The sequence below is a fragment of the Dolichospermum sp. UHCC 0260 genome (assembly GCF_009711985.1).
GTDB lineage: Bacteria > Cyanobacteriota > Cyanobacteriia > Cyanobacteriales > Nostocaceae > Dolichospermum > Dolichospermum lemmermannii.
The window spans coordinates 67,612-116,754 of record NZ_VIKZ01000042.1 but is presented as its reverse complement, the minus strand read 5'-3'; the positions used below and the strand labels follow the sequence as shown (position 1 = coordinate 116,754).

Here is a 49,143-nt window from a genome sequence, read left to right as displayed (position 1 = left end):
TATAGTGGCGCTCATTGTGTCCTACTTGCGCCATCAACTTTCGCTTCCCAGCCAATACAGTGGCTACGTGCCATCACTAAATACCGGGCAGAATATACAGGCGCACCAAACTTTGCCTATCAACTATGTGTTGATAAAATCCAGCCCAGCGATCAGCAGACACTGGATCTATCTTCCCTGCGGATGGCGATTAATGCCGCCGAACCAATCAATCCACAAACTATATGGGATTTTTCAGAAAAGTTCGCGGTTAACGGATTCAAGCCAAAGATGTTCCTCCCTGCTTATGGTATGGCTGAAGCTACAGTCTACATATCTTCTGGATACGTTGATAAAGATCCAGTTTTTAAAGCTGTTGACTGGATGACATTGGGTCAGCAAAACATAGCTCAAGAGCCAACCGACAAAAGTAAGGAAAAGGTTTTTGTCGGGTGTGGCTTCCCTTGGCTAGACCAAAAAATTTATATTGTCGATCCTGATAAAAATTGCGTATTGCCCCCAAATCATGTTGGGGAAATCTGGAGTACAGGCTCTAACATAATGGCTGGTTATTACAACCATCCAGAAGCCACAGCAAAAACTCTTGTTTCTTTACCAGATGATGATCGGACTTACCTCCGTACCGGCGACTTGGGTTTTATTGATGAGAAGGGCGAACTATACATTACAGGCCGAATCAAAGACATCATTATCATCAATGGTGTGAATTACTATCCCCAAGACATCGAGGGCTGTGTCCAGCAAGCACATCCTGATATTCGCTCCGGTTCTGTTGCTGCTTTCAGTGTTTCCGGTCAGATTGGAGAGGATTTGGTGATTTTTGCTGAATTAACAAAAGCTGGTGTGATCAATCTACGGCGGTCTGGTTATTTAGAAGAATTGGCAGAAGCTATTTCTCTCGCTGTGGGAGAGAACTTCGAGATCCAATTACGCCAGATCGTGTTTTTAGGACATATGCAACTTCCGAAAACATCTAGTGGCAAAATTCGTAGACAACAGTGCAAGCAAGAGTTTCTTCAAGGCAGCCCGGATGCTTTAGCTAAATGGCCTCAAGATAAATCTGCAAATCAATCTCCAGGAGAAATTAGTATGTTGAACATTGAAAAGACCTTTGAACGCATAACTTCTATGGGTCCAATGCACCTGAAGGTCTTTACCAGTCTCATCCAGATTCTGACTAAGAAATATGAAGTGCGGATGGTTGATTTCGATGTAGAGAAGTCTATCTTCTTCTATGGGATTGACTCTTTGAAAATCATTGAGATTCATAGCACACTCGAAGGAGAACTAGGTTGTAAAATTCCTACTGAAGCATTTTTCTACGCCAATACGTTCTTGGGGATGATTGACGATATAGCTCTTGCTATCTCTAATAAAGACTCGTTGAAAGTGAAACTTACCCATAGTCAACCTCTTAATGTGGAGATAGAAAATGCTTTAGAATACCTTCTTCGTAATCGTGACGACAAAGTTGATCTCAGCCAGAACGCTCAAACCAACACTTGCTTACTAACTGGGGCATCTGGTTTTGTCGGTACTTATTTCTTGAAAGAACTCCTTGACACTACCGATCTAAATATTGCTTGTTTAGTTCGAGCGGCCAATGAGGAAGCAGGTCTTCAACGGATCAAGAAAACCGCGCGAAAGTTCGATGTCAAGCTGCTACAAGGATGGGAAAATCGTGTACAAATCATCATCGGTGATATGTCTAAAAAGCGGTTTGGACTAGAAGAAGATCGCTATGAAGAGTTAGCGCAAAATATTGACAGCGTATATCATGTAGCTGCTGTAGATAACTTCTATCTCCCCTATGACATCATCAAGAACACTAATGTGGTTGGCACTATTGAAGTCGCAGATTTTGCATTATCTGGAAAGGTCAAGCCTCTTTATAATGTGTCGAGTTGCGCTACATCCTTGTTAGAAGACTGCTCTGAAAATCCCACCCCTATTGGTTTAGTCAATGGATATGCACAAACCAAGTATGTGACAGAGCAAATCGTCTTGCGTCTAGTAGAACAGGGATATCCTTGGGTTAACTATCGGTTGGGATATCTATATACTTTGCGGGTCGCAAATATTGAGAAAAATACCCCATTGAATAAGCTATTTACCTTGATAGAAAAGGCTTATGAAAATATTGACGATGACTTTTTTATTGATGAGGATGCCTTTGAAAATTTCCTCTGTGCAATTTATCATATAGGCTGCATACCTGATATGGATGCTGATTTTGATTTGATGTCAGTTGAATATGCTGCCAAGGCAATTATTTCTACATCTTTACTACCTACCAATGAGAGAAAACACAACTACACTTTCTATAACCCACATCCACTCAATTGGTCTGATGTAATTAGATATTTTGACAAATTGGATAAGCACATTGAGCTTGTGCCACTCAGAAGTTTCGTTGACAAGTATGAAGAATATGTTCGTCATACGAACAAAAAGGGCATGAAACTTTTGAAATCAGTGGTATCAATTGAGTTAGAAAACCAATTTAATACGATGTTCAGAAATATCAGTACAGACCAGGTTGATACTTATTTACACTGGTGTCCACCATGTGATAAGCAGTTTACTCATCAGTATATAGAATTTGTACTGAGTAGTGCTGAATAAGTAATTGTGCGAACTTGTGTCAAATTAGTTGAGTGTTGATTACTGGTATATTACAAAAGTTTTGCGTTTGTTTGTAGTAAGCTCTTTAGTTATAAATTCAAAGATTAAACATCTTACTACAAACACTTTTAATGTGGTTCATTTATGAAAAAAAGGAAGGTTTAAAGTAGACTAAAATTATGGTCGAAATAATCCTTGTAATAGAAGTTAGGTGAAAATCAAGCCCTTTGTAGGCAACCTAGTTTTCCCTATTCCCTTTCATCCAAAAACCGTTGTTAAATCACAAAGGAGCTATTTTATGACCAGTAAACCAATTGACTTTGTTGAGCGTAATAATATCAAGTCGTTTTTAGCATTACTAAGAGACTGGATGGCAATTTTCTTAATTGCTGCGTTTAGTATTTGGGCAAATAATATCTTCATTTATTTTGTTGCTGTGTGGTTAATAGGCATTTTTCAATTTGCCATAGGAGAAGCATTGGGACATGAAGCAGCTCACAATAATCTATTTACCGAACAATCATGGAATGAAAAGCTAGAATTTATATATAGTTTTCCATTTTTGAGGACAATTTCTTCTTATCGAGAGCATCACTTTCCGCATCATAAATACTTATTCTCTGATAGGGATTATATACCCGAAGATTATGAGTTTCTGGGATTAAATAAACCGGATAAGAATGTGTTTATGATATTGTTTATTAAACCTTTTCTGGGTTTTTCTGTGTATTACTTCTTCCTAGAAGTCATTTTGTATCCCTTGCTCCAAGATTCATTCAAATTGAGTTCACTCATTAATGGTATAAAACGTAGTTACAAACTTTATTTATTCTGGTTAACGGTTATTCTAAGTTTCAGTTTGTCAGGAAATTTAGACATTTTACTCCTTTACTGGTTTGTGCCTTTATTCTGGTGTTTTTCTTTTTTATCACTTTTCTCTGAAGTGCAAGAACATTTTAATACTCTCTCAGGTTCGAGATCGAATGTGAATCCTGTTATTAATTTTGTCTTTCATAATGCAGGTCATCACTATGTTCATCACTTGTATCCCGCTATTCCTTGGTATAAATTACCAGAAGCACATCAGGCTTTATGTGCAGATAATCCAGATATTTCGCAGGGAATCTTAGATACTTATAGGCAATTTATACGCAACAATCAAGATACAAAATCAGCCCAAATCATAATCTGAATAAGTCAGCAATAATTTTGATTTTGTTAGGACTTACGCATCAAGTATGAAATGTAGGGGCAATTCATGAATTGCCCCTACGGTAAATCAAGGCTTTCACGTAATTTTTGCGTAAGTCCTGTTTGTATAAATTTTCTGAATGAGAATGAGTAGATGCTGCGATCACCCTTATATTTCCCTAACTTTCGCTGGCTGTGGTTAGGGCAAACTTTAATCTTGTCTGCTGCTAAATTTTGGATGGTTTCGTTAACATGGTTGGTACTCCAGAAAACAGCTTCAGGATTGGCTGTTGGTACTGTATTAGTGGCGGCGGCAATTCCACGAGCCTTGTTTATGTTGGTAGGTGGTGCAATCAGCGATCGTTGGTCACCTCGAAATGTCGCTATCATTGGAGGTCTGATTAATACTGTTTTAATTGGAATTGCTACTGTTTTGCTAATATTAGATGGTTTTAATCTCATTGTTTTCATTGTAATTGCTGTTTTATTTGGATTGTTTGAGGCTATTTTATACCCAGCGATTCTTGCCCTCTTGCCTCAATTGGTGAGAAAATCACAATTAGCAGAAGCTAACGCTTGGATACAGGGCAGTGAACAGTTTACCGAAGTCATCGGACCTGCTGGTGCGGGTTTTATGATTGGTGCGTTTGGATTAACCATTGCTTTTGCAATCAATACACTCATATTTGCCTTTGGTAGTTTGTTCATATACCTAGTGCGGACTCGTCGCCGTCAACCTCTGGCAACTGAACCAGAGAAACAAGCTTTAACAGGTGAGATTATTTTAGGTTTAAAATATGCCTGGACACAGCCTGCTATCAGAATAAGTTTGCTACTTTTAGCAATGATTAATTTTGCAATGTTAGGTCCGATTATCATCGGCGTTGCAGCCTTAGTTAATGTAAAGTTTGGAGCTAATGCCACAACATTTGGTTATCTACAATCCGCTTACGGTATAGGTGCATTACTTGGTGTCTTAGTTGCCAGTCAAATGAGTGCAATTAAGAGTCTCAAAACCCCTCTTGTTTTACTGTGCTATGGTCTGGGTGCGGGACTAATAGCATTAGGATTTGTCCAGGACTTTTGGATAGCATCGGGAATAATTGCCTTGATGGGGATAGGAGGTGGTACTGTCACTGTACTGGGCATGACTTGGCTGCAACAAAATACAGCCTCAAATATGCAGGGACGAATGATGGGACTGACAATGTTCGCTGCGGTAGCTCTTGATCCCTTCTCTCAAGGTGTTTCTGGAGTGTTAGTAGAATTCAGTTTGACGGGATTATTTGTAGCAGCTGGAGTCACAATGTTCCTCACTGCCATAGCTTCGTCAATCGGCCGCACTCATAAAATTGAATCAGTGATTAAATCAGTTACTACTGATTCTTCATTCCCTGTTTCCGAACCTGTAATTTCAGTGCGTAACCTGAATCATTATTTTGGATCAGGTATGCTACGTAAACAAGTATTATTTGACATTAATTTGGATATTCAACCTGGTGAAATTGTGATTATGACAGGACCTTCCGGTTCAGGTAAAACTACCCTTTTGACTTTAATGGGTGGTTTGCGTTCTGCTCAAGAAGGTAGTTTGAAAATTTTAGGACAGGAAATATGTGGAGCAAATAAACAACAGTTAACTAAATTGCGCCGTCAAATTGGTTATATTTTTCAGGCGCATAACCTAATGACGTTTTTAACTACCCAAGAAAATGTGCGGATGTCCTTGGAATTGCATGATGAATATCTAAATCATGATATCAACAACAAAGCGATCGCCATGCTAGAATCTGTTGGTTTGGGAGATCGTATCAGTTACTACCCCGAAAATCTTTCTGGTGGACAAAAACAACGGGTGGCTATCGCTCGTGCTTTAGTCAGCCAGCCTCAAATTGTCTTAGCTGATGAACCTACCGCTGCACTTGATAAAAAATCTGGCCGCGATGTTGTGGAATTGATGCAGAAACTTGCTAAAGAACAAGGCTGTACTATTTTGCTTGTTACCCACGATAACCGCATTTTAGATATTGCTGACCGCATTATTTATATGGAAGACGGTCAGCTTAAAGATGTCAATATTAAGGCGAAGATACAGTAAACGAAGTATATTTAGTATTTGGGGATGATTAGCTACTCCTTGTCCTGATATTTTTCATAATTATTGTCAGCCTGTTGATTATTTTTGACAGCACCCTTGCTAAATATCTTCTCTGTCCAGAGATAAGGAATTGGTAATAAAAACCAGACATATTCCCACCAACCTTGATCGATAATAGCAACTCCTATTGTTAATAAGGAAAAAATCGGCTCTATCAAGATTTTCCATCTTGTAGAAATAATAATTTCACTATTTAGATCATCGGCAATTAGTCGGTGTTTATAAGTCGCATAATTCCAGTTAATAAATGATATCAATCCAATGAATGCAGTATTGACGCTAAAGCATATTTTCACAAGAGCATTTTCTGGAAAATAAATAACTAGGGTGTCAGAGTAAGGAATCAGAAGTATTCCCATCAGATAAAGTAAATAGAGTGAGATATGAATTGTATCTGCTTGTTTGTAATATTTAAATTGCTTGATATGTTCTAGCCAGTAGAAACCAACAGTCACAAATGCGATCGCGTAGCTAGTGAGTGGTTTTATTTGAGCTAGTAAAAATGCCACAATTTCTGAGTCTGTGGGCTGTTGCAGATTTTCAGGAAAATCAAGAGCTAAGAAGCACTCTGCCATTGCCAGTGCGAATATAATATCAGCTATTCTCTGAAGGTGGACAATAGGCTCTTTCTGATCAGAATTATTGTTTTTATCTTCATTCATTAGTCATATCCAAAAGTGCAGGCTACTTTTAATTTGTACGTTGGGTCAAAGTAAACTTACGGTGGAAAATAAAATTCAAATAACAAGAATTTCGGCATAACAGCTATCGTTTCTATATCGAACGCTCGTTATATTAAATAATATAATAAACCTAAAGTGTTTGTCAAGATATTTTTGCAAATTCAGATATCCTGCTGATTGCTCCGCGAACGCTCACGTTTCACAACCTAACCTACAAATTAAGGCTTTTTCCACTTTTTCAGCAAGCCCTAATTATAATTAAAATGGTGTTTTTACCTGTAAGTGGAGGATTTTTTCTACATGAGGATGCTGAAACCTCAACTCTCTCGCGTGCAGATATAATCTATCAGTATCACTATGATAACCATAGAGTTTATCCCCCAAAATTGCCATTCCCAGTCCTCTTGTATCAGCAGCATGAACCCGTAATTGATGAGTCCGTCCAGTCAAAGGCACAAATTCAATACGGGTATAATCTCCTTCTCTGTTCATAACGCGGAAGTGAGTTAAACTAGGTTTACCTCGTGATAAATCCACTTCTTGATAAGGACGATGATCAGGATTTCCCCACAAAGGTAAATTAATTTCACCTTCATTAATAGCTAGAGAACCTGTCAGCAAAGCTTCATAAACTTTATGAATTTGTCTTTGTTGAAATTGTTGACTTAATTGAGAATGAGTAATTGGATCTTTAGCTATTAAGAGAATCCCGGAAGTATCTTGATCTAAACGATGTACCGCGATTATTTCTTGATTATATAGATGACGTAAACGACTAATTACACTATCTTGATTATGAAAATAACGACCGGGAACAGATAACAGTCCTGATGATTTATTCACAGCAATTAGCCATTCATCTTCATAAATTATTTCTACTTGATTTGGCTTTAATCCTGATAGCAAAAATCCCATTAATGGCTGACATCTTTCCAAGCAAGCACCATAAAATTCTCCAGAAACCTTATTTTCTATAGAAGAATTACCCCACCAAAATTCAGCCATTGCTAAAGGTTTTAATCCATGGGTTGCTGCATAATGTAATAATTTAGGAGCGCAACATTCCCCCGTTCCGGTTGGTGTTCCTCCTGGTAATAATTGCTGTAAAGATAGAGATTGTCCTTGAAAATTAGTTAAGCTATAAGCAGCGTGCATTTCTGTTTGTAATTGCCGAGATAGTTGTTTCCGCTGTTGTTTGAGTTCTGTAATCTTCCTATCTGCGGACGTTATAATTTGCTGTAAAGGCTGTAAAATTTCATTTTGATGGCGTTTAAGATTTCGGCGGTCAATTCCCTGCTGACGGCTTTCTGCTTCTAGTTTTTCCAAAGCAGTTGTGAGAGATTTATCTGTGAGAGTTTGATAAAATTCTTGACGTTGTTTGTGTCGTTGCTGTTTGCTATGATCATGATGTAAGCTCATAGTTTGTAACTGTTGGGTATATTCAACGGACAGAGTTTTATATTCTGCTCTTTCGGGAATTTGTTCAAGGGTAATAATTTCTTGTTTAATTGCTGCTAACTTTGCTAAAATCTGAGTTTCTAATAAAGCCACTTCCTCTCTACCAGGAATTGGTAACACCCAACCTGTAACCATACTATTACCATTTAATAAACCGGAAAATGCTTTAATAACTCTTTGTTCACCATTGGGTAATTCAACTAACAAAATACCATACATTTTTCCCTCATGGGAATAAAGATGATTTTGTTCAAGTTGCTGCATGAGACTATCAGCTATAGCTTCTGCTAAAGGTGTGCGGGGTAATCTCAATATTTCACCAGTTTGGGGACATTTTCCTTCATAGTAATAGTTAGGCTGTGCGGAATAAATGATAAAATTGGATTCGATAAAGTCTGAAAGCGGATGAAGAAGAATCATAAAATGTATATAGTATGATAAATTATTTGATAGTTAACAAATTTTTGTTTAAGTTGTTTGTTTTAATTGGGAAGCTTTTTTTGGTATGGATGTTAGATGTTAGTATATTTTACAATACCTTTGATTATTCTCACACCAGAAATTATCAATAATCCCGTCGGCAATTTTATCATTATTTTGGTATTTTTGTTTTTACCATTTTTTCTCATATATTTTTTTGTAGATGAGGATATGAAACTTTCCCGAAACCTGTGGGAACATCTTTGGGAAAATCCTGTGGAGGAAGTTTAGATAGGCTTTGGTTTGGACAATCTGTAGGTTGTTATCACAAAGTATTTGTTCCCATAGATAATTGTCAACACTCAGAATAAAAAATAAATGGTTATATTTAATTTAGCTTGTGTTAAAATAGTTATTTTTCAGAATTATACCAAATGCGTGATCCACAAAAGAACCACATTAAAATTGATCCGGCTACCCTGGTTTTAATCGGGTCTGCTTTGATACTATTACCACTATTACTCGCTGGTTTTTTGGGGTAATTAGCTATCCGCAAAATTAAAAATTGGTTATTTCCATTGACTGAAAATAACCATAAACTAAGAGTAATTTGTTTTCGCAATATTTAAATATCAACATTGATATTTTCTATCTGTCTAGCTGCTTTCTCCCAAAGCTTTGCGGTTTCTTCATCATTCCAGTGAGTTCTCAGATTTTCCGCTTTTTTATGACATATCCGTTCTAGCATCTCTAAAATTGCAGCTAGTGTTAATTGCTCGACTAACCCCTCTAAAGCACTCATGTATTCTTTCATGACAGATACCCCTTTAATTTCTACTGGAAACTGAGGGAATTTTTTAAACTTCCTGAGTTCAAAATCAATACAAGAAGTATAAATTCTCGTCAATTAGTTGTGACTCTTCTATTATCTACCTCATCAGTTGAAGAATTTGCACTTCTTCTTGATTCTCTACATTTGCAGGAAGTAGAGTTGTAATCTACTTTTTGGAGTGAGTTAAGAATCTCTATTTTACCTAAAATTGTGAGATGCTGTACTAAGAGGTTGTTTGAAAAGTATTATATGAAACCCATAATCTCCAAAAACCTAACCCCCCTCCCCCCCTTCCCTACAAGGGAATGGGGGTTTTAAAGCCTCTCCCCTGGTAGGGGAGAGGTTTGGAGAGGGGTCTGTTTACACATTAAAAACTTTTAAAACATCCTCTAAGCTGGGATTTCGTGATTTATAGAATTTTATACTTTACAAATACCCTTTGATACTTAAAACACAATATACTGATATAATTATTACATGACAAGATTCATTCATGATCAATTTGCTAAGGACTATTTAGAGGAACTTCTCAAAAACTATGGAGAAGTTCAAGCGCCGAGTCGTGTAGCGGGAGAAGTCAGAGAAATTGATGTTTACTTTTCTCCCTATCCTCAAGCAAATCCTAATTTACAACTTTTAGGTTTATTAGGTAAATTTGCATCTACTCCCGCGATTTTTGAACCTTATCGCAATCCGGCATCATCTGATGAGATTTGTGATTGTTTGTTAAAATTATTAGAAGTAAAGGGAGTGTTAAAAAGAGAAGCGAAACGCAATAAAACTAATCTTCAAGAATCAGAAATTCCGAAACTGTGGATACTTACTCCGACAGCATCACCAGAGATATTATCTGGCTTTAATACTACCTTAAAAACTGACTCTTTACCAGGAATATACTATTTAGGGGCAGCGTTACGTACAGCCATAGTAGTTATTCATCAACTACCACGGACGGAAGAAACTCTTTGGATTAGAATGTTAGGAAAAGGAAATGTTCAAAAACAAGCTATTGAGGAACTAGCAGAATTAACAGTAAACCACCCATTTAGGAGAATCACGCTAGAATTATTCTACAACCTGCAAAAACACCTGGGAGTCAATCAAGAAACCGAAGATAGGGAGATAATTATGAGATTAGCACCATTGTATCAACAGGATAGAGATTTAGCGGTTCAGGAAGGGAAAATTGAGGGGAAAATTGAAGGAGAAACTTTGTTAATTATCCGGCAATTAAATCGTCGTATTGGAGAAATTAATTCAGAATTAATTGCCAAGATTCAAAAATTATCACTTGATAAATTAGAAATGTTGGGAGAAGAATTATTAGATTTCACCAAACTTGATAATTTAGAAAGTTGGTTAAATCAAAATCAAGAATAATGTAGTTGGGCTTGAGTTCTAAAATTACAGCACTTTCCGGTGTTATGAGGTACATATCCAGCGGGCAAGATGCCCGCACTACAAGAGTTTCATAATTCAAGTTTGTACCTCATTAGAGCGAAATATGCTGTATCTTAGGCTTTAGCCCAACTACAAACTAACTAATTATTAGAGATCATTGTTCCCAGAGCAGCTATCAACTTATCCACGCTTTCAGGACGACTATTAAAACCCATTAAACCTACACGCCAAACCTTGCCAGCAAGTTCACCCAAACCGCCGCCAATCTCAATATTATGCTCAACTAACAACTGCCTGGCTACAGATTTACCATTTACCCCTTCCGGAATACAAACAGTAGTTAAAGTTGGTAGCCTGTATTCCTTTTCAACGTGCATCTTTAAACCCATATCTTCCAATCCTTCCCACAGATACTCGACATTCTTTTGATGACGTTGCCAACAACTAGCTAAACCTTCTTCCGCCACTAAACGCAAAGCTTCCCGTAAACCATAATATAAATTAATCGGTGCAGTGTGGTGATATGTGCGTTCAGTCCCCCAATATTTCCCCAACAATGTCATATCTAAATACCAATTTGCCACTTTAGATTGACGCTTCTGCAACTTCTCCATTGCCCGCGCACTCATTGTAAACGGTGACGCACCTGGAGAACAACCCAAGCCCTTTTGACTACAGCTATAAGCCAAATCAACGCCCCACTCATCCAAAAAGATGGGAACACCACCCAAACTGGTAACGGTATCCACTAACAACAAAGTTCCATGTTGACGACATAACTCACCCACCCCGTCTAAGGGTTGACGAGCGCCGGTGGAAGTTTCTGCATGAACTAAAGCCAAAATTGCTGGTTTATGGGTGGCTACTGCGGCGCTGATTTCCTCCAAATTGAAAACTTGTCCCCAGGGTTTAGTAATAGTTCTGACATCTGCGCCATATCTGCCTGCCATATCTACCAAGCGATTACCGAAATAACCAGCCACACAAATTAATACCACATCACCCGGTTCTACAGAATTAGCTAGAGTGGCTTCCATTGCGGCTGTACCCGTGCCACTGACGGCGATAGTATGGGGGTTTTCTGTTTGCCATGTGTAACGCAACAGAGATTGAATTTCATCCATGAGGGTTAAAAAAGCCGGATCTAAATGTCCCACTGGTGTGGTATTCATCGCCTGTAATACCTCTGGATGGGCATTGGAGGGACCTGGACCCAATAGGAGACGGTGGGGGACTTCGAGGGGTTCAAGTCCTAGACGCTGACTATCGTTGATGGAAATGGTGGATGTCATAAACTTAATTTATGTGAGATGAAATTGTAATTAATCGCATCATATAGCGGTATGTGGTCAATGAGTATGCCGAAGTGCGACTAATTAATTAAGTTCCATATTTTCTCTCGCGCTATTCAATTATACGTTTTGTTAAAAATAGAAATCTCTATAATCTTGTTCTGTTCCCTGTTATCCAAATTGATTGGTAACATATTCCATCACATCGTTTGGCATTGTGAATCCGTTTCCATTGAATTCAATCAAAGATAGCAATTTCAAACTCTCTAGTATTCCCAATAGTTTCTGGGAAGTGACAGGGGGAATAATCTCGTTTAGTAATTCTGGCATTAATATGGGTTTGCGGTGAATTGCTAAGGAATAGATCACGGTTTTTTCTAAATCTGATAAGCGTTGAAATTGTTGATCTAATAAATCGTAAATATCGCCAAAGACGGTGATACCGTGGGCTAAAAAAATATCAATTTTGCTAGAAAATAGAAAATGAATAGTGGTGGCGATAATTTTCAGCATCAGGGGATTTCCGCCATAGTGATTATGTAATATTTGCCATTCTGCTTGAGTCCGTCTTCAGGAAGCAGCCCTTTCAAGATCAGTGATTTAATCGAATTGGCTTTTTTCTCTAGTAGACTAAATGCGATCGCTGGTTCTCGACTGATGATAATTAAACAACTTTTGTGGGTAGACTCCCCAATTGTGCTAATCAGTTGTCCATAACCTTCAAACCCTTCTCGATATGATACCCCTCGTTCTCCCCATTGCAGAATGGATTCTAGATTATCCAGAACCAGTAAGCAACGAGTTTGATGGAGATACTGCATTAACTTTGATATTAATTGATGTGGCGATTTTGGTAAATCAACGGCTTGCTGGTGTGAGACGATGTGAATTAGATCAGTTAAGGTTTCTGGGACAGTGGGAGCATGATGAAGCGATCGCCAAATGACATACTGAAATTCTGATGATGACGAGTCTGTGCTGTTGGTAAAACCTGCCATTAACTTGGCTATGAGGCTGGTTTTGCCCATACCACCCATACCTAACACCATGATTAATGGACAGCGATTAACCTGAATCCATTAGGCATCTCCGGTAATTAAATGTGCGTGGTTTGAAACCCTTGTAGAGACGTTCTATAGAACGTCTCTACATTCATTTTCGGAGATGTCTAATGGTTCAATGTTGCCAGTTCTGCGGTGCGTCCATAGAAAACGGAGACATTGGGAGCTAAACTATAATCCCCATCAGGCTGAATTGGAGGCTGTAGAGGTGATTGATAATCATCAGCCTCTAGCACAAGATTAAATGCTTTGAAACATTTGACTAGAGACTTTTTATCAACTCTGACATTGCAGTTAAAAATTTTGCATAAGGTATGAGAGTCTAATTCAGTCTGAATACTGAGATTATCAAGGGTAAATCGCTTGCCGTTATTTTCAGCATATTCCTTTGTTTTTATGGCGTTCTCAAGTTTATTTAAACCTTGAATCGTGAGGATTGTCCCACGTTTACGTTTTCTTGGTAGATCCATGAGTGATAAATATAAATTTTTTTAAGCAAAGCCAAATAGGGCAAGAGAATTAACTCTAACCGCCGGAAAAATGACTGATTTCCGGGAAAACTGTATTAATCTGACAAGAGTATAAAGATACAACTAAGAGATTGAACAGAGTATAGCGGTTGTTTGATGTGTTTATCAATATAACATTTTGCAAAAAGGGGAAGTTTTAACAATTTGAAATAATTCTGCGGTCTATTTTGCTTACAGTCTCAACGCTTGAAAGGATTGTGGTAGAGGGATGAGAGCGATAACTTGTCAGGATTCTTAAGTTCCTTGCTTAAGTTGGCAAACTTCCATTGCTTTGGAGGGATTGGAAAGTATACTCTCTTATCATGTTTCAAATACTGAAACTTTTACGCAAAAGCGAAATGACATGACATCAAAAACTCCCAGACCTCGCCGTAAAGTTTTAGGTGCAGCATTTACAGGTGCTTTAGTGACATTAACAGTTTTTGTTCTTAACACTTACGTAATTAGCGGACAGGATAAAAAAATTACCTCTGAAGCATCGGCAGCAGCAACAACTGTGCTTTCATCTCTTATTGCTTATCTAATTCCACCTGATCCCAATGAAACTACAGTTGATGAAGATGGAAATACAAAATCAGCACTTAAACAATGAGGAGTTGGTAATAAATATCCTAAAATTGAAATTGAAATTTATGAGACTTTTGAGATGATAAATGAATGCTAGACTATTTTAGTCAAATCATGTATTCGTTTGTGTGATTTTTGCAAAATCAACCCTAAAAAAAAGGAAATAAACAATGAAAGTATGTATTGATCCAGGACACGGTGGAACAGATCCAGGAGCAATTGGAAAAGATCCATTTGTATTGAATGAAAAAGATGTTAACTTGTCTATTTCTTTACTTTTAAAAAAAGAACTGGAAGCAAACGGACATACAGTTTTCTTAACAAGAGATACAGATATTTCTGTGTCGTTGGGCAGTAGAGCTTCATTTGCAAATCAGAAGAATGTAGACATTTTTATTAGCATCCACTGTAATTCATACTCCAACAATAGTGCGGAAGGTATCGAAACATGGATATTCTCAGGTTCAAATGCAGGAAAAAACCTAGCAGAACCTGTACAACAAAGTTTGATCTCAACTTTTTCAACTCATAGAAATAGAGGAATTAAAGAAGCAAATTTTCAAGTGTTAAGAGAGACAGAAATGCCAGCTATTTTAGTAGAGTGTGAATTTATTAGTAATCCCACACAACTACAATTTTTGTCAAATAATAACAATCAAAAGAAAATAGCACAAGCGATTGCATTAGGTATCTAAATTTAATTAGTCTCTCTAAATCAAGGGTTTTTCCAATTTGGACAAGGTATTGGTCAACAGACATAAAAACTTAAAATAAACACAACAATCTACGAGGAATTTACAACTATGACTACTGCACAACAAGTTATTAAATTCGCAGCCAATGAAATCGGTTACAAAGAGAATCCCCCAGAATCTAACAACAACAAATTTGGTATTTGGTATGGGATGAATCGTGAGCCTTGGTGTGCCATGTTTGTATCCTATTGTTTACACAATACTGGATTACCTTTAAAAATTACTACTAACAAAGGTTTTGCTTATTGTCCTTTCGGTATTAAATGGTTTAAAGAGCAAGGTTTGTGGCATACAAGTAACCCTAAAGTCGGCGATATTGTCTTCTATGACTGGAAAAATGATGGAGTTTCAGATCACGTTGGTATTGTAGAAAAAGTCAATTCTGACGGCTCTATCGTTGCTATTGAAGGGAATACTTCTGTAGGGAATGATTCCAATGGTGGACAGGTTATGCGACGCACAAGGCGTGGAAACATTGTGGGTTATGGTAGACCAAATTATACATCGGGTGACGATGTTACCCCTCTTCCTCCTCATCCATTATGGACAGGACGGTATATCTTCCTAACCAGTCCCTACATGGAAGGGAGTGAAATACTACTGTGGCAGCGGCAGATGATTCACCGGGGATGGAATCTGGGTTCTGGTGGCACTACTGGCAAGGGAGACGATAGCGTTTTTAGCGAACGCGATCATGAAGTATTAATCAAGTTTCAGCAAGAAAAGGGACTGGAGGTTGATGGTAAAATCGGACCTCAATCCTGGAATGCAGCATGGGAAGCGCCTATTACTGAGGATTAGACTGATCTCCATATCCTCATGAGATTTTGTTCAATCCACAAATGATTTCCTTGCTCATACTTGAATTTTAATCAGTATGGCTTGGAAATCAGGATATTTTCTAATGATTGCGATCGCTCTCCCCAATCAGATAAAGAGCGATACCCTCGGTCAACACCCTAAATAGTATTAATCACCGTATTTTCTGCCGCGCCATTCTTTGGGAGTGTGAAATGCAGATAAAAAGATGCGTAGCACTGCTAAAGGGTCAGCCAAGGGTGAAAGCCAGAATAACCAACCACCTGTGGCATCTTGACGATCATAAGAGGGAGCGATCGCTAATAATAAAGCAAAACGAATCACCACCAAAAATATATTCAATCCTAACAACAACATCGCCGGCAATGAAAGCACCAAACTAGGAAGCAACAAATAACCCAATAAAATCAAAAGAGGTAAACCCTGCACCGCAGACAATAGCCATAAATCCCCCCAAATCTGAGCAGGAGAAGCAGCATCTTTCAAATCTAAGCTGCGTCCCCATTCATTCCAAGTTTCTAACGCCCCCTCATACATCCTCACCCTTAGCACCTTAGCACCATCTAAAAAGCCCACCTTAAAGCCTTGAGAGGCAATATTCCGCGCCAAAGTCACATCATCACAAAAAGAACCTTTAGCACTGCTATAGCCATCCACAGCCCTTAATACAGACCGACGACATAAAAAACACTGACCATTAGCCATGACCCGTTCCGGTTGTTCAGTATAAATACCCGTAGGATCAAATCTGTACAGTAACGTCATTAACAAAGCCGGTTGTAACCAGCATTCTCCCGGATACTTGAGAATAAACTGCGGTGATAAAGATACCAAATCATAACCTTGAGCGATCGCAGTTTTCACCAAACTCGCCACTAAACCAGGATGGGGTTGAATATCTGCATCCATGCCCAAAAACCATTCACTCCCCTCAGATGTGAATAAAAAGCCATTATGCAACGCCCAAGGACGACCAACCCAGCCAGGGGGTAAAGGGTCATCTGTGATCACCCGAAAGCGGGGGTCTGTTATTTGTGCGGTTTTCACCAAGTCGGGAGTACCATCTTGTGAGCGACTATCAACAACAATAATTTCTCGAACTTCGTAACTTTGGCGACTCAAACCAGCCAACAGTGGACTAATCCGTAATGCCTCATTTAGTGTCGGTACAACCACACTCACAGTTCCCAAAAGTTCGGGTGTGGGTTGTTGTGGTTCGAGGGCTGGATAACGTCTTGGACCTTTGAGCAACCGGGAAAGTAAAATGGCTGCTGCAGGTACTTGGATAAGTAGCAATAGGAGCGGAATAATATTTAACAATTTTAACCCTGACTTTTTTGTATAAAGTAGCTAGTTTAGATTTTCGCGCAATTTAGGCAAATTAACTTAACAGTATTGGAGTGATGCCAAAATTGACGCAATACTTTACGAGAAATAATGTGCATAATTCAGTGGACTTATTCAGTATTGCGATATTTCCTAACTATCGCCCAAACTTTTATAAATATGGCATATCAGCTTTAGAGGATGTTTTAAAAGTTTTTAATGTGTAAACAGACCCCTCTCCAAACCTCTCCCCTACCAGGGGAGAGGCTTTAAAACCCCCATTCCCTTGTAGGGAAGGGGGGAAGGGGGGTTAGGTTTTTGGAGATTATGGGTTTCATATAATACTTTTCAAACAACCTCTTAGCTTTCTTTTTGTGTAATTGGGAAAGAGGTAATTGGCAGAATTTCTTCTCCTATTCCCTCTTCCCTCTTCCCTATTTGAAAGCAACTTTCACATTAGCAACAGCAACTTCTTGAGTAGCTGCTTCAATATTCACCGTTGCAGGTGTACTAGAACCTTTAGACCACAGCAGCACAGCCGGAGCTACACCCAGTGCCACACCTAGCAGTACAGGAATAGGAAACCCAGCGGCTAAACTCATGACTGTGGCAAAACCAAAGTTACCCAAATAAACCAATAAAGGTACATTTAGTTGGTAATGGTCTAACTTAACCGGGTTTTTGCTCCATAACAAAGCCGCTACAGTCATAAATAACGAACCAGTACCCATCCAACCCGCAAAGTTTTGATAAGGCATTCCAAAGAAAGCCCCCGGTTGGTGCCAATACCAGAAGGGAAGGGAAGTTTGACTCATGGCTGGGTCAAGCACAAAATCCCAAGAAGTGAGCAGTAAAGCCCCTAAACCAATAGCTCCCACGTGACGGAACAAGCTGGGTTTTTTATCTACTTCTAAACCCGCACGAGCCAACACATAAGAAACTAATCCCACATAAAACCAGGAAAGGGGAATTGTAAAAGGGACCAAACCGGAAATTTTATAACCCAGACCGCTCAAATAGCTATAGTAACCAAAGGGAAAGCCTGTGCTAGTTCCTAGTAATTCGCTAGTTAGGGAAATTGATAAAGATGGGATTAAAAATCCTAAGGCGCGTGCTAAACCTAAAGTTCGGTAAGCATAAAGGAACACTCCCAGCGCCCCCAAAATCATATATACCACACCACCACCCGCCATACTCCACTGCATGACGCTCTCTCCGACTTCTGATAAGCTAACAATTAGTTCAGCATTGGGAATAACAATCAATATCCCCAGCAGTCCAAATACCATAGAAACGATATGACCAATTAGGCATACGCGCTCGACGATAACAATTTGTCTCATGATCAATCCTTAATGATATGCCAGATGGCTATTCAACTGCTAACAGTTTACAAATATTTATGAACATATTTAACTAAATGTTGATCTTTATTCTCTTAAATTGGGAATTAGGGATGGAATTCAACATTTAGAAACCTGATGAGTTCAGTAAATCTGTAAAATAATGAATGCAACCGATATTGAAAACACCAGTATATAACGATTTGTAACTGATTAAGGTACAGAACTTTTACATTTATCAACTACCTGAAGCCTGTTTTATTCCTGACTCCTGCTATATGTCAATTTTGAAAAAGATTCCTTGGTTCTCCCTAACACTTGTATTACTGAGTTACAGTACATTGGGCTGGTTGATATTTGAAGAAAAGGCCCCGTGGTATGTACGGCTGATAACTGCGGTAACTATCCTGCTGTCCCTGATATTGCTCACTAACCCTTGGCTAAAACTAGATGATTATTCTCATATTTTCTTCAAGTCAAACGCTAGGACTTTTCTTGTGGCTATCTTAGCAGCTTTCCTATTTTTTCTAATGATTGCCTGGTTTCGGGTATTTCTTGATACTTTACTAATTTTGTCAGCGACCATCCTAGCCAAAATAGACTTCCAAGCAGTTGGTTTAAAACCAGCACTAGCTTTTGGCTGTATATCTTTTTGCTCACTGTTAGGACTAGGAATAGGCGCACTTATCAATCACTACATTTAAAATTAGTCACTGGTCATTAATTAATTAATAACGAATGACCAATGACTAATAACGAATTAACCAGCTACAGCTTCTACGAGTTCTGCGGCTACTGCATAAACGCTAACTTTCTTCTGGCTTTTACCTCTTCTTTCAAAGGTAACTACACCGTCAATTAAAGCAAACAAGGTATCATCACTACCAATACCAACGTTGTTACCAGGGTGAACCTTAGTACCACGTTGACGGACTAGAATATTACCTGCGCGTACAGTTTGTCCACCATAACGCTTTACGCCTAGTCGTTGAGCATTCGAGTCACGACCGTTTCGCGTACTACCAGTTCCCTTCTTATGAGCCATGATTCCCTCTTTTCTATTTACTTTATTTATCCCAGGTTGCTAGTTATCCAGTTTAGGCTGGGAAAAAAGTAATTGGTAATTGGTAATTACTCTCTATCACCTTTTCCCCCTTGCCTAACTAGTAACTTAAACCTTTTTTTATGATTCTTCGGATGATTCGTCAGCGGTTTCTTCCACAAAGTCAGTATCAAGAACGGGAAGTTCAGGACTCGTTGGTGCTTCTTCGTAAGCTAAAACTTCGCCGTTGAGATTGATAGAATTAATCAAAAATCTGGTAATTTCCTGGCGATGTCCCCGTTTTTTGCGGGTTTTCTTTTTAGGTTTCATCTTATACACCAGGACTTTGCGACCTCTAAAGTGTCGCATAATTGTCCCTTCCACGGTTGCACCTTCTACTAAAGGTTGTCCAATGGAAACTGCGCCTTCGTGATGTACAAGTAATACTGCGTTGATGGTAACTTTTTCATCTGGTTCAGCGGTTAGTAGTTCAATGTCGTAAAAGCGACCTGCTTCTACTTTCATTTGTTTACCGCCAGTTTCAATAATCGCGTAAGTCATTAAATCGTCCTTGAGGTTGCCGTACAGGTAGCTGGCTATAATCTCCTGTAGAGACGCTATTATTTATAGCTTTGCCAGCTTTTGCAGTATGTCTACCTGATCCGAGCAGGAATTAGACAGACAATCTACTATATTACCTGATTGATGGTTAATCAGTCAACCTTTGAGAAAATATAATTTTATTTCTCGCTGATTTCCGAAAAGATAATTCTGGTGTTTGTAGTTAACCATGACACAGACGGAAAATTTTTTAACTAATCTGAGCAATTTAAATAGGGTTGCTCAGATTTTTTTACTATTCACTTTCAGATTTTTCATAAATAATTTAAAATTCCTATATTCATATAAATCAATACGATTGGGTTTAAGAAAATTGTAGGTTGGGTAGAGGGAGGTGAAACCCAACAAAATCGGGAGAACTTTAGTAGAAAAAGGTGATAACTGTTACGAATTATCAATTATAATTTAGTTAATACTGAAAATGAAAATTTAATTTTTATTAGATAAAGATGAAAAGAATTGAAGTTGAACAAAGAACTATTTTTGTGGGTTTAGCTGGTAGTCATGGTTATGGTTTAAATCGTCCAGAATCAGATTATGATTATCGTGGTGTATTTATTGCTCCTAAACGCTATTATTTGGGATTTGATAGTATTGAACAAAAGGATTCTGGTTGGGATGAACCAGGGATATTTCCGTTTATAGATGGTAATGAAGATACGGTTATTTATGAATTAAGAAAGGTTATTCATTTATTAGCTGGTGCAAATCCCAATGTTTTAGAATTGCTGTGGTTAACTAATTATCCTTTTTTAACAAATGTCGGACAACATTTAATTAATCACCGTCATTTATTTTTGAGTAAAAAGGTAAAGCATACTTATTCTGGTTATGCTTTTGCTCAAATTAAGAAGATGGAAACTCATCGTAAATGGTTGTTAAATCCACCCACGAAAAAACCGCTTCCCTCGGATTTTGATATTACAGATGAAATTCCTTTAAGTAAAGATGAGTTAAATGCTTTTTTGGAATATCTTTATCTTTTGATTAGGGGGAAAATTGAGTTTTTGGAAGAATCAGAACAGTTATATAAATTGCTGACTGGGGATATTGATTTTAAAGGTGTTTTGAAACAGTACACTTTAGCAGATCAAACTTTAGCATATACCCAAAATTTAACTCATGGACGTAAAGATTTTATTCGCCTTTTGCAAAAAAGTCAAAGTTATCAAATTGCTTTAAGAGAATGGAAGGCTTATATATCTTGGCAAGAAAATAGAAATCCTGCTAGAGCCGAAATGGAAAAAAAATCAGGTTATGATTTAAAACATGGAATGCACTGTATTCGATTACTACGCAGTGGCTTGGAAATTTTGCAGCGGGGAGAAGTAACTGTAGATAGAAATTTAGCTGGTGATATTGATGATTTAAGGGCTATTTTGCGAGGTGATTATAGTTATGAGCAATTAATGAAAATGGCGGAAGATTTGGTTGCTCAAATGGATGTTTTTTATGATCAATCCAGTTTACCACATCGTCCTAATTTGGAGCAAATCAATGATTTGTGTATGGAGTTGGTGGAAATGCAAGGTTGGTAAAAAATCTGGAAATTGGAAAGATACCTGGGGTACGCTTCGTGGACGTGGCTAAATAAACAAAATTCAACTGCGTGGGTTATTTCATTAGTCCATGCAGGTTCGTTTAAATTGTACCAACATCTTTACGTAATTTTATATAAAAAAATCAAATTATTAGCCAAAAGTGGGAAATTGAGTCATATAATACATTTAATTTAGCAATACCTTGTCCAAATCGAAAAAAGTCTTGATTTGTAGGTTGGATTGAGGTACGAAACCCAACAAATGCGTCGGGTTGCGCTGTCGCTTAACCCGACCTACAAAAAATGGACAAGGTATTGATTTAGGAAACCCTCTTTATATCCCAATCAGATGACTACACTTCTGAGTAGATACAAAATTATCAAGCAAATTGGTGAAGGTGCATTTGGTGATACCTACCTGGCTGAAGATACAGCTTTACCAGGAAGCCCGCACTGTGTAGTCAAACGCTTAAAGCGAAATCCTGATCCTAGTGTGTTAGCAATTGCTAAAAGATTGTTTGAGGAGGAAGCTAAGGTTTTACAAAATTTCGGTAAACATGACCAAATACCTTCACTTGCTGCCTATTTTGAAGAAAAGGACGAATTTTATCTTGTGCAAGAATTTGTAGATGGATATGATCTGAATCAAGAAATTGTCTTTGGTAAAAAGTGGACTGAAGAACAAACGATTAAACTACTCATAGATATTCTAGAAATTTTAGCAGTTGTTCATCAACAAAATATTATTCATCGAGATATTAAGCCATCCAATATTATGCGTCGTCATCAAGATGGCAAAATTGTTTTGATTGATTTTGGTGCAGTTAAAGAAATTGGGGTTTATACTGTTAATTCCAAAGGGCAAACCAGTCTAACTGTAGGCATTGGTACACCTGGATATATGCCGGGGGAACAGGCAGGTGGTAAACCTAAATTTGCTAGTGATATTTATGCTGTGGGCATGATTGGTATTCAAGCTGTAACTGGATTAGTACCAGGACAATTTCAGGAAGACTCGAATACTGGGGAAATTATCTGGCGTAATTATGCCCAAGTTAGTGATGAGTTTGCAGAAGTTTTAACTAAGATGGTGCGTGACCATTTTAGTCAGCGTTATAAGAATGCAACTGAGGCGTTACAAGCACTAATTCCACCTGATAAAACTATTGTAATACCACCTCCACCCCCTAAAAAGTTTCCTACGAAAATTATGGTTGGTTTGGGTATGGCAGTGGCTATTAGTTTTGCTGGTGGTTATATTGTTAATCAGGGATTATCTTATCAAGCTGCTCTAACAGCAACAACAAAGAAAGCTAAGGAATTTTTAAAGCAAGGTAATGATAAATTTGATAAAGGAGACTATCAAGGAGCTATTAATACTTTAACTGAAGCTATTCGCTTAGATTCTAAGTTTGCTGAAGCCTATTCTCGTAGAGGAGTTGCTTACAGAAATATTGAAAACAACCAGAAGGCTATAGATGATTTACAAAAATCAGTAAAACTATTTGCTACACAAGGAAATAACTCTGCATCTAAACATGATCAGGGCAGAATTCGTGATTACTTGAAAGATTATCAAGGTGCGATCGCTTTATATAATGAATCAATTAGTCTTGATCCTCATGATGCCAGAACCTACCAAAACCGGGGAAATGCCCGTTATAAATTAGGAGATAAGCAAGCAGCCATAGCTGATTACACCCAAGCTATCAAAATTAATCCTAACTTTGCCATTGCCTATAAAAACCGGGGAGATGTCCATTATAAATTAGGAGATAAGCAAGCAGCAACAGCTGATTTTAACCAAGCTATCAAGATTAATCCTAACGATTATGAAGCCTACGAAAAAAGGGGATATATCCATTATGAATTAGGAGATAAGCAAGCAGCTATAGCTGATTACACCCAAGCTATCAAGATTAATCCTAAATATTCTAAAGCCTACCACGTTCTAGGATATATCCATTATGATTTAGGAGATAAGCAAGCGGCTATAGCTGACTTTCAGCAAGCAGTGAAACTTTACCAGCAACAGAAAGGGAATGAAGAATTGTTAAAAATAGCGCAAGATAGAATTAGAGAATTACAAAAATAGTGAAAGTATCTGTTCCATATCCCCTTATTACGCAATGTAATTATAATTAAAATATATCAACTAAACAAATATTAAAAAACAATTTCAATCAAGATGCCAAAATTAAATATTGGAAGAAAAATAAAACAACAAATGAGTAAAAGGGGTTGGACAGAAGAAATGCTGCAATTAGTTTACTTAAATCCTGGTAAAACGGAAAAAACAAGAGATAAAAGGTATAATATGGATGGTACAAGAAAAGATGATCCTGCTACTGTATATTACAGGAGTGATGGTGCATACATTGTCTGTAATGACATCACAGGTGATGTAGTTCAGGTAAGTGATATTAATGATCCTAACTGGATTGAAAAACAATACTAAATTAAATTTTTATTAATAAATACCAGTCATATTTTCACTAATAAGTAATTCAGGAGTAAAAAACATGAAATTAATTGATAAATATCAAAAAACAGGATTTATTAAAGCTGGAGAATTGCTATTAACTCCTGCTAATGCACTGGAATTTATTAACGAAATTGCCGAAAGAAATATTTCCGTTTTAGGTGTAGATTTATGGTATTATATCAATGATCAAATATCCGAAGATCCTGGATCATTAGATTTAAGTGAAATTGATGATCCTCAACAAAGTGTATCTATAGCTAAACAATTTATTACCCATAATTTACCAAAAGGAACAGCTTTTGTTTCTTTGGTTTTGAGTGATTAAAATTAAAAGAATGCATTAGATAATTTAGAAGATTACTAGCAAAGAAATTAACCGACATCAAAAAACCTCTATAATCGCCATTACATAGAGGTTTACAAGCTAAACGGCTCATTTCCAGATTGGGCTTGGTTGTATTTTATGATATTACAAAAAGTTTACCCGCCAGGTAATTAATTGAGGTTATTAACTGGCTTTTGACCGGTAGCGACTGCTGTTTTGGGAATTTCAATGACTGGGTTATTTAAAGCCACCATTAAAGGCGAATCTGTGGCTGTTGGTGTTAATTCTGTTGGTTGTGTTGTGGCTATTTCTACCATTCTGGAATTACCTGGGAATAAACCAGATATTGTTCCCAGAATACAAGCCGCAGCGGCTGCACCACCTAACATCCAGTTCAAGCGGTAACGGCGATTAACACGCGTTAAAACTTGGTTAATCGTTACCTCTGATGACTGAGCAGTTGCGGGAACAGGGATGTCATGTAAACCCTTTCTAAGATTTAACAGTCTCTTATACAAGCACTTAATAGAAGTATCAGTTGAAAGCCACTCTTCAACTTGCCTGCGTTCAGTAGCTGTGACTTCGCCATCCAGGTAAGCACTTAATAACTCGAAACAATCGCGCTTCTCCATATTTATAGTACCTGTTGATTCATTTTTGCTTCTCAATGGCAGAAAATATATATTTTCGTTGACAGTCCTTAATATTTCTTAAAATCTGCCATAAAATTGAGGAAACATGATGTAGATTATGTATCTAGATAGGTTTGCAATTGAGTTTGTAATCTTGATCTGGCTCTGGCTATTCTAGATTTCACCGTTCCCAGGGAAACTCCGGTAATTTCGGCGATTTCTTCATAGGCCAGTCCTTCAATTTCTCTCAAAACAATTGTAGTCCGAAAAACCTCTGGTAAATCAGCGATCGCTTCTCGCAACTGTTCATAAAATTCTCTGGTCGTCATTTCCTCATCTGGACTTGGGGTATCACCGGCAATTTCCCAATCCATTTCCCCGTCGGCTAACAATCGCGGAGCATCTAGGGAGAGAGGACTGGCTACCCGTTTGCGTTTACGTAATTCATCATAAAACAAATTAGTGGCAATCCGACTTAACCAACCTCGGAACTTGGCAGGTTCTTGTAGTCGGTTAATATTTCGGTAGACACGAATCCAAACTTCCTGGGCTAAATCGGCTCTGTCAGACCAGTCAGGGGCTAGATGATATAAAACTCGATCAACTTGAGTCTGATAGCGGCGCAATAGTTCTGAAAAGGCAGCACGGTCTGGACGCAATCCGACTTGACAGCGTAAAATAAGGTCGTGGTTTGAGAGTTTGTCAACTTGCACCGATGCTGCTGGGTAGGTGGCATCAACTGTTGACCAAGATACACTAATGGATTGACTCATGGATCGGTCTAGCTTTAAATCACTCCTTCCTATTAGACTTGATCATTGGTCAAAAGTTCCTCAGTAAGGTGACGGATTTATAATCGGAACACGGAAATAAATATAGAAAGGAGTTTTCAGGGTTTTATTGGTCATAAGATTAGGGATGGGAAAGGAAGACAAAAGAAAACACGGATCAAATTTTTGTGAGGTTGGGAATAGTGATAAGATTGAAAACTGGCCACTAAATACTTGACTAGTAACTGGTAATAGGCAATAAATAATGGCTAATTGTCAATTGTTAATCAGTAAAATTCTCACCTCCAGCTAAATATGTCAGGGATAAATAATAGGCGATGGCAATGGCAAGAAATGAATCTGTAGCGAGTATGGTCATGTTTCTCTGTTTTGGTACAGCAATTTTATCTCTGGCTGTCCATTGGCAAACGATGAGAACAACAGGGCAGTTAAATCAATCTGCATCCACAGAGGTTTATCCGCAGGGTTCACCAGTGGAAATTGGGAGTAGTGCCATTGCGGCTTCTGTACCTACCTCTCCCCAAAAAGCTGCGGTGATTAACTTGGATTCTCCCTGGAAAACACAGAAATCAAGCCTGGCTGCTGTTACAGATCCAGTTAATAATCCAAAGCCATCAGTACCGGACTTAAATGCAACTAAAGTAGTTGTAGATTTAAGCGATCGCCGTGTTTATGTTTCTCGATATGATGAGGTTATAGCTAGTTACCCAATCGCTATCGGTAAAAAGGGCTGGGAAACACCAACTGGCGATTTTAAAATTATCCACAAAGAACATCATCCTATCTGGCGACATCCAATTACAGGAGCTATCTTTGAGGGTGGTACTGATAGTCCTTTGGGGGATAGATGGATTGGTTTTTGGTCAGACGGCCGGAATGAAATTGGCTTTCACGGGACACCAAATGTTGACTTGGTAGGAGCGGCGGTTTCTCATGGTTGTCTAAGAATGCGTAATTCTGACGTGAGAATGTTGTATAGCCAAGTAAATATCGGCACACAGGTATCAGTTCGTGAATAAAAATATTAAGTAATTGATAATTGTCAATTATCAATTATCAGTTATTGTGGCTCAAAATTAGCCGCATGGGTCTGAAGCAATGCACTAACTTGAGTTAAAACTTCATTGCCAGTGGTCTTGTTCAATGCTTGACGTTCTGGGAAGAAATCTGGTGTATCTAAATACTTACAGATGGCCTCGCTAACTTGTTCGGATATTAAAGCATCAAGTTCTGTGTTAGCTCTTTCTCGTTGATATTTCGCGCCTTCTTCCGTCGTTGCATACAGAGGAGGCAGCCTGTTCAGAGCATAGGCGGTTATATCGCTCACATCTAGAGAAATTTCGCTGGTTACTTCAATTTCTGCTACTTTGGCAATGACGTTGCTGAGTACCAATTCTTCCATGACGTTGATAAATTGTTTGCGAGGTACTGCTACTACTTCACCGGTCAACAATGCCCCCATGAGGCGATCTAAAGCCATGTACTCTTCGATTAGCAGTTCTGAGGCGTTACCGCAAATCCGCCCAACTTCTGCTTCCATTGCTGGTGTCAAGTGACCATCTTGAAGAGCTTGTTGTACTATTTTTTCAATACTCATAAAACATTGTGGGTAGTATGGAAGGAACACAGGTTAAAAGTATATATTTCTACTTATAAATATATACTTTGCGATAGCCAAACTAAACAGATATGCTATCAATCACCCAGAATACAATAGCAGAATTAGTCCAGATTAGGGAATAAATCAGGGTTTGAAGTCCCCTATTACTGTGTTACTGAATTATTTATCTTACCAAATTATACCATTTACATATAAATATTTTGGGTTAAAAAAGTCACAATATCAATACCTTCGCCAAATTGAAAAAAGCCTATGGCAAAGATATTGAAGATGAGAAACTTAATCAATTTGTTGAGATTTCCAAGGGATTGGATCAACAGATTGTCCGTTTACATACAAACCCCAGTGTAAGTGTGGTCCGGTAGATGCGCCAGTTGAACCGACTGCACCAATTTTTTGCCCTGCTTGCACAAAATCACCTTCTTTGACATTAATACGACTTAGGTGCATGAAAATGCTCACAACTCCTTGACCGTGATCAATGCCGACTACGTTACCATGAACGCGGAAGCCTTGGGATACTGTACCAACTAAAGCCACTTTCCCCGCCGCTGGGGTAACTACAGATGAACCTGTTGCTCCTGCATAGTCTTGTCCACGATGGTAGTAGTCATTGGCAAATTCGCCATTGTAGTAGCGACGGACACCATATTTAGTAGAGGTTCGCCCCGCGTTGGGGGTGAGAAACAGGCCATGCCAATATTTTTTCGGTGTTTGTAAGGCTTTTAATTCTTTTACTCGCTTGAGTTCGTATTCGGTAGCATTAACTCCAGCTTTTCCGGGTGGTAAGGTGATGCGTTGCACGGGAAATTTGCGATCGCGCACTTTTACTGATAAGTTTTGTTCTTGTCCATCTTGGGAAATTCTGATTGTTCTCACTCCAGCTTTTTCTAAGGGAGTTGTGGGAATAAAAGAACGGTATTGACGAGGGGCAATTTTAAAAGCTGGATATGTTGTTTCCCCAACTGTTACTGTGGGGTTACTAATCTTTTCTTGGGAATCTGCCTCAATTACTACGGAAATTGTATCCCCCAATTGGGGATTTTTAGGTAATACCTGTATTTCTAAAGCTTTTGCGGGTAAGCCTAAAGCTATGGGAACAGTGGCAATTATACCTATTAATATTTTGGTAGGGTTGATGATACTAAAATTTCGCAATTTATGCTGTGGATGAATAGTGTTAGTCATGGTAAGTAGGTTAGCATTGAAAATCGTCATTATGGCACTAGGCAAGAGGCAATACTTCGACTTCGCTCAGTAACCAGAGGCAAGAGGCAAGAGTGAAGAGGGTTTGGGCGATTTTACTTTTCGTTACATATTACTCTTCGAGAAGCCGCTTCGCGTCTACGGTTTTTTTCCGTTCACCTACTTAGTTATAGGCCAATAAGCCGTTATTTAGGGATAATTTGGATAAGTGTGTGGAATTAATTGAGGTTAATACACATCAGTAAAAATTATGGAGAAGAAGTATTCCTCAAGGCTGACCAACTACTAGCAATAGGCATTCTCCAACCAGTCCCAAAAGCGCGGTCAGTAATTTTTAATCCCGGCGCTGCTTGTCGGCGTTTAAACTCCGCACGAGATAATAATTGTAATACTCTATCTACAATTGCCGGTTCATGACCTGCGCTAATAATTTCTGTTGCTGATTGATGTTGATGAATCAAACGGTCGAGAATATCATCTAAAATTTCATAAGGTGGAAGAGAATCTTGGTCAACTTGACCCGGTTTAAGTTCTGCGCTTGGTGCTTTCGTGAGAATATTTTCGGGAATAACTTCTTTTTGTTGATGAGAATTTAACCATTTGCAGATAGAATAAACGCGAGTTTTGGGAACATCAGCAATGACTGATAAACCACCATTCATATCACCATAAAGGGTGCAATAACCAACAGCAACTTCTGATTTGTTGCCAGTAGATAAAAGTAGATAGCCAAATTTATTAGAAATTGCCATTAATAAATTACCACGAATTCGAGATTGCAGGTTTTCTTCCGCAATCCCAAATTCTGTTCCTGCAAATAATTCATCTAGGGAATTATCAAAACTTGCCATTAATTCCCCAATAGGTAAAAGTTGAGTTTGAATATCTAAATTTGCTGCTAATTTTAAAGCATCACTAATAGAATGTTCCGAACTATAGGGAGAAGGCATTAACACACCAATCACATTTTCCTTTCCTAATGCCGCAGTCGCAATAGCCGCAACTAAAGCGGAATCAACTCCTCCACTTAAACCCAATAATACTTTAGAAAAGCGACATTTACCAACATAATCTTTTACTCCCAAAACCAAAGCATTCCAAATTTCTTCATCTTCAGATTCATCAACAGGAGAAATATCACCGAAATCTAAATCTTGTTTATTGCTATTAAATTCAACGGTCAAAAAGTCAGATACAAAACCTTTTGCACGACAAACAATTTTACCTTGTTTATTTAAAGCAAAACTGCGTCCGTCAAAAACTAAATCATCATTTCCACCAACTTGATTTGTATAAATAATCGGTTGCTGGAAATTAACTACACTATGTTTTAACATCGCTTCTCGCAGATGTTGTTTACCAACAGTGTAAGGTGAAGCGGATAAATTCACAATTAAATTTACTCCTAAATTTGCTAAATCAGCAATAGGATTAACTGCGTAACTCCGCTTACCCCAAAATTCCTCATCATTCCATAAATCTTCGCAAATTGTTACACCAATTTTCAGATTATCTAATATAAAATAATTAGCTTCTAGTCCTGGTTCAAAATAACGTTTTTCATCAAAAACATCATAAGTAGGTAATAGCCTTTTATGGAAAAATTGCTGAATTTTACCATTTTCTAATAAAGCAGTGCTATTAAATAAATTTTTTCCTCCAGAAATGTGCGCTTGGGAATTTTTAACAACAGTTCCTACTAATACAGCTAAATTTGCTGGTAAATCTTCAGCTAATTTTTGCAATGTGTTATCAATTACTTCTATAAAACTAGGATTAACTAATAAATCCCTCGGTGGATAACCACAAATTGATAATTCAGGTGTTAATAATAAACGAACATTTTCTGATGCTGCTTGTTGGGACATTTCCAGGATTTTTTGAGTATTTCCTAGTAAATCACCAATAATAGGATTAATTTGAGCAATAGCGATTTTCATAATTTATCTGCGTCTATTTGCGTTCATCTGCGTTCAATTATTATTCCTTAAATAAACACCAAAGGTTTATCTTTAAACGGTGCGAATGCTTCTTTATCAAACTTATACAAACTGGCAGGACGACCTGCACCTCGTGATACTTTAATGCCGGTATCTGATAAAAAACCTAACTTTAGTAACCGCGCTCGAAAATTAGAATAATCGGCAAAATTTTCCCCTAAAACTGTGGTGTATAGTTGATACAAATCGTTTAAGGTAAAAGTTTCTGGTAAGACTTCAAAAGCTACTGGACTATATTCTAATTTGTTTTTTAATCTTCCATGTCCATAGGTAATAATTTCATTGTGGTCAAATGCTAATTGTGGTAATTGTTTGACAGGATACCAAGCAATACCTGCGACTTTATCAGCAATTAATTCTGCTTCTTCAAATCTGACTAAGGCAAAATAACTAACTGATAAATAACGGACTCCATAGCTATCAATTTTTTCCCTGGGGTCACGATTTGGACCACCAAAAGTATAAAGTTGTGCTAAATAAAGATTATTTACCTTTATTTTCTCAGCCATAATCCGATAAGCAGCATCTTCTAAAGATTCTCCTTGACGAACTAAAGTGCCAGGAAGACTCCAATAATTTAAAAATGGTTCTTGCTGTCGCATAACTAAGAGAACCAACAACCGATTTTGGGCAGTATCTACAGAAAAAATCACATTATCAACACCAACTTTAAAATCAGCTAAAGGTTGTTGATTTATGGGGTTTAAAATCTTTTTTTGGTTACGTATTGGCATTCGTACAAATGCTGTTGATGAATGTAGGCAATGACGGGAGGTGTGAGAGTATTAATATCTCCTTGTTCACGAAAAGCGGTAGAGGAAACATCTAAACCAATCAAATTAGCAATGGCAATTTTTCCGCCAATTTGTTTAACTTTATCTAAACCAGAATCATCTATTATATATCCTGGTCTGGGAATTACGAGTAATTGCACTTGTTTTAATAAATCTTCAACATGATACCAGCGCGGTAATTGATTTACTAAATCAGCACCAATTACTAAAGTATATTCAATATTTTCTCCCCATTTTAATTTTGCTTTACCTACAGTTTCTAGAGTTTTCCAACTACTTAAATCTTGTTCTAAGGCAATATTTTGATTAGCAACATTAATATCTTTAATTAACAGTTCTAACATTGCTGCCCTGTGTGGTAAAGGCGTTTGTTGGGACTTCATGGGATTATCCGCAGCCCATACACCTACCCAATCATAACGTTCAGATAACCATTTGAGAATTATTAAATGTCCAGCAGTTGGAGGATCTGCACTTGTACCAAATAAGGCTATTTTCATGATTTTTGATTCTGCTTTTTTGCAATTTTTAGAGTAATTTAAACGAACCACAGAGACGCAGAGGGCGCAGAGGTAAGAGAAATTATATTAATTTATCTCTTCTTTTCATTTTATTTGTCAATTTTTGCAATGATTCGGAAATTTCGATTTTAACGGAAGTGGGATTTTCTAATCTTCTTGTTTCTGCTGGTAAACTAGCAACTGATGCCGCAGTTCGTTGACGAACTATTGTTAAAGTTTCTGTTGCTTGTAATGGTTTACCTGATTTCATGACTAACTGTAATAAGGGTTGGGAATTTTCAGAAGTTTCAGTCATTAAACCTAGTTTATCTTTCTCTAATTTACCATCTATCAAAGAACGAAAAATTTGTTTTTTACCTGGATAAGTTAATTTGCCACTTGATTCTTTCATGACGGGAATTCCTTCAATATCTACCAGTTTATAAACTCCATTTACTGGTGAACCTGTCACTAATTTTGTGCCTAATCCATAACTATCAATTTCTGCCCCTTCTTGCTTGAGTCGGCTAATTTCCCATTCATCTAAATCACTACTGGCGAAAATTGAGATATTAGGTAAGAGCGATCGCACTTGTTTTGATAAACTGACTAGATCTCCAGAATCTAACCTAACTCCAGATAATTCCATTTGGCCAGAATTGACTTTTTCTGCTAATTTCTCCGCCGCAGCAACCGTGTCATAAGTATCAATTAATAATGGCGCACCGGGAAAATATTGATGAAATGCCGTAAAAGCTTGTTCTTCACTCCCTTCTAACGCTGATAAAGCCATGACTAAAGCGTGTGCCATTGTACCACTTGGTTTTTGTCCTAGTTGTAGCGCCGCTAACACATTGGAAGTGGCATCTAAACCACCTGCCAAAGCCGCCCGTGCTGCCCATAGCGAGGCTTGGGGACTAAAAGCCCTGCGCGTACCAAATTCTAAAAGTGTGGCTTTCTCGCCAGCTATATCCCGTAATCTTGCGGCTTTGGTGGCAATTAAAGTTTGATAATTCAGAGTATTTAAAAGATATGTTTCTACTATTTGCGCTTGCCATAAGGGTGCTTCTATTCGCAGCATGGGTTGATATGCAAATACCGCTGTTCCTTCTGCAACTGCCCATACATCTCCTGTGAAACAACCTTCCCGCAAAAGTTGCCAAAAACGCTCATCTGCGTCGATAAAAATTCCCGTTGACTGCAAAGCAGCAATTTGACTGTCATTAAAGCGGATTTTAGTCAAATACTCCAAAGCTTGTGCTAAACCCATAGCTATTAAATAGCCAAAACCATCAGGTAAGCGTCTCACAAACAATTCAAAGCTCGCTTGCTTTTGTTCTATACCTTCACCGACATAACAAGCTGTCATTGTTAGCTGATAAAGGTCTGTTAGTAAGCTATAATCCTCACAACTGAGATTTAATTCGGGATTTTTCCTTTCATAGTCTATATCTAGGAAAGTTGTCATTTGAGATGCCCTTACCAAGAATGTCTCTTCACTTATGGTAGTATTCACCATAAATAATGTCAAGCCTTGGCTAATAAATAATGACAAATTCCTGAAAAGCCTATATTTACAAGGGAGTTAGGATATTTTTTACAATTAATTTATATTTCTTAATAGTACAGCCAGTCAATATCCAGGAGTTGGATAAGATTTTAAGAATAATTGACCGCAGATAAACGCAGATAAACGCAGATGAAAATGGATGAATTAATTAATGGATTTTATGATTCTGTGCAGCTTTACATATAATAAGTTTAAGGGTTTAACCCGAATTAGACTAACAAATGGTTTTTGTGTTTGTATGGGGAATAATTGCGTTATTATATAACAGTAGAAACTAAATTTATATAAGCATAGGAAAACCAAGAAGAAATTAATACCAATTTCTTTGAAAACAGATAAAAGTTATTTCGATAGAAGGATGATATCAATTATGGATTCTGTAAGTCTCACCCACGAACAATTATCTCAAGCTATTAATGAACTTCCACTGGCAGCACTTCCTAAATTAGCTGATTTTATTGAATCTTTACTTTTTAAGCTGAATTTAACTCCTGCGGCTATTAATAATGAACCAGAGGAGAGTAATTTTTTATTAAGTATTTCTGGTATAGGAGAGTCTAGTGAACCCAATTTATCAGACAAAGATACAGAAAACGGAGAAATGGAAATTGATCCAACTAGAGGTATTAAGGAATTTAATCATGAGGTAAATAAATAATCATGACGGCTATTTTAGATATAAGTTTCTTAGTGGCAACTGTTGATATTAAGGACGAAAATTATGGGCGTATCCTTGATGTTATAGTTGATTCAAAGGAAGTATTGGTTTTACCAACGACAGTTTTACCTGAAGTTTGTCATTTGCTTGCTTCTCGGTTAGGATATCCGACAACAAGACAGGTTTTAACTGAATTAGCTCATAGTAATGTCATTATTGAAGGGATTGATAAAACTGATTTAAAAAGGGTGACGGAGATTCTAGACCAATATAATGATAGTAAGTTAAACTTTGTGGATGCAACGATTGTTGCTATTGCGGAAAGGATGAATATTACTAAGATTTTTACTTTAAATAAACCTATTTTTAGTATTATTAGTCCACAACATTGTGCCGGTTTTGAGATATTTCCTGAATAGGCTATCAATCAGATACCCGACTTCTTAAAGAAGTCGGGTATCTTGTATTTTGTACTTATTTTAAAGGAACAATTGCACTCATTTGGTCTAAATCCAAGACTGTTGCTAATTCTGTTTCTGTCATTAAACCTTTTTCTAGAACTATTTGCCGGAGAGATTTACCTGTTTCTAAAGATTCCTTAGCTACAGCCGCAGCATTCAAATAACCAATATGGGTATTTAAGGCGGTGACTAATGCTAAACTACCTTCAGCATAGGCTAAACAACGTTCTTTGTTAGCAGTAATTCCTTGAATACAGCTTGTAGTTAAAGCCGAAATTGTGTTACCTAAGATCTCAATGCTGTGAATTAAATTATAGGCAATGAGGGGCATCATCACATTTAATTCTAATTGTCCAGCTTGGGCAGCAAAAGCGATCGCATTATCATATCCCATAACCTGAAAACATACCATTGATGTCATCTCTGCCATCACAGGATTATATTTCCCCGGCATAATTGAAGAACCAGGTTGGACTGGAGGAAGTTGAATTTCCTTAAATCCAGTTTTGGGACCAGAATCCATTAACCGCAAATCGTGGGATATTTTCACCAAATCCTGGGCTAAATTCCGCAAAGCCCCGGAAACATTCACAAAAGCCCCCATACTTTGCATAGCAGCCATTAAATGGGGTGCTGGTTCTAGGGGAAATTCCAACAATTGCGACAGGATATCCACAACTCTTTGCCGATATTCCGGGTGAGTATTCATACCTGTTCCCGCAGCACTACCACCTAAACCCAATACCATTAAATCCCCAGCAGCAATGTAAAGACGGTTTTGATGTTCTGAGAGAATTTGCGCCCAAGCACCAAAATTATCCCCTAATCGCACAGGTACAGCGTCTTGGAGGTGGGTTCTGCCAGATTTGACGATATCTTGAAATTCTATAGCTTTTGCCTCTAAAGCCGAAATTGCCTGTTCTAAAGCTGGTTGCAAAGTGCGAGAAAGTGCCAATAAGCCACCAATGCGAATGGCTGTGGGGATAACATCATTGGTAGACTGTCCATAGTTTACATGATCATTGGGACTAACGAGTTTATAATTACCTTTTTGATCACCGAGAATTTCTAAAGCGCGATTTGCCAAAACTTCGTTAATATTCATGTGGTGAGAAGTTCCTGCACCGGCTTGATAAACATCAACCACAAACTGATCTCGTAATTCACCTGCTAGGATTTCATCAGTGGCTTGAATAATCGCTTTACTGATATCTGCGGGAATACAATCTAATTCTCCGTTGACAATAGCGGCAGCTTTTTTAATATATAAACAAGCATTTATATAAGTAGGTAAAGGTTTAATCCCGCTAATGGGGAAATTTTCGATAGCCCTTTGGGTTTGAATACCATAATAAACGTTGTTGGCAATTTGGCGATCGCCCATTGAGTCTTTTTCAATGCGAAAATCTGAATTGTTAGTCATATAAGTCGAGAATGGGAACAAAAAGAACAGGGAACAAACTTGTTTTTAACGGTTTTGCGTAATTCCCCACCCTCAATGTACTGATATGGGTGGGGATGTAAGCAAGTCAATAACGAAACATCCTTAAAATGTTTTTTACTGTAAGTAAAAGAATTTTGAGGATAGTTGAGTTTTTGACAAAATATTAGCATTGGTTCGCAAGTAAATTTATATATTTTTTCCGTATGCTTTCTGGCTTCATTTAATAATCCTAAGTCTGTAGGATAACTGATGTCTGCTGGCGCACAACTAGCATCTAATATTAATTTACCCCGATTGGTCGGTTCACTTTTTGAATCCTCTGCTTCTGACTTTTTTTCTTTGACTACCTCCTCTTTTATTTCTAAGGTCTGTTCCACAATTTTTCGATTGATTTTGTTAACTAAATTTATGTCTATTCTTTCTCGAAAGTGAACTAGCATTTAAGCGTCAAATGGTGGTTTATTACTATCTTGTTGACATTCCTATAAAGTATTGCAGGTAAGGGTTTTCCCTTATCTGTTCTACTGTTTCTCTATCACTAACTCCTAATTTTTCTTTGATTATCAATGCTCCTAATTCCATCCTAAATGTTTTGGCTGGTGCGCCTATTTCCGAGGAAAAAATTTGCTAGTTCAGATAATCGATCAATTTGATATCTTTGACCTACCATTACTGGACTAAAACTCTTGTTTCCTCTAGTCTCAAATGGGCTAGTCAAACACGTAATTTTTGTTAATTACAAGCCCCATCCTTCTTCAAGGTGGGGTTATTGACCTTCTATCCGTCTCAAGTCATTGATTTGTCACGGTTCTATGTTTATTCAGCCAGCCCTATGTATTTGTTAGCATTAGTTATCAAAAAAGTATCGGTACAGACACCTGCTCATTAGTAACTTTAACTTGAGTATGGTTAGCGACCATTGTGCGGAATAGATCACCTTCAATAGTTTCTTGTTCTATCAACAAATCAACTGCTCGTTCCAAAATTAACCGATTTTCTTGGATTATTTCCTTAGCCTGAATATAGCAGCGGTTAACAATTTCTCGAACTGCGGCATCAATTCTAGCAGCAATGTCTTCAGAATATTCTGATTTATTTCCCCAGTCACGCCCTAAAAATACATCATTGTTTTGATTTTCTAAGGAAACTGGACCCAAATCAGACATTCCAAATTTTGTGACCATTTGTCGAGCCAGACTGGTAACTTGTTGTAAGTCATTTCCCGCACCTGTGGTAACTTCCGCTTTCCCAAACACAATTTCTTCCGCTGCACGACCGCCTAAAGTTGCGGCAATGCGGGCTAAAATTTGGGAACGGGAAATTAAACCCTGTTCTTCATTGGGAGTAAACCAAGTTAAACCTAGTGCTTGTCCTCTGGGAATGAGAGTAACTTTTTGCACAGGATCATGACCTTTAACCAACGTACCTACCAAAGCGTGTCCGACTTCGTGGTAAGCAATCAGGCGTTTATTTTTGCTATCTACTAAAGCAGTTCCTTCCATACCCGCAACTACTCTATCTATCGCATTATCAACTTCTAAATCGGTAACAGCTTCTTTGCGTCTTCTGGCGGTGAGAATAGCGGCTTCGTTGAGTAAATTGGCTAAATCTGCACCTGTAAAACCAGGAGTGCGCCGAGCGATCGCTTCCAAAGATACACTAGGATCAATCTTCTTATTCTGAGCGTGGACTGTCAAAATTTCCTGTCTTCCCTTCAAATCTGGGACATCCACAATTACCTGTCTGTCAAAGCGTCCTGGACGTAATAAAGCCGAATCCAGGACATCTGGACGGTTGGTAGCAGCAATAATAATAATTCCCGTATTCCCTTCAAAACCATCCATTTCCGTTAATAGCTGGTTAAGGGTTTGTTCCCGTTCATCATTGCCACCACCAATACCCGCACCCCGTTGTCTACCTACTGCGTCAATTTCATCAATAAATATCAAACAAGGCGCATTATCTTTCGCTTTTTTGAACAAATCCCGGACACGGGAAGCACCCACCCCGACGAACATTTCTACAAATTCCGAACCAGACATACTGAAAAAAGGTACACCTGCTTCCCCCGCAATGGCTTTTGCGAGTAGGGTTTTCCCAGTTCCAGGTGGTCCAACTAACAGCACCCCTTTGGGAATTTTCGCCCCTACCGCTGTGAATTTTTCTGGAAGTTTCAAGAAAGTCACAACTTCTTCTAATTCTTCCTTTGCTTCCTTGACTCCCGCAACATCATTAAATGTTACCCCTGTTTTCGCTTCCATTTGAAACCGAGCGCGAGATTTACCAAAACTCATGGCTTGGTTAGAAGCATTTGCAGAACGGCGCAGGAACAATAGCATTAAAGCCACTAAGGGCAAAATCCACATCAGATTGATTAACAACCCCACAGCGGCTCTATTGCCAGCTGAGGAAACTTCACCAAACTCAACGTTTTTTTCTTTAAGTTTATTAATTAATTCGGGATTTTGATCTAAAAGGCGCACCTGTAAAGGTATGGTATCCGGCTTTTGTCCAGCTAAATAAACCTTAGCTATCTGTTCAGTTTGATCCAATTCTACCTTTCTAATTTCTCCTTTATCTGCCTTCTGAATCAATTGCCCATAGGTTAAAGAATTCCGCTCTGGCTTTTGCTGCGCTAAAACGGGACTACTACCAACTAGCCCCGGCAACATCATCAACCCAGCAGCTATGACTCCAGTTAAAACATGACGCTGAGACGAACTTGATAAACGCTGTTTCATTAAAGCATTTTTGTGCAAATTTTTCATAATAGTTATCCTTTATGGCTGTTTTTCTGGTGAAATTGTCAAATCTAGAAATTACAGTTTTCTGATCTAGTTTAACAGTTTTGCGTAATTCCCCACCCTCAATGTACTCATAGGGTGGGGATGTAAGCAAGTCAATAACGAAACATCCTGAAAATGTTTTTTACTGTAAGTAAAAGAATTTTGAGGATAGTTGAGTTATTGACAACTATATTTTATTTATTCCAAATTATCAATGTATTTCTCGACTAATTCGCGTATCCAGCCGCCATAAGTCTGTGACGGTGGTTTTATTTTGTCTATTTGTTCAGCTATCTCTTTCTTGAGAGTAACACTAACCTTGACTCTTGATGCTTCATACTTAGCCGTATAAGCCCTAGTTTTATCGGCATTTCGTTGTTGCCATTCTTGATGTTTTTTATCTATCATTTTCATTGACACTCTAAGCTCTTGGATTATATAATAGTAGTATATTATCAAAGAAGATGAAGGTAATAGTTAATGGCGTTACGTAGAGCGACTTTCCGACTATATCCAAATAAACAAGTCAGTGAAAAGTTGTCCTACCATCGTCAACTTCATAAAGATTTGTATAATGCTGCTGTATCTAACCGCATTACTTCATATAAAAAGTTTGGTAAATCTGTTTCTTACTTTGAGCAACAGAACTGTTTACCGGATTTCAAAGAAGTCTGGATAGAATATAAAGTAATTAATTCCCAAGCATTACAAGCCACATTAAAACGGGTTGATTTTGCTTTTCAAAGGTTTTTTAAGGGACTAGGAAAGTACCCTAGATTCAAGCCAATCCGTCATTATTCTGGTTGGACTTATCCATCTTTTACAGGCTGGAAAGTACATAGCACAGGGGATAACGGCTATTTAGAATTATCAAAGATTGGTCAAATCCAAATGCGTGGTAAGGCTAGACTTTGGGGGCATCCTAAAGCTTTAGATATCGTTAACCGCAATGGTCAATGGTATGCTTCCATCGTCTTAGAAATTGATGATACTTTGTTAAAGAATAGCCGCAAAACTGATAATGGTGTTATGGCAATTGATTTAGGTTGTAATGATGCAATTGCTTGGACAAATGGTGAAGAAAATGGTTTAGTGGCTGCACCTCGGTTTTTCCGAAAAGCAGAACAAAAAAATCAAGAGTTGGGTAAATCAAAACGTCGAAAACGTTCTCCCAATTTCAAAAAGAAAGTTAAGGCTTCTAGAAGGTGGAAGAAAGTTCAGAAGTTAGTTAGTAAACTTTCGAGAAAAGTTGCCAACCAACGTCAGAACTTTGTTCACCAAGAAACTACACGAATAATCAGCGGTAATAGCACGGTAGTTACTGAAAAATTAGAAGTCAAAAACATGAGTGCCAAAGCCAAAAAAGGTAAGCGTAAAAAGCAAAAGTCTGGGTTGAATAAATCAATTCTTGATGTAGGAATGGGGATGATACAATCCGCTCTAAAAGCGAAATTATCAGACATTGGTGGCTTATTTGTAGAAGTTCCTACAAAGAAGGTAAAACCATCTCAAACCTGTCCAAAATGCGGAAATCAAGAAAAGAAGAGTTTAGCCGCAAGAACTCATGTTTGCCATAACTGCGGATATACCCAACAGCGTGATATCGCCGCCGCAGAAGTAATGCTACTTTGGTACTCAAATAATCTACAGGGGTTAGGAACTAGCCTCTTAGACGTAGATGATTCTAGCTCTACTTCAAACACCAGCGAACGCAAGAATGCTGGAAGTATGAAGCAACTAGGTCGTGCGAAGCGTCAAAAATCTCAGGCTCCGCTAGGGGATGTAGAAACCCCTGGCTCAAACGAAGTTAGCAAGGGGTAGTTCATCTGCCAGACTCAATTATTAACAGGTGACAGGGGACAAGGTGAGAGTCTTTAAGATAACTGATTATCATGGGGAATTTTTGATTTTTCCCAGGATCGCCCAACTCCATGTAAAATACATATTCCGGTCTGTATTTCCTGAATATCATGGGCAGCACTTTTGGTCATCTTTTCCGTATTACTACTTTTGGCGAATCTCACGGCGGCGGTGTGGGAGTTATTATTGATGGTTGTCCCCCACAACTGGAAATTTCTGCCGAAGAAATTCAATTTGAGTTAGATAGAAGACGACCAGGACAAAGTAAAATTACGACTCCTCGCAAAGAAGCGGACACCTGTGAGATTTTATCTGGGGTGTTTGAGGGGAAAACTCTGGGAACACCAATTGCCATTTTAGTCAGAAATAAAAATACTCGTCCCCAAGATTATGATGAAATGGCGCAAAAATATCGCCCTTCTCATGCGGATGCTACTTATGATGCTAAATATGGATTCAGAAATTGGCAAGGTGGTGGTAGGTCGTCGGCGCGTGAGACAATAGGTAGAGTAGCCGCAGGGGCGATCGCTAAAAAGATTTTACATCAAGTGGCAAATGTGGAAGTTATTGCTTATGTCAAGCGAATTAAGGATTTAGAAGGTGTTGTTGATCCGAATACCGTCACTTTAGCAGATGTCGAAAGCAATATTGTCCGTTGTCCAGATGGCGAAACTGCTAATACCATGATTTCATTAATTGAACAAACCGGTCGAGATGGTAATTCCATCGGTGGTGTGGTTGAATGTGTGGTACGGAATGTTCCCAAGGGTTTAGGCGAACCTATTTTTGATAAATTAGAAGCAGATTTAGCAAAAGCGGTGATGTCACTACCTGCAAGTAAAGGTTTTGAAATCGGTTCTGGTTTTGACGGAACTTTGTTAACAGGTTTTGAACATAACGACGAATTTTATATTGATGAAAGTGGCGAAATTAGAACAGTAACTAACCGTTCGGGCGGAATTCAAGGGGGAATTTCCAACGGTGAAAATATTATTATCCGAGTGGCTTTTAAGCCGACGGCTACTATTAGAAAGGAACAAAAAACCGTAACTAAGGAAGGTGAAGAAACTCTTTTATCTGGGAAGGGGAGACATGATCCTTGTGTTTTACCCCGCGCTGTGCCAATGGTTGATGCTATGGTGGCTTTAGTTTTATGTGATCATTTATTAAGGCATTATGGGCAGTGTAAGGTGTTGTAGGCAGTGGGAATTTTATGGGGTGTTTATCTGGAATTACCCTATTTAATAGCAAAATATTCTTTTTTCCAAAATCTTTTTTTGTCTCACGCAGAGTCGCAAAGTCGCAAAGAGGAATGCAAGGAGAAAAATAGGTGGTTGCTATAGAATATTTTTTATTTGCAATTACAAGCCACTGCAAAACGTTTAATTCCGGCTAAATCAGCATGAATGGAAATATTGATATAATTACCATTATTTTCCAACAATTCCCGCACCATTTCTGCCTGTCCTGCCATCATTTCAATTAACCACAGCCCACCAGGACGCAAATAATTAGGGGAAATATCAATTAAATGACGAATATAGTCTAAACCATCTGCACCACCATCTAAGGCTAAATGAGGTTCATGTTTGACTACTTCTGGTTGTAAGGTCAGTACGGTATTACTGGGGATATAGGGCGGATTTGATATCATGCCGCTAAACTGACCTTTGAGGGATTCTAGGGGTTGCCACCAAGAACCTTGATAAAATTGAATCCGTTCCCGAAAACCTAAATCTTCAGCGTTGGTTTGAGCAATGGCTAAAGCGGCTGGACTGATATCTACAGCATGAATAGTGGCGGTTGTGAATGCTTCAGCTAATCCTAGCGCGATCGCCCCACTACCCGTTCCCAGGTCCACCCAGTGACCTGCTTTGGCTTCACCGTTAGCAGCAGTTACGGCCAAATCAATCAATATTTCTGTTTCTGGTCTGGGAATTAAGACCGCAGGGGAAACTGTAAGTTGAAACTTCCGCCAAGCTGTCGTCCCTGCAATATACTGAACCGGTAAACGGTCATCTAATCGCCTTTGCCACAATTGCTCTAATTCTGTTAAGGACAATTTTATGGGGATTTGCTGCCATGTTTTGAAAGATTCTAAACGCAGTGCCAAGCGGTCTAAATTAGCTATTGTTAATAATAGCCAATCTACCTCCATTGGGGATATGTCCGAGGCTATAGCTGTTTGAATTGCGGTTTTTCGCCACTGCCAAAGTTCTAATCCAGAAACTACCTGTAGCTGTTGTTCTACCATACGTAAACTTTACTTTTGCGAAGGTTTATTATTCGGTAGAGTCTTTATATATTCCCTTGACATCATATATTCCCTTGACTCCGGAGATGGAACTAACAAAACTTGTTTTAACCAGTCATCATTTTTACTTTGTAAAGTTTTAATTACTTCATCTACAGCTATAACTTGAATGTCCGCTGTCCGATATTTCGGCTTCACTTGGGTTAATAAACCTTGTGCATCTTGTTTACTTAAAAATAGAGGAATGAGTTGCTGTTTTTCGGCTGCGGTTTGAATTGGCACATAACCCTTATCAGCACCAAATCTTACTGCAAATACAGGTAAACCCGAAAATTTATCTACCTTTTGACCACTTTGCCGCAGCAAGTCTAAGGCTCCCTGAATATCTCGATCTACAGGTTTAAAATCAAATATAAGGCGATTAGGCTGATTTTTGGTTTCTCGAATTTGCTGATAAATACTTCCCAGCGGTACTGCTGTTACTTGCAGAGTTTTCACAACTTCATCTAGTTTGGGATTTTTGTCCTTGACCTGTTGTAACTTCTTAATAAACTCTTGAGCCTCTTGACGACTCATATAAACTCTTGTCAACGAATCCCCATCTTTTTGACCATTTTGATTATTAGATAGGGAACGGCTTAAAGGTATACCTTTACCATTAGTAACTAAATAGACAGGCACTCCGTCTAATTTAGCCTTTATTTCTTGTTCTGGTAATGCCAATGCTGGGATATGAGGGACAAGTACCACCCCCAAAAATGTACTGCCAGCCAAACCCAATGTCAAGCCCCAACGAACTAATAATTTCATGATCACTCCTCCCGTCAATAATTTTATTAATGCCAGCAACTAGACAAACTGTGAGATTTATGCACCAATAACCAGTTTCAGTTATATCAATACCTTGTCTAAATCGAAAAAAGTCTTGATTTGTAGGTTGGGTTGACGTATGTTACCCAACATGAGCGTCGGGTTGTGATGATATTATCATCTCTAGAAACTGAATATACGCAATAAAGTTAGTTTATTTTTATTTTTACTTTGCTATTCATTTCCATGATCCCACCCAAAAGCCTGAAAACCCTATTATATGTCTTCTCTAGGAAGAAAGAAGATCCTGATGTTTTGCCATTGAGTCCTCCATTTAGAGATGCTCTAATTGTATCTAACGTTCCCAAAAGGTCAGTTGTCAGGAGGAAAAAAAGAAAAAGTAAAATCCCCCCCTGCCCCTGCTCCTCTGCCCTATACTTGACTATGTAAAAGGTAACTATATGGTTCTTCTAGGGATTGCACGGTACTAGATTTAATGGCATCTAAATAACGTAGTAATAACTGGACTTGTTGTAAATTGGGACGATAGGAGAGATTGCCTTGTTTTTCAAATAGTGGTGGAGAGTTTATGCCTGCTTTGAGGGAATCAATTGCTTTGTAGTCGAGATTTTCCTGGGAGTGATGGGTCAGCCAAAGGTAATCTGAAGCCGCAGGAATTAAGCCTGGTGGTAGTTCACCTTCTAGGAAAGCCAATAACCGCTGTTGACAGATACGGGTATTGATACCACGACTTTCAAATAATTGCAAGACTTCACCAAAGGTTAAAGAACGGTTGGGCAATAGTTTTAGCAATTCAGAGAATAGGAAATAATCTGTGTATTGTTGTTTAGGTATGTCTAAAACTTGGGGATGCAACGGTAACATAGTTAAACCTAATGCAACTCGACTGCAATTAGGAGCGCCGTTTTCACCAAGGTATAAGTCCTGAATAATTTTGGCATTAGGCAATTTTTGCCGTAACCAACGGTTAATAGTGCCGACGGAAGCCACACCACCGCTGAGGACAGCTTGATTAATAGCTTCGGTGGGAATACCACGGGCTACTAATAATTTGTTAAGCTCTCGATTGAGACGACGGACAAAGGGAACAAAGACTTGACTTTCCAAATCTCGGCGCTGTAATACCCAACGTTGGTCGGCGAATTCTAGGGTAAAGGTTTCTTGGTGCTGTAAAATCAATTTTAAAGCCAATGCTGCATCTAATAAGGCTTGTCCCAGGAGAGAACTTTCTAGACGTTGCTGGAGACGAATCCGTGCTTGTGTATCTGGTTCTCCAACTTTGGGTAGTACCAGTCCTTCTAAACCCAAATTAGAGAATTGCATTTGGTCTAAACCGGGAATTGAGGGTTGCCAATGCCAAGGATTAGCATTCGCTCCTTCATGATGAGATTGTCCAGGTTGGCGAAGTTGGCGGGATTTTGGTGGTAATAGTAACTGACAAATAATATCCTGTTCAATGCCTTTGCCAGAGTAGGCAAAATTGTGGAGCATGAAGTTTTTATGTACCAATTCTTCCAGATTTGCTGGTATATCTACCAAGGTCATTTCTACTAGGGTTGCCCCAATATTAATTGCTAAAGTGTTACCTACCAGGAGATAATTGCTAGTTTTTAAAGCCTGTAAACCCTGCTTTTCGCTGATTTGGATAGATTGACCATTGGCACTGTCTAATTCTGGCAGTAAACTGGCGATCGCTTCTTCCACAAAAAAGACTTGTTGAGGATGAGAGATAAGTTCGCTAGTCACAATCGCTTCTCGAACGTTAAAGCGATATTGTTCAGTCCAACTGGAAGGACAAGTACAGATGACACCAGCGATATTCTTAATTACCTTGGAAAAAGTTGGTATATTCATTCCCACAGCATTAGCAATTAAAGCTGGTGTGGTACTAGTTTGACTAGCTCTGAGAGTTGATAGTAGCTTAGAGAGCGATCGCACTACCCAAATCAATGGACCTGCGGAAAACTCATTTAATTGCAGCATTGGTTCCCATTTTTGTCGTTCTTGCTGGTAGGGAACTGCTATTTGTAAATAAGGCTTTAACTGTGCTGAATAAAGATGAGGGGAAGATTCTGATTGTCCATTTTTCACCTGATGAGAAGTTGAATTTGTCGGTAAATAAACTTCTGCTGGTAACCGGAATGATTGCTGAAAAGAAGCATCACCACTTTGATTTTCTGCTGACCAATAAATTGGATAAACTACCAATTTAGAGTGATTTAATAAAGCCGCAGAAATTCCTGTCGTGCCAATATCAATTCCTAAATACCAAGTCGTATTTAAATTATCCTCTGGGACAAGATGATTATTTTCATCATTGGGAATTGAGGGTTGAGGACTGGTAATTGGAGTTTGCTCACTGGTAATTAAAGCTTGAGAAAAATCTTCTTTTTCTGCTTCTATATATGTCTGAGTTGTCAAACTTAAATCTACTTCCTGACATTTATCTAAAGCTACATCCTGATTTTCCGGTTCTATGTGGGAATTATCTGATTGATTGATAACTGTTATTGGTACTTGTTCATGAGTCGTATCTACTAACAAATCAGTCAGAACTGTAATTGTATCCACAGAATTTGGTTCTGCTAACGTAGTGCTGTCAGCTAGACTAGAAACTATCGAACTGTTAATTTCTAATGCTGATAAATCATGATTAACCACTTCAGAAGCAATGGATAAACTTTCATCTTCCTTCAGCAAAATATCAGGAGAAAATGAGAAACTTAGCGGTGAAGAAATTTCAGTATTAAAGAAACTGGCATAAAGTTCAGCTACTTCATCAGTATTTGTTAATTGTAAATCTTTTGCAGATTGTGTTGGCTCTTGTAACAACTCTGTATCCAGATCAATTGGCAATATTTCCGCAGCAGGAAGTTCTACAAGTACATCTTCTGAAGGTGTTAATTGTTCAACAACCGTGGACTCAGCTAATAATGGTGATGCCGCAGTCGGAAGTTCTGTAGATACATTTTCTGAAGGTGTTAATTGTTCAACAACAGAGGACTCAGTTAATAATGGTGATGCCGAAACTATTTCAGTGTTGACATCAGAAATAGAAGACTCATTAATCAAGACTTGTTGTTGTAAATATTGAGTCAAATTATTGAGAAACTTCGCCATCAATTGTTCACCTTGCATCCCCTCATTGTGCATTTTAGCTAATGCTTGGGATAAGGATTGATAATAGGCGTTAATATTCCGTTCTAGGGCTTCAAAAATAGTATTAACAGTTCCATCTAGAGACAGTAAGTGTTGATCTAAATTCCGAGCCAAATTTGCCAACTGTTCTACCCGTTCTGCTGATTCTAAAATAGGTTGAATGGCAGAAGTAATTGCTTCTAAATTCTGTAAATCAGGGTTAATTATTACCGCAGAATTTGATTTTAGATGTGGCACTAAACGACCCATGAGGACTTCTAAAAATTCAGAAATCATTTCGTCTTGGTTCGCTAACTGCTGACTTAATGAATGGTTTTGCAGTCGCTTTTGCTCTAGTTGCCTAATTTCCTGAATCAAATCGGCTCTTTCTGCTAACAGCCTGGATAATTCCGCTTGTAAAGGCTGAATTAAGACCATTAATTCTTGTTTGATTTGTCCTGTTTCAATACTACTAAGCTCTGGTTGATGCGAACCAGACTCAAATACAGATGGAACATTAACCTCTTGGTTAAATTGTGTCAAGAGAGATGAAAATTTTGGTGTGGGAAGTGGGTTTGTAGTTTCCGGTAGGACATCATCTTTTGATACTTCCTCCTCACTCAGTCGCACCAAGAAGTTATGCACTCGTTGTAAAACGTCTTTTTCCTGTTGTCCTTGGTTAGACAGGAACTTAGAAATGCCTTTAGCTGTGTGAGACAGTAAGTGATCAATATCTGCAATTAGTTGGTGAATTTCATCAATATGGGAAGTCACGTTAAATTACCTTAGTTAAAAATGTACAAAATTTTAGAAGATTCAGGTTTAGGTAGTTTTTAAGCGCAGAGCGCAGTCTACGCGATTGCGTGGTGTTATTCATCCACTCTCGTGAGGGATACAGGAAAATCAAATAATACTTCTAAGTAGGTTGGCGTTAAAAATTGTCGTTATGACAAGGGAACAGGGAACTCTTAACTGGGAACAGGGAACTTAAACATGAGTTTTTCCTGTTCCCTCTGAAATTTTTATAACATAGTTGGTGTAATCTCAGACAATCTCTATTAAAGGTGGTTGTAATTTAATGGGTTGCGACAAGTTAACAGAAAATTGCAGTTACGGGAATCAGATAGTCAGTCACGGGTGGCGGATACGTTGCTATTTTTGGCAGAGGGGCAAAGCAAACAAGAGAATACAGGCACGGAAATTCCTAATTTACCCCACCGCGAGTTAAGTAGTTTAAGCGGATTGGCACGGGAAACTGTGACAAGAGTGCTGACAAAATTAGAAAAAAAGGGTTTGATTGTCAGAGATCAAGATAGAATTCATATTCCCGATTGGTCAGCTTTGGAAAAAACCATCGTTTAATTTAGTTGCCTGCATGAGTATTGTTGATTTGCTCCCAGAAGAACCAGAGAAAGATTCATCTCCTGAATCTCTTCCCCAAAGTCAATTACAGTACCAACCTCTTAAAGTTGAGAGTACCTTGAGGATGGTGGAAACGGCTTTTTTAGCAAGTACGGCCAGTTTAATTTGGTTTATTAATTTTTATTTTCCTTTGGGTCCTGTATTGCGGGTATTTTTTCCTATCCCTATTGCTTTGGTTTATTTACGTTGGGGTAAACGGGCAGCTTGGATGGCAGCGGTGACTTCTGGGTTGCTGTTGTCTGTGTTGATGGGTCCAGTCCGCAGTTTGTTATTTGTCATGCCTTTTGGCTTGATGGGTGTGCTATTGGGGGTGACTTGGTATCGTCGTGTCCCTTGGATTGTTTCGATGACTTTAGGGACGTTATTGGGGACTATGGGGGTGTTTTTTCGGCTGTGGTTTTTGTCTGTGCTATCGGGGGAAGATTTGTGGGTTTATGTGATTAACCAAGTGACAGAAATTATTGAATGGATTTTTTTAAAGTTGGAATTGTTAATGACTCCCAATTTATTATTAATTCAATTAGGAGCGATCGCTTTCATTGTTCTTAATAATTTTATTTACTTGTTTATAGTCCATCTTACTGCTTTGTTACTTTTGGATCGCTTAGGAAATCCCATTCCCCGTCCACCTCATTGGTTGCAAGTGTTGATGGATTATGAATGAGGAGGCAGAAAGAAGGAGGCAGAAAGAAGGGTCAGGA

44 protein-coding genes and 2 pseudogenes are annotated in these 49,143 nt (G+C 38.3%); 20 read left to right on the top strand and 26 right to left on the bottom strand.

All coding sequences use genetic code 11. From position 1 onward, the window contains the following. From FJR08_RS16435 to FJR08_RS24280, 3 genes are all read left to right on the top strand, one after another. Positions 1-2,625: SDR family oxidoreductase (locus FJR08_RS16435; RefSeq protein WP_168633897.1), on the top strand; the 2,625-nt coding region annotated here is incomplete at its 5' end. Positions 2,626-2,923: 298 nt separating this feature from the next. Next, entirely contained in the window at positions 2,924-3,817 is an 894-nt protein-coding gene (locus FJR08_RS16430; protein ID WP_168633896.1) for a fatty acid desaturase, read from the top strand. A 153-nt stretch (positions 3,818-3,970) separates the two neighbouring features. Beyond that, positions 3,971-5,914, top strand: coding sequence for an MFS transporter (locus FJR08_RS24280; protein ID WP_168633895.1), 1,944 nt, complete (start codon positions 3,971-3,973; stop codon positions 5,912-5,914). A 32-nt stretch (positions 5,915-5,946) separates the two neighbouring features. Here the strand turns inward: FJR08_RS24280 and FJR08_RS16420 are convergent, their stop codons facing one another. Beyond that, positions 5,947-6,636, bottom strand: coding sequence for a TMEM175 family protein (locus FJR08_RS16420; RefSeq protein ID WP_168633894.1), 690 nt, complete (start codon positions 6,634-6,636; stop codon positions 5,947-5,949). A 279-nt stretch (positions 6,637-6,915) separates the two neighbouring features. Beyond that, a complete protein-coding gene (locus FJR08_RS16415; RefSeq protein ID WP_168633893.1) occupies positions 6,916-8,535 on the bottom strand; it encodes an RluA family pseudouridine synthase in 1,620 nt (539 codons plus the stop codon). A 96-nt stretch (positions 8,536-8,631) separates the two neighbouring features. Here FJR08_RS16415 and FJR08_RS16410 point away from each other — a divergent pair, with 96 nt between their 5' ends. After that, positions 8,632-8,826, top strand: coding sequence for a hypothetical protein (locus tag FJR08_RS16410; RefSeq protein ID WP_041457591.1), 195 nt, complete (start codon positions 8,632-8,634; stop codon positions 8,824-8,826). Between the two features lie 334 nt (positions 8,827-9,160). Here the strand turns inward: FJR08_RS16410 and FJR08_RS16405 are convergent, their stop codons facing one another. Then, positions 9,161-9,349, bottom strand: coding sequence for a hypothetical protein (locus FJR08_RS16405; protein WP_015078494.1), 189 nt, complete (start codon positions 9,347-9,349; stop codon positions 9,161-9,163). 495 nt (positions 9,350-9,844) lie between these two features. Between FJR08_RS16405 and FJR08_RS16400 the strand changes: the two genes are divergently transcribed. Beyond that, complete coding sequence (locus FJR08_RS16400) at positions 9,845-10,747, top strand: DUF4351 domain-containing protein (RefSeq protein ID WP_168633892.1); 903 nt, start codon at positions 9,845-9,847, stop codon at positions 10,745-10,747. 161 nt (positions 10,748-10,908) lie between these two features. Here the strand turns inward: FJR08_RS16400 and FJR08_RS16395 are convergent, their stop codons facing one another. The 4 genes from FJR08_RS16395 to FJR08_RS23695 form a co-directional block, all read right to left on the bottom strand. Further along, on the bottom strand, positions 10,909-12,060 hold the full coding sequence (locus tag FJR08_RS16395) for an alanine--glyoxylate aminotransferase family protein (RefSeq protein ID WP_168633891.1): 1,152 nt from the start codon (positions 12,058-12,060) through the stop codon (positions 10,909-10,911). Positions 12,061-12,231: 171 nt separating this feature from the next. Further along, the gene (locus FJR08_RS23705) at positions 12,232-12,573 is read right to left on the bottom strand and encodes a hypothetical protein (RefSeq protein ID WP_254435781.1); all 342 of its coding nucleotides are present in this window, start codon (positions 12,571-12,573) and stop codon (positions 12,232-12,234) included. Then, positions 12,573-13,109, bottom strand: coding sequence for an NACHT domain-containing protein (locus tag FJR08_RS23700; protein WP_254435780.1), 537 nt, complete (start codon positions 13,107-13,109; stop codon positions 12,573-12,575). The genes FJR08_RS23705 and FJR08_RS23700 overlap by 1 nt, the downstream gene beginning before the upstream one ends. Before the next feature lie 119 nt (positions 13,110-13,228). Beyond that, the gene (locus FJR08_RS23695) at positions 13,229-13,591 is read right to left on the bottom strand and encodes a hypothetical protein (protein WP_254435779.1); all 363 of its coding nucleotides are present in this window, start codon (positions 13,589-13,591) and stop codon (positions 13,229-13,231) included. A gap of 403 nt (positions 13,592-13,994) precedes the next feature. Between FJR08_RS23695 and FJR08_RS16385 the strand changes: the two genes are divergently transcribed. The 3 genes from FJR08_RS16385 to FJR08_RS16375 all read left to right on the top strand — a co-directional run bounded on the left by FJR08_RS16385 (position 13,995) and on the right by FJR08_RS16375 (position 15,774). After that, positions 13,995-14,243, top strand: a complete 249-nt coding sequence (locus FJR08_RS16385) for a hypothetical protein (protein ID WP_168633889.1) — start codon at positions 13,995-13,997, stop codon at positions 14,241-14,243. Between the two features lie 145 nt (positions 14,244-14,388). Next, a complete protein-coding gene (locus FJR08_RS16380; RefSeq protein WP_168633888.1) occupies positions 14,389-14,913 on the top strand; it encodes an N-acetylmuramoyl-L-alanine amidase in 525 nt (174 codons plus the stop codon). A gap of 108 nt (positions 14,914-15,021) precedes the next feature. Continuing rightward, positions 15,022-15,774 carry a CHAP domain-containing protein gene (locus FJR08_RS16375; protein ID WP_168633886.1) on the top strand — a complete coding sequence of 251 codons (753 nt, stop codon included), beginning with the start codon at positions 15,022-15,024 and terminating at the stop codon, positions 15,772-15,774. 168 nt (positions 15,775-15,942) lie between these two features. Here FJR08_RS16375 and cruG read toward each other — a convergent pair whose 3' ends face one another. Continuing rightward, positions 15,943-17,112, bottom strand: coding sequence for a 2'-O-glycosyltransferase CruG (gene cruG / locus FJR08_RS16370; protein WP_168633885.1), 1,170 nt, complete (start codon positions 17,110-17,112; stop codon positions 15,943-15,945). Positions 17,113-17,552: 440 nt separating this feature from the next. Continuing rightward, a complete protein-coding gene (gene cruF, locus FJR08_RS16365; protein ID WP_168633884.1) occupies positions 17,553-18,461 on the bottom strand; it encodes a gamma-carotene 1'-hydroxylase CruF in 909 nt (302 codons plus the stop codon). 497 nt (positions 18,462-18,958) lie between these two features. Between cruF and FJR08_RS24275 the strand changes: the two genes are divergently transcribed. After that, the gene (locus tag FJR08_RS24275; protein ID WP_371415560.1) at positions 18,959-19,165 is read left to right on the top strand and encodes a hypothetical protein; all 207 of its coding nucleotides are present in this window, start codon (positions 18,959-18,961) and stop codon (positions 19,163-19,165) included. A 56-nt stretch (positions 19,166-19,221) separates the two neighbouring features. Here FJR08_RS24275 and rpmA read toward each other — a convergent pair whose 3' ends face one another. After that, a complete protein-coding gene (gene rpmA, locus FJR08_RS16355; RefSeq protein ID WP_015078508.1) occupies positions 19,222-19,506 on the bottom strand; it encodes a 50S ribosomal protein L27 in 285 nt (94 codons plus the stop codon). 138 nt (positions 19,507-19,644) lie between these two features. Next, on the bottom strand, positions 19,645-20,064 hold the full coding sequence (rplU, locus tag FJR08_RS16350; RefSeq protein WP_015078509.1) for a 50S ribosomal protein L21: 420 nt from the start codon (positions 20,062-20,064) through the stop codon (positions 19,645-19,647). Positions 20,065-20,573: 509 nt separating this feature from the next. Between rplU and FJR08_RS16345 the strand changes: the two genes are divergently transcribed. From FJR08_RS16345 to FJR08_RS23015, 4 genes are all read left to right on the top strand, one after another. After that, entirely contained in the window at positions 20,574-21,662 is a 1,089-nt protein-coding gene (locus FJR08_RS16345; RefSeq protein ID WP_168633881.1) for a DNA polymerase beta superfamily protein, read from the top strand. A 351-nt stretch (positions 21,663-22,013) separates the two neighbouring features. Beyond that, positions 22,014-23,759, top strand: coding sequence for a serine/threonine-protein kinase (locus tag FJR08_RS16340; protein WP_168633880.1), 1,746 nt, complete (start codon positions 22,014-22,016; stop codon positions 23,757-23,759). 93 nt (positions 23,760-23,852) lie between these two features. After that, on the top strand, positions 23,853-24,122 hold the full coding sequence (locus FJR08_RS16335) for a colicin E5-related ribonuclease (RefSeq protein WP_217357527.1): 270 nt from the start codon (positions 23,853-23,855) through the stop codon (positions 24,120-24,122). Between the two features lie 64 nt (positions 24,123-24,186). Further along, a complete protein-coding gene (locus FJR08_RS23015) occupies positions 24,187-24,474 on the top strand; it encodes a hypothetical protein (RefSeq protein ID WP_174783126.1) in 288 nt (95 codons plus the stop codon). 170 nt (positions 24,475-24,644) lie between these two features. On the opposite strand, the gene FJR08_RS16325 is transcribed toward FJR08_RS23015, so the two are convergent. Next, complete coding sequence (locus FJR08_RS16325; RefSeq protein WP_148765668.1) at positions 24,645-25,106, bottom strand: anti-sigma factor; 462 nt, start codon at positions 25,104-25,106, stop codon at positions 24,645-24,647. Positions 25,107-25,222: 116 nt separating this feature from the next. Beyond that, positions 25,223-25,879, bottom strand: a complete 657-nt coding sequence (locus tag FJR08_RS16320) for a sigma-70 family RNA polymerase sigma factor (protein WP_015078515.1) — start codon at positions 25,877-25,879, stop codon at positions 25,223-25,225. 335 nt (positions 25,880-26,214) lie between these two features. Here FJR08_RS16320 and FJR08_RS16315 point away from each other — a divergent pair, with 335 nt between their 5' ends. Continuing rightward, on the top strand, positions 26,215-26,916 hold the full coding sequence (locus FJR08_RS16315; RefSeq protein ID WP_168633877.1) for a L,D-transpeptidase: 702 nt from the start codon (positions 26,215-26,217) through the stop codon (positions 26,914-26,916). A 41-nt stretch (positions 26,917-26,957) separates the two neighbouring features. Here the strand turns inward: FJR08_RS16315 and FJR08_RS16310 are convergent, their stop codons facing one another. The 6 genes from FJR08_RS16310 to FJR08_RS16285 all read right to left on the bottom strand — a co-directional run bounded on the left by FJR08_RS16310 (position 26,958) and on the right by FJR08_RS16285 (position 33,486). Then, the gene (locus FJR08_RS16310) at positions 26,958-27,494 is read right to left on the bottom strand and encodes a late competence development ComFB family protein (protein ID WP_168633876.1); all 537 of its coding nucleotides are present in this window, start codon (positions 27,492-27,494) and stop codon (positions 26,958-26,960) included. 303 nt (positions 27,495-27,797) lie between these two features. Then, positions 27,798-28,736 (bottom strand): M23 family metallopeptidase, encoded by a 939-nt coding sequence (locus FJR08_RS16305; protein WP_168633875.1) that lies wholly within the window; start codon positions 28,734-28,736, stop codon positions 27,798-27,800. Positions 28,737-28,972: 236 nt separating this feature from the next. Beyond that, a complete protein-coding gene (locus FJR08_RS16300; RefSeq protein ID WP_168633874.1) occupies positions 28,973-30,664 on the bottom strand; it encodes an NAD+ synthase in 1,692 nt (563 codons plus the stop codon). Between the two features lie 47 nt (positions 30,665-30,711). Then, positions 30,712-31,458 (bottom strand): NUDIX domain-containing protein, encoded by a 747-nt coding sequence (locus FJR08_RS16295; RefSeq protein WP_168633873.1) that lies wholly within the window; start codon positions 31,456-31,458, stop codon positions 30,712-30,714. Continuing rightward, complete coding sequence (locus FJR08_RS16290; RefSeq protein WP_015078521.1) at positions 31,428-32,018, bottom strand: nicotinate-nucleotide adenylyltransferase; 591 nt, start codon at positions 32,016-32,018, stop codon at positions 31,428-31,430. Before FJR08_RS16290 ends, FJR08_RS16295 begins: the two co-directional genes overlap by 31 nt. A gap of 82 nt (positions 32,019-32,100) precedes the next feature. Further along, complete coding sequence (locus FJR08_RS16285; RefSeq protein ID WP_168633872.1) at positions 32,101-33,486, bottom strand: nicotinate phosphoribosyltransferase; 1,386 nt, start codon at positions 33,484-33,486, stop codon at positions 32,101-32,103. A 472-nt stretch (positions 33,487-33,958) separates the two neighbouring features. Here FJR08_RS16285 and FJR08_RS16280 point away from each other — a divergent pair, with 472 nt between their 5' ends. Next, the gene (locus FJR08_RS16280) at positions 33,959-34,246 is read left to right on the top strand and encodes a hypothetical protein (RefSeq protein WP_168633871.1); all 288 of its coding nucleotides are present in this window, start codon (positions 33,959-33,961) and stop codon (positions 34,244-34,246) included. A gap of 2 nt (positions 34,247-34,248) precedes the next feature. Continuing rightward, on the top strand, positions 34,249-34,665 hold the full coding sequence (locus tag FJR08_RS16275) for a type II toxin-antitoxin system VapC family toxin (RefSeq protein WP_168633870.1): 417 nt from the start codon (positions 34,249-34,251) through the stop codon (positions 34,663-34,665). Between the two features lie 55 nt (positions 34,666-34,720). On the opposite strand, the gene FJR08_RS16270 is transcribed toward FJR08_RS16275, so the two are convergent. The 4 genes and pseudogenes from FJR08_RS16270 to FJR08_RS16255 all read right to left on the bottom strand — a co-directional run bounded on the left by FJR08_RS16270 (position 34,721) and on the right by FJR08_RS16255 (position 39,351). Beyond that, positions 34,721-36,130 carry an aspartate ammonia-lyase gene (locus FJR08_RS16270; protein WP_168633869.1) on the bottom strand — a complete coding sequence of 470 codons (1,410 nt, stop codon included), beginning with the start codon at positions 36,128-36,130 and terminating at the stop codon, positions 34,721-34,723. A 212-nt stretch (positions 36,131-36,342) separates the two neighbouring features. Continuing rightward, a pseudogene (locus FJR08_RS16265) lies at positions 36,343-36,772 on the bottom strand (transposase); the annotation flags it as partial. A gap of 233 nt (positions 36,773-37,005) precedes the next feature. Continuing rightward, entirely contained in the window at positions 37,006-38,919 is a 1,914-nt protein-coding gene (gene ftsH / locus FJR08_RS16260; protein ID WP_015078525.1) for an ATP-dependent zinc metalloprotease FtsH, read from the bottom strand. Between the two features lie 216 nt (positions 38,920-39,135). After that, positions 39,136-39,351 carry a hypothetical protein gene (locus FJR08_RS16255; RefSeq protein WP_015078526.1) on the bottom strand — a complete coding sequence of 72 codons (216 nt, stop codon included), beginning with the start codon at positions 39,349-39,351 and terminating at the stop codon, positions 39,136-39,138. Between the two features lie 66 nt (positions 39,352-39,417). Between FJR08_RS16255 and FJR08_RS16250 the strand changes: the two genes are divergently transcribed. Both FJR08_RS16250 and aroC read left to right on the top strand, forming a co-directional pair. Further along, the gene (locus FJR08_RS16250) at positions 39,418-40,758 is read left to right on the top strand and encodes an RNA-guided endonuclease TnpB family protein (RefSeq protein WP_168633868.1); all 1,341 of its coding nucleotides are present in this window, start codon (positions 39,418-39,420) and stop codon (positions 40,756-40,758) included. Positions 40,759-40,907: 149 nt separating this feature from the next. Next, positions 40,908-41,996 carry a chorismate synthase gene (aroC, locus tag FJR08_RS16245; protein WP_168633867.1) on the top strand — a complete coding sequence of 363 codons (1,089 nt, stop codon included), beginning with the start codon at positions 40,908-40,910 and terminating at the stop codon, positions 41,994-41,996. Positions 41,997-42,148: 152 nt separating this feature from the next. On the opposite strand, the gene prmC is transcribed toward aroC, so the two are convergent. From prmC to FJR08_RS16230, 3 genes are all read right to left on the bottom strand, one after another. Further along, positions 42,149-43,051, bottom strand: a complete 903-nt coding sequence (gene prmC, locus FJR08_RS16240; RefSeq protein ID WP_168633866.1) for a peptide chain release factor N(5)-glutamine methyltransferase — start codon at positions 43,049-43,051, stop codon at positions 42,149-42,151. A gap of 9 nt (positions 43,052-43,060) precedes the next feature. Continuing rightward, positions 43,061-43,861, bottom strand: a complete 801-nt coding sequence (locus FJR08_RS16235; RefSeq protein ID WP_168633865.1) for a Tic22 family protein — start codon at positions 43,859-43,861, stop codon at positions 43,061-43,063. A gap of 432 nt (positions 43,862-44,293) precedes the next feature. Next, positions 44,294-47,794 carry a hypothetical protein gene (locus FJR08_RS16230; protein ID WP_168633864.1) on the bottom strand — a complete coding sequence of 1,167 codons (3,501 nt, stop codon included), beginning with the start codon at positions 47,792-47,794 and terminating at the stop codon, positions 44,294-44,296. Between the two features lie 309 nt (positions 47,795-48,103). On the opposite strand from FJR08_RS16230, the pseudogene FJR08_RS16225 reads away from it, so the two are divergent. Both FJR08_RS16225 and FJR08_RS16220 read left to right on the top strand, forming a co-directional pair. Next, positions 48,104-48,382: pseudogene (locus FJR08_RS16225) on the top strand (Crp/Fnr family transcriptional regulator); the annotation flags it as partial. A gap of 13 nt (positions 48,383-48,395) precedes the next feature. Further along, entirely contained in the window at positions 48,396-49,106 is a 711-nt protein-coding gene (locus FJR08_RS16220; protein ID WP_148761258.1) for a DUF2232 domain-containing protein, read from the top strand. The last annotated feature ends 37 nt before the right edge of the window (positions 49,107-49,143 follow it).

What these genes read in the sequence shown, in the direction of transcription:
- FJR08_RS16430 (WP_168633896.1), top strand. Translation starts at nt 2,924, where the DNA reads ATGACCAGTAAACCAATTGACTTTGTTGAGCGTAATAATATCAAGTCG.
- FJR08_RS24280 (WP_168633895.1), top strand. Translation starts at nt 3,971, where the DNA reads ATGCTGCGATCACCCTTATATTTCCCTAACTTTCGCTGGCTGTGGTTA.
- FJR08_RS16420 (WP_168633894.1), bottom strand. Translation starts at nt 6,636, where the DNA reads ATGAATGAAGATAAAAACAATAATTCTGATCAGAAAGAGCCTATTGTC.
- FJR08_RS16415 (WP_168633893.1), bottom strand. Translation starts at nt 8,535, where the DNA reads ATGATTCTTCTTCATCCGCTTTCAGACTTTATCGAATCCAATTTTATC.
- FJR08_RS16410 (WP_041457591.1), top strand. Translation starts at nt 8,632, where the DNA reads ATGTTAGTATATTTTACAATACCTTTGATTATTCTCACACCAGAAATT.
- FJR08_RS16405 (WP_015078494.1), bottom strand. Translation starts at nt 9,349, where the DNA reads ATGAAAGAATACATGAGTGCTTTAGAGGGGTTAGTCGAGCAATTAACA.
- FJR08_RS16400 (WP_168633892.1), top strand. Translation starts at nt 9,845, where the DNA reads ATGACAAGATTCATTCATGATCAATTTGCTAAGGACTATTTAGAGGAA.
- FJR08_RS16395 (WP_168633891.1), bottom strand. Translation starts at nt 12,060, where the DNA reads ATGACATCCACCATTTCCATCAACGATAGTCAGCGTCTAGGACTTGAA.
- FJR08_RS23705 (WP_254435781.1), bottom strand. Translation starts at nt 12,573, where the DNA reads ATGCTGAAAATTATCGCCACCACTATTCATTTTCTATTTTCTAGCAAA.
- FJR08_RS23700 (WP_254435780.1), bottom strand. Translation starts at nt 13,109, where the DNA reads ATGGTGTTAGGTATGGGTGGTATGGGCAAAACCAGCCTCATAGCCAAG.
- FJR08_RS23695 (WP_254435779.1), bottom strand. Translation starts at nt 13,591, where the DNA reads ATGGATCTACCAAGAAAACGTAAACGTGGGACAATCCTCACGATTCAA.
- FJR08_RS16385 (WP_168633889.1), top strand. Translation starts at nt 13,995, where the DNA reads ATGACATCAAAAACTCCCAGACCTCGCCGTAAAGTTTTAGGTGCAGCA.
- FJR08_RS16380 (WP_168633888.1), top strand. Translation starts at nt 14,389, where the DNA reads ATGAAAGTATGTATTGATCCAGGACACGGTGGAACAGATCCAGGAGCA.
- FJR08_RS16375 (WP_168633886.1), top strand. Translation starts at nt 15,022, where the DNA reads ATGACTACTGCACAACAAGTTATTAAATTCGCAGCCAATGAAATCGGT.
- cruF (WP_168633884.1), bottom strand. Translation starts at nt 18,461, where the DNA reads ATGAGACAAATTGTTATCGTCGAGCGCGTATGCCTAATTGGTCATATC.
- rpmA (WP_015078508.1), bottom strand. Translation starts at nt 19,506, where the DNA reads ATGGCTCATAAGAAGGGAACTGGTAGTACGCGAAACGGTCGTGACTCG.
- rplU (WP_015078509.1), bottom strand. Translation starts at nt 20,064, where the DNA reads ATGACTTACGCGATTATTGAAACTGGCGGTAAACAAATGAAAGTAGAA.
- FJR08_RS16345 (WP_168633881.1), top strand. Translation starts at nt 20,574, where the DNA reads ATGAAAAGAATTGAAGTTGAACAAAGAACTATTTTTGTGGGTTTAGCT.
- FJR08_RS16340 (WP_168633880.1), top strand. Translation starts at nt 22,014, where the DNA reads ATGACTACACTTCTGAGTAGATACAAAATTATCAAGCAAATTGGTGAA.
- FJR08_RS16335 (WP_217357527.1), top strand. Translation starts at nt 23,853, where the DNA reads ATGCCAAAATTAAATATTGGAAGAAAAATAAAACAACAAATGAGTAAA.
- FJR08_RS23015 (WP_174783126.1), top strand. Translation starts at nt 24,187, where the DNA reads ATGAAATTAATTGATAAATATCAAAAAACAGGATTTATTAAAGCTGGA.
- FJR08_RS16325 (WP_148765668.1), bottom strand. Translation starts at nt 25,106, where the DNA reads ATGGAGAAGCGCGATTGTTTCGAGTTATTAAGTGCTTACCTGGATGGC.
- FJR08_RS16320 (WP_015078515.1), bottom strand. Translation starts at nt 25,879, where the DNA reads ATGAGTCAATCCATTAGTGTATCTTGGTCAACAGTTGATGCCACCTAC.
- FJR08_RS16315 (WP_168633877.1), top strand. Translation starts at nt 26,215, where the DNA reads ATGGCAATGGCAAGAAATGAATCTGTAGCGAGTATGGTCATGTTTCTC.
- FJR08_RS16310 (WP_168633876.1), bottom strand. Translation starts at nt 27,494, where the DNA reads ATGAGTATTGAAAAAATAGTACAACAAGCTCTTCAAGATGGTCACTTG.
- FJR08_RS16305 (WP_168633875.1), bottom strand. Translation starts at nt 28,736, where the DNA reads ATGACGATTTTCAATGCTAACCTACTTACCATGACTAACACTATTCAT.
- FJR08_RS16300 (WP_168633874.1), bottom strand. Translation starts at nt 30,664, where the DNA reads ATGAAAATCGCTATTGCTCAAATTAATCCTATTATTGGTGATTTACTA.
- FJR08_RS16295 (WP_168633873.1), bottom strand. Translation starts at nt 31,458, where the DNA reads ATGCCAATACGTAACCAAAAAAAGATTTTAAACCCCATAAATCAACAA.
- FJR08_RS16290 (WP_015078521.1), bottom strand. Translation starts at nt 32,018, where the DNA reads ATGAAAATAGCCTTATTTGGTACAAGTGCAGATCCTCCAACTGCTGGA.
- FJR08_RS16285 (WP_168633872.1), bottom strand. Translation starts at nt 33,486, where the DNA reads ATGACAACTTTCCTAGATATAGACTATGAAAGGAAAAATCCCGAATTA.
- FJR08_RS16280 (WP_168633871.1), top strand. Translation starts at nt 33,959, where the DNA reads ATGGATTCTGTAAGTCTCACCCACGAACAATTATCTCAAGCTATTAAT.
- FJR08_RS16275 (WP_168633870.1), top strand. Translation starts at nt 34,249, where the DNA reads ATGACGGCTATTTTAGATATAAGTTTCTTAGTGGCAACTGTTGATATT.
- FJR08_RS16270 (WP_168633869.1), bottom strand. Translation starts at nt 36,130, where the DNA reads ATGACTAACAATTCAGATTTTCGCATTGAAAAAGACTCAATGGGCGAT.
- ftsH (WP_015078525.1), bottom strand. Translation starts at nt 38,919, where the DNA reads ATGAAAAATTTGCACAAAAATGCTTTAATGAAACAGCGTTTATCAAGT.
- FJR08_RS16255 (WP_015078526.1), bottom strand. Translation starts at nt 39,351, where the DNA reads ATGAAAATGATAGATAAAAAACATCAAGAATGGCAACAACGAAATGCC.
- FJR08_RS16250 (WP_168633868.1), top strand. Translation starts at nt 39,418, where the DNA reads ATGGCGTTACGTAGAGCGACTTTCCGACTATATCCAAATAAACAAGTC.
- aroC (WP_168633867.1), top strand. Translation starts at nt 40,908, where the DNA reads ATGGGCAGCACTTTTGGTCATCTTTTCCGTATTACTACTTTTGGCGAA.
- prmC (WP_168633866.1), bottom strand. Translation starts at nt 43,051, where the DNA reads ATGGTAGAACAACAGCTACAGGTAGTTTCTGGATTAGAACTTTGGCAG.
- FJR08_RS16235 (WP_168633865.1), bottom strand. Translation starts at nt 43,861, where the DNA reads ATGAAATTATTAGTTCGTTGGGGCTTGACATTGGGTTTGGCTGGCAGT.
- FJR08_RS16220 (WP_148761258.1), top strand. Translation starts at nt 48,396, where the DNA reads ATGAGTATTGTTGATTTGCTCCCAGAAGAACCAGAGAAAGATTCATCT.